General features: G+C 65.5%; 51 protein-coding genes and 1 pseudogene. 16 read left to right on the top strand and 36 right to left on the bottom strand.

Features of this window, described 5'->3' with window-relative positions; all coding sequences use genetic code 11:
• Positions 1–437 (top strand): annotated as a pseudogene (locus ABWP22_RS10090) (hypothetical protein); the annotation flags it as partial.
• On the opposite strand, the gene alaS reads toward ABWP22_RS10090, so the two are convergent.
• The 8 genes from alaS to dapA all read right to left on the bottom strand — a co-directional run bounded on the left by alaS (position 434) and on the right by dapA (position 9,320).
• A complete protein-coding gene (alaS, locus tag ABWP22_RS10095; protein WP_353199847.1) occupies positions 434–3,082 on the bottom strand; it encodes an alanine--tRNA ligase in 2,649 nt (882 codons plus the stop codon). The pseudogene ABWP22_RS10090 and the gene alaS overlap by 4 nt on opposite strands.
• A 45-nt stretch (positions 3,083–3,127) precedes the next feature.
• Positions 3,128–3,586 carry a GNAT family N-acetyltransferase gene (locus ABWP22_RS10100; RefSeq protein WP_353199848.1) on the bottom strand — a complete coding sequence of 153 codons (459 nt, stop codon included), beginning with the start codon at positions 3,584–3,586 and terminating at the stop codon, positions 3,128–3,130.
• Positions 3,562–4,395, bottom strand: a complete 834-nt coding sequence (locus ABWP22_RS10105; RefSeq protein ID WP_353199849.1) for a methyltransferase domain-containing protein — start codon at positions 4,393–4,395, stop codon at positions 3,562–3,564. Before ABWP22_RS10105 ends, ABWP22_RS10100 begins: the two co-directional genes overlap by 25 nt.
• Positions 4,396–4,525: 130 nt before the next feature.
• On the bottom strand, positions 4,526–5,560 hold the full coding sequence (gene recA / locus ABWP22_RS10110) for a recombinase RecA (protein WP_353200000.1): 1,035 nt from the start codon (positions 5,558–5,560) through the stop codon (positions 4,526–4,528).
• A gap of 144 nt (positions 5,561–5,704) precedes the next feature.
• Complete coding sequence (locus tag ABWP22_RS10115; RefSeq protein ID WP_353199850.1) at positions 5,705–7,252, bottom strand: ATP-binding protein; 1,548 nt, start codon at positions 7,250–7,252, stop codon at positions 5,705–5,707.
• Between the two features lie 34 nt (positions 7,253–7,286).
• Positions 7,287–7,934, bottom strand: a complete 648-nt coding sequence (locus ABWP22_RS10120; protein ID WP_353199851.1) for a sulfite oxidase-like oxidoreductase — start codon at positions 7,932–7,934, stop codon at positions 7,287–7,289.
• On the bottom strand, positions 7,934–8,413 hold the full coding sequence (gene smpB / locus ABWP22_RS10125) for an SsrA-binding protein SmpB (RefSeq protein ID WP_353199852.1): 480 nt from the start codon (positions 8,411–8,413) through the stop codon (positions 7,934–7,936). Before smpB ends, ABWP22_RS10120 begins: the two co-directional genes overlap by 1 nt.
• A 13-nt stretch (positions 8,414–8,426) precedes the next feature.
• Positions 8,427–9,320: a 4-hydroxy-tetrahydrodipicolinate synthase gene (gene dapA, locus ABWP22_RS10130; protein ID WP_353199853.1), complete on the bottom strand. Its 894-nt coding sequence runs from the start codon at positions 9,318–9,320 to the stop codon at positions 8,427–8,429.
• Positions 9,321–9,429: 109 nt separating this feature from the next.
• Here dapA and ABWP22_RS10135 point away from each other — a divergent pair, with 109 nt between their 5' ends.
• Complete coding sequence (locus tag ABWP22_RS10135; protein WP_353199854.1) at positions 9,430–11,472, top strand: lytic transglycosylase domain-containing protein; 2,043 nt, start codon at positions 9,430–9,432, stop codon at positions 11,470–11,472.
• Between the two features lie 45 nt (positions 11,473–11,517).
• On the opposite strand, the gene ABWP22_RS10140 is transcribed toward ABWP22_RS10135, so the two are convergent.
• Both ABWP22_RS10140 and aspS read right to left on the bottom strand, forming a co-directional pair.
• Positions 11,518–12,306, bottom strand: a complete 789-nt coding sequence (locus ABWP22_RS10140) for a polyphosphate kinase 2 family protein (protein ID WP_353199855.1) — start codon at positions 12,304–12,306, stop codon at positions 11,518–11,520.
• A 124-nt stretch (positions 12,307–12,430) separates the two neighbouring features.
• Complete coding sequence (gene aspS, locus ABWP22_RS10145) at positions 12,431–14,212, bottom strand: aspartate--tRNA ligase (RefSeq protein WP_353200001.1); 1,782 nt, start codon at positions 14,210–14,212, stop codon at positions 12,431–12,433.
• Positions 14,213–14,302: 90 nt separating this feature from the next.
• On the opposite strand from aspS, the gene rnd reads away from it, so the two are divergent.
• A complete protein-coding gene (gene rnd / locus ABWP22_RS10150; RefSeq protein ID WP_353199856.1) occupies positions 14,303–15,472 on the top strand; it encodes a ribonuclease D in 1,170 nt (389 codons plus the stop codon).
• Here the strand turns inward: rnd and ABWP22_RS10155 are convergent.
• The 4 genes from ABWP22_RS10155 to ABWP22_RS10170 form a co-directional block, all read right to left on the bottom strand.
• Positions 15,469–17,040 carry a Ppx/GppA phosphatase family protein gene (locus tag ABWP22_RS10155; RefSeq protein ID WP_353199857.1) on the bottom strand — a complete coding sequence of 524 codons (1,572 nt, stop codon included), beginning with the start codon at positions 17,038–17,040 and terminating at the stop codon, positions 15,469–15,471. The genes rnd and ABWP22_RS10155 overlap by 4 nt on opposite strands.
• Positions 17,012–19,189 carry an RNA degradosome polyphosphate kinase gene (locus ABWP22_RS10160; RefSeq protein WP_353199858.1) on the bottom strand — a complete coding sequence of 726 codons (2,178 nt, stop codon included), beginning with the start codon at positions 19,187–19,189 and terminating at the stop codon, positions 17,012–17,014. Before ABWP22_RS10160 ends, ABWP22_RS10155 begins: the two co-directional genes overlap by 29 nt.
• Before the next feature lie 92 nt (positions 19,190–19,281).
• A complete protein-coding gene (locus ABWP22_RS10165) occupies positions 19,282–19,911 on the bottom strand; it encodes an HdaA/DnaA family protein (protein WP_353199859.1) in 630 nt (209 codons plus the stop codon).
• Positions 19,908–21,230 carry a heavy-metal-associated domain-containing protein gene (locus tag ABWP22_RS10170; RefSeq protein WP_353199860.1) on the bottom strand — a complete coding sequence of 441 codons (1,323 nt, stop codon included), beginning with the start codon at positions 21,228–21,230 and terminating at the stop codon, positions 19,908–19,910. Before ABWP22_RS10170 ends, ABWP22_RS10165 begins: the two co-directional genes overlap by 4 nt.
• A 70-nt stretch (positions 21,231–21,300) precedes the next feature.
• Here ABWP22_RS10170 and purM point away from each other — a divergent pair, with 70 nt between their 5' ends.
• From purM to ABWP22_RS10200, 6 genes are all read left to right on the top strand, one after another.
• Positions 21,301–22,401, top strand: coding sequence for a phosphoribosylformylglycinamidine cyclo-ligase (gene purM / locus ABWP22_RS10175; protein ID WP_502951113.1), 1,101 nt, complete (start codon positions 21,301–21,303; stop codon positions 22,399–22,401).
• A complete protein-coding gene (gene purN, locus ABWP22_RS10180) occupies positions 22,394–23,335 on the top strand; it encodes a phosphoribosylglycinamide formyltransferase (protein ID WP_353199862.1) in 942 nt (313 codons plus the stop codon). Before purM ends, purN begins: the two co-directional genes overlap by 8 nt.
• 2 nt (positions 23,336–23,337) lie before the next feature.
• A complete protein-coding gene (locus ABWP22_RS10185; RefSeq protein ID WP_353199863.1) occupies positions 23,338–24,024 on the top strand; it encodes an aspartate/glutamate racemase family protein in 687 nt (228 codons plus the stop codon).
• Positions 24,025–24,066: 42 nt separating this feature from the next.
• Complete coding sequence (locus ABWP22_RS10190) at positions 24,067–24,528, top strand: GNAT family N-acetyltransferase (RefSeq protein WP_353199864.1); 462 nt, start codon at positions 24,067–24,069, stop codon at positions 24,526–24,528.
• 122 nt (positions 24,529–24,650) lie between these two features.
• Positions 24,651–24,833, top strand: a complete 183-nt coding sequence (locus ABWP22_RS10195; RefSeq protein ID WP_353199865.1) for a hypothetical protein — start codon at positions 24,651–24,653, stop codon at positions 24,831–24,833.
• Between the two features lie 137 nt (positions 24,834–24,970).
• Entirely contained in the window at positions 24,971–25,717 is a 747-nt protein-coding gene (locus tag ABWP22_RS10200) for a hypothetical protein (protein ID WP_353199866.1), read from the top strand.
• A gap of 118 nt (positions 25,718–25,835) precedes the next feature.
• Here the strand turns inward: ABWP22_RS10200 and ndk are convergent, their stop codons facing one another.
• Positions 25,836–26,258 (bottom strand): nucleoside-diphosphate kinase, encoded by a 423-nt coding sequence (gene ndk, locus ABWP22_RS10205; protein WP_353199867.1) that lies wholly within the window; start codon positions 26,256–26,258, stop codon positions 25,836–25,838.
• 195 nt (positions 26,259–26,453) lie between these two features.
• Positions 26,454–27,932, bottom strand: coding sequence for a leucyl aminopeptidase (locus ABWP22_RS10210; protein WP_353199868.1), 1,479 nt, complete (start codon positions 27,930–27,932; stop codon positions 26,454–26,456).
• Positions 27,933–28,039: 107 nt separating this feature from the next.
• Here ABWP22_RS10210 and ABWP22_RS10215 point away from each other — a divergent pair, with 107 nt between their 5' ends.
• From ABWP22_RS10215 to ABWP22_RS10235, 5 genes are all read left to right on the top strand, one after another.
• Positions 28,040–30,340 carry an LPS-assembly protein LptD gene (locus ABWP22_RS10215; protein ID WP_353199869.1) on the top strand — a complete coding sequence of 767 codons (2,301 nt, stop codon included), beginning with the start codon at positions 28,040–28,042 and terminating at the stop codon, positions 30,338–30,340.
• A 162-nt stretch (positions 30,341–30,502) separates the two neighbouring features.
• Complete coding sequence (locus ABWP22_RS10220; RefSeq protein ID WP_353199870.1) at positions 30,503–31,867, top strand: peptidylprolyl isomerase; 1,365 nt, start codon at positions 30,503–30,505, stop codon at positions 31,865–31,867.
• The gene (gene pdxA / locus ABWP22_RS10225; RefSeq protein ID WP_353199871.1) at positions 31,867–32,886 is read left to right on the top strand and encodes a 4-hydroxythreonine-4-phosphate dehydrogenase PdxA; all 1,020 of its coding nucleotides are present in this window, start codon (positions 31,867–31,869) and stop codon (positions 32,884–32,886) included. The genes ABWP22_RS10220 and pdxA overlap by 1 nt, the downstream gene beginning before the upstream one ends.
• Positions 32,886–33,707, top strand: a complete 822-nt coding sequence (gene rsmA / locus ABWP22_RS10230; protein ID WP_353199872.1) for a 16S rRNA (adenine(1518)-N(6)/adenine(1519)-N(6))-dimethyltransferase RsmA — start codon at positions 32,886–32,888, stop codon at positions 33,705–33,707. The genes pdxA and rsmA overlap by 1 nt, the downstream gene beginning before the upstream one ends.
• Positions 33,708–33,786: 79 nt before the next feature.
• The gene (locus tag ABWP22_RS10235) at positions 33,787–35,442 is read left to right on the top strand and encodes a M20/M25/M40 family metallo-hydrolase (protein ID WP_353199873.1); all 1,656 of its coding nucleotides are present in this window, start codon (positions 33,787–33,789) and stop codon (positions 35,440–35,442) included.
• 149 nt (positions 35,443–35,591) lie between these two features.
• Here the strand turns inward: ABWP22_RS10235 and ABWP22_RS10240 are convergent, their stop codons facing one another.
• From ABWP22_RS10240 to ABWP22_RS10255, 4 genes are all read right to left on the bottom strand, one after another.
• The gene (locus ABWP22_RS10240; RefSeq protein ID WP_353199874.1) at positions 35,592–36,074 is read right to left on the bottom strand and encodes a tetratricopeptide repeat protein; all 483 of its coding nucleotides are present in this window, start codon (positions 36,072–36,074) and stop codon (positions 35,592–35,594) included.
• Positions 36,075–36,099: 25 nt separating this feature from the next.
• Complete coding sequence (locus ABWP22_RS10245) at positions 36,100–37,248, bottom strand: RsmB/NOP family class I SAM-dependent RNA methyltransferase (RefSeq protein WP_353199875.1); 1,149 nt, start codon at positions 37,246–37,248, stop codon at positions 36,100–36,102.
• Positions 37,245–38,738 (bottom strand): IMP dehydrogenase, encoded by a 1,494-nt coding sequence (gene guaB, locus ABWP22_RS10250; RefSeq protein ID WP_353199876.1) that lies wholly within the window; start codon positions 38,736–38,738, stop codon positions 37,245–37,247. The genes ABWP22_RS10245 and guaB overlap by 4 nt, the downstream gene beginning before the upstream one ends.
• 116 nt (positions 38,739–38,854) lie before the next feature.
• Entirely contained in the window at positions 38,855–40,093 is a 1,239-nt protein-coding gene (locus ABWP22_RS10255) for a hypothetical protein (protein WP_353199877.1), read from the bottom strand.
• A 175-nt stretch (positions 40,094–40,268) separates the two neighbouring features.
• On the opposite strand from ABWP22_RS10255, the gene ABWP22_RS10260 reads away from it, so the two are divergent.
• Positions 40,269–40,949 (top strand): lysoplasmalogenase family protein, encoded by a 681-nt coding sequence (locus ABWP22_RS10260; RefSeq protein ID WP_353199878.1) that lies wholly within the window; start codon positions 40,269–40,271, stop codon positions 40,947–40,949.
• A gap of 383 nt (positions 40,950–41,332) precedes the next feature.
• Here the strand turns inward: ABWP22_RS10260 and gyrA are convergent, their stop codons facing one another.
• The gene (gyrA, locus tag ABWP22_RS10265; RefSeq protein ID WP_353199879.1) at positions 41,333–44,008 is read right to left on the bottom strand and encodes a DNA gyrase subunit A; all 2,676 of its coding nucleotides are present in this window, start codon (positions 44,006–44,008) and stop codon (positions 41,333–41,335) included.
• Between the two features lie 294 nt (positions 44,009–44,302).
• Here gyrA and ABWP22_RS10270 point away from each other — a divergent pair, with 294 nt between their 5' ends.
• A complete protein-coding gene (locus tag ABWP22_RS10270) occupies positions 44,303–44,623 on the top strand; it encodes a GIY-YIG nuclease family protein (RefSeq protein ID WP_353199880.1) in 321 nt (106 codons plus the stop codon).
• Between the two features lie 338 nt (positions 44,624–44,961).
• Here the strand turns inward: ABWP22_RS10270 and nuoF are convergent, their stop codons facing one another.
• From nuoF to tkt, 15 genes are all read right to left on the bottom strand, one after another.
• Positions 44,962–46,269, bottom strand: a complete 1,308-nt coding sequence (nuoF, locus tag ABWP22_RS10275) for an NADH-quinone oxidoreductase subunit NuoF (protein ID WP_353199881.1) — start codon at positions 46,267–46,269, stop codon at positions 44,962–44,964.
• Positions 46,269–46,520: a hypothetical protein gene (locus tag ABWP22_RS10280; RefSeq protein WP_353199882.1), complete on the bottom strand. Its 252-nt coding sequence runs from the start codon at positions 46,518–46,520 to the stop codon at positions 46,269–46,271. Before ABWP22_RS10280 ends, nuoF begins: the two co-directional genes overlap by 1 nt.
• Positions 46,513–47,112 (bottom strand): NADH-quinone oxidoreductase subunit NuoE, encoded by a 600-nt coding sequence (nuoE, locus tag ABWP22_RS10285; protein ID WP_353199883.1) that lies wholly within the window; start codon positions 47,110–47,112, stop codon positions 46,513–46,515. The genes ABWP22_RS10280 and nuoE overlap by 8 nt, the downstream gene beginning before the upstream one ends.
• Positions 47,109–47,441, bottom strand: a complete 333-nt coding sequence (locus tag ABWP22_RS10290; RefSeq protein WP_353199884.1) for a nuclear transport factor 2 family protein — start codon at positions 47,439–47,441, stop codon at positions 47,109–47,111. Before ABWP22_RS10290 ends, nuoE begins: the two co-directional genes overlap by 4 nt.
• A complete protein-coding gene (locus tag ABWP22_RS10295; protein ID WP_353199885.1) occupies positions 47,438–47,617 on the bottom strand; it encodes a hypothetical protein in 180 nt (59 codons plus the stop codon). Before ABWP22_RS10295 ends, ABWP22_RS10290 begins: the two co-directional genes overlap by 4 nt.
• A complete protein-coding gene (locus tag ABWP22_RS10300; protein WP_353200002.1) occupies positions 47,614–48,765 on the bottom strand; it encodes an NADH-quinone oxidoreductase subunit D in 1,152 nt (383 codons plus the stop codon). Before ABWP22_RS10300 ends, ABWP22_RS10295 begins: the two co-directional genes overlap by 4 nt.
• Before the next feature lie 89 nt (positions 48,766–48,854).
• Positions 48,855–49,457, bottom strand: a complete 603-nt coding sequence (locus ABWP22_RS10305) for an NADH-quinone oxidoreductase subunit C (protein ID WP_353199886.1) — start codon at positions 49,455–49,457, stop codon at positions 48,855–48,857.
• Between the two features lie 48 nt (positions 49,458–49,505).
• Positions 49,506–50,060: a NuoB/complex I 20 kDa subunit family protein gene (locus tag ABWP22_RS10310; RefSeq protein ID WP_353199887.1), complete on the bottom strand. Its 555-nt coding sequence runs from the start codon at positions 50,058–50,060 to the stop codon at positions 49,506–49,508.
• Positions 50,057–50,434 carry an NADH-quinone oxidoreductase subunit A gene (ndhC, locus tag ABWP22_RS10315; RefSeq protein WP_353199888.1) on the bottom strand — a complete coding sequence of 126 codons (378 nt, stop codon included), beginning with the start codon at positions 50,432–50,434 and terminating at the stop codon, positions 50,057–50,059. Before ndhC ends, ABWP22_RS10310 begins: the two co-directional genes overlap by 4 nt.
• Positions 50,435–50,549: 115 nt before the next feature.
• Positions 50,550–51,347 (bottom strand): inositol monophosphatase family protein, encoded by a 798-nt coding sequence (locus ABWP22_RS10320; RefSeq protein WP_353199889.1) that lies wholly within the window; start codon positions 51,345–51,347, stop codon positions 50,550–50,552.
• 196 nt (positions 51,348–51,543) lie between these two features.
• The gene (gene thiE, locus ABWP22_RS10325) at positions 51,544–52,227 is read right to left on the bottom strand and encodes a thiamine phosphate synthase (protein ID WP_353199890.1); all 684 of its coding nucleotides are present in this window, start codon (positions 52,225–52,227) and stop codon (positions 51,544–51,546) included.
• A 142-nt stretch (positions 52,228–52,369) separates the two neighbouring features.
• Positions 52,370–53,284, bottom strand: a complete 915-nt coding sequence (locus ABWP22_RS10330) for a class I fructose-bisphosphate aldolase (RefSeq protein WP_353199891.1) — start codon at positions 53,282–53,284, stop codon at positions 52,370–52,372.
• 17 nt (positions 53,285–53,301) lie between these two features.
• Positions 53,302–54,495 (bottom strand): phosphoglycerate kinase, encoded by a 1,194-nt coding sequence (locus ABWP22_RS10335; RefSeq protein WP_353199892.1) that lies wholly within the window; start codon positions 54,493–54,495, stop codon positions 53,302–53,304.
• 3 nt (positions 54,496–54,498) lie between these two features.
• Positions 54,499–55,506 (bottom strand): type I glyceraldehyde-3-phosphate dehydrogenase, encoded by a 1,008-nt coding sequence (gap, locus tag ABWP22_RS10340; protein ID WP_353199893.1) that lies wholly within the window; start codon positions 55,504–55,506, stop codon positions 54,499–54,501.
• Between the two features lie 32 nt (positions 55,507–55,538).
• The gene (gene tkt, locus ABWP22_RS10345; RefSeq protein ID WP_353199894.1) at positions 55,539–57,503 is read right to left on the bottom strand and encodes a transketolase; all 1,965 of its coding nucleotides are present in this window, start codon (positions 57,501–57,503) and stop codon (positions 55,539–55,541) included.
• Positions 57,504–57,671 lie beyond the last annotated feature (168 nt).

Below are 57,671 nucleotides of genomic sequence, written 5' to 3' on the forward strand. Positions count from 1 at the left end.
TCGCCGTGATGGGCCAGAGTTGCGGCGGCGTGCAGTCATTCAAGGTGGCCGGCGAACCGCGGATCACCACGTTGATGATCTGGAACAGCGGGATCGGCATGATCCCGAACAACCCGCCCAACCCGGCCGAGGTGCTAGCCAGCATCCACACGCCGATCGCCCTGATCCATGGTGACGCCAAGACCGACATCGCCTTCTATGCTGGCGAGGCCAACGCCCGCGCGCTCACCAAGGTGCCGGTGTTCCAGGCCTGGCAGGATGGCATGACCCATCTTGGCACCTATGGTCAGAAGGACGGCGGCTTCTACGGTCGCATCGCCGTGTCGTGGCTGGATTGGCAGTTGAAAGGTGACAGCCGCGCTGCCCGCATGTTTGCCGGCGATTGCACCTTGTGCCGCGATCCGAGCTGGCACGTGTTCAAGGCGCGGATCGACTAGGCCAGCGCCGCCTTCACCGCCGCCAGCGCATCGGCCGCCTTGTCGCCATCCGGCCCGCCAGCCTGCGCCATGTCCGGCCGGCCGCCGCCGCCCTGCCCGCCCAACGCCGCGGCGGCCACACGCACCAGATCGACGGCGCTATGCGTGCTGGTCAGATCGGCGGTCACGCCCACCGCCACGCTGGCGCGGCCATCGTTGACGGCGATCATTACCACGATGCCGCTGCCCAACGCGGCCTTGGTCTCGTCGATCAGGCCGCGCAGGGCCTTGGGATCGAGCCCGTCGAGCACCTGGCCCTGGAAATTGAGGCCGTTCACCTGTTCCGGCCCGGCCTTGCTGCCCGTCGCCGGGCCAGCCAGCGCCAGCGCGCGTTTCGCATCGGCCAGTTCGCGTTCCAGACGCTTGCGATCGTCCATCAGCGTGGCGACGCGGGCCGGCACCTCTTCGGGGCGCACGCGGATGGTGGCCGCGGCCTCCAGCAACAACGCCTCGCGCTCGTTCAGCCATTCGCGTGCCGCGATGCCGGTTTTCGCTTCGATGCGGCGCACGCCGGATGCCACCGCGCTTTCGCTGGTGATCTTCAGCAGGCCGATGTCACCCAGCGCCGTCACATGGGTACCGCCGCACAATTCGACGCTGTAGGGCGCGGCGCGATCATCGACGCCCATCGCCAGCACGCGCACTTCATCGCCATATTTCTCGCCGAACAGCGCCATGGCGCCGGCCGCGATGGCGTCTTCGGGAGTCATCAGCGTGGTGGAGACCTCGCGATTGCCAAGGATCTGCGCGTTCACATCGGCTTCGACCGCGGCAAGCTCGGCCGCCGTCACCGGTTTCTGGTGGGAAAAATCGAAGCGCAGATAATCCTCGGCAACCGAACTGCCCTTCTGCGTGACATGGCCGCCAAGGCGTCGGCGCAATGCCGCGTGCAACAGGTGCGTGGCGCTGTGCGCGCGGCGATGAGCACCGCGCTTGGGGTTGCTGACATCCAGGCGCACGACATCGCCAACGCGCAACGGCCCGCCGTCCGCCAGTGTCACATCGTGCAGATGCAATTTGCCCAGGGCCTTGCGTGTGTCGGTGATCTGCGCCTGCAAGCCATCGCCCCAGCGCAGCGTGCCGCCATCGCCGGCCTGGCCGCCGCTTTCGCCATAGAAGGGCGTCTGGTTGGTGATCAGCACCAGGCTGTCGCCGGCATCGGCGCGTTCGACCTGCTGGCCATTCTTCACCAGCGCCACCACCTGGGCCTCGCCGGTCAGGCTGGAATAGCCGGTGAATTCGGTGGCGCCGTGCGCGTCGGCAATGTCGAACCAGACGGTGGCATCCTTGGCTTCGCCCGAACCCGTCCAGGCGGCGCGCGCCTGGCGGCGCTGTTCGGCCATGGCCGCATCAAACCCGGCGCGATCGACGGCGATGCCACGCGCGCGCAGCGCATCCTCGGTCAGATCATAGGGGAAGCCGAACGTATCATACAATTTGAAGGCGACATCGCCGGGCAAGGTGCCACCCGACTGCAAGCGAGCGGTAGCCTCATCGAGCAGGCCAAGCCCGCGCTCCAGCGTCTGGCGGAAGCGTGTCTCTTCCAGCTTCAGCGTTTCCTCGATCAACGCCTGCGCGCGGCCGAGTTCGGGATAGGCCTGGCCCATGGTGCCGAGCAGCGCCGGCACCAATTGGTGCATCAACGGCTCCTTTGCGCCGAGCAGATGCGCGTGGCGCATGGCGCGGCGCATGATCCGGCGCAGCACATAGCCACGGCCTTCGTTGGCCGGCAGCACGCCATCGGCGACCAGAAAACCCGACGACCGCAGATGATCGGCGATCACGCGATGCGACGCGCGCGCCTCGGCGGTCAGCGCCTTGCCCACCTTGTCTTCGCTGGCGGCGATCAGCGTCTTGAACGTATCCGTATCATAATTGTCGTGCACGCCCTGAAGCACGGCGGCGATGCGTTCCAGCCCCATGCCCGTGTCGATGCTGGGGCGCGGCAGATCGAGGCGTGTATTGGCATCGACCTGTTCATATTGCATGAACACCAGGTTCCAGATTTCGACAAAGCGATCGCCATCCTCATCCGGGCTGCCCGGCGGGCCGCCGAAGATATGATCGCCATGATCCCAAAAAATCTCGCTGCACGGCCCGCATGGGCCGGTATCGCCCATCGACCAGAAATTGTCGTTGGTGGCGATGCGGATGATGCGATGTTCGGGCAGGCCGGCGATCTTCTTCCACAGGGCGGCGGCTTCATCATCGGTGTGATAGACGGTGACCGTCAGCCGATTCTTGTCCAGCCCCCATTGCCGGGTGAGCAGATCCCACGCCAGGGTGATCGCCTGTTCCTTGAAATAATCGCCGAACGAGAAATTGCCCAGCATTTCAAAGAAGGTGTGGTGGCGCGCTGTATAACCGACATTGTCGAGATCATTGTGCTTGCCGCCGGCGCGCACGCATTTCTGGCTGCTGGCCGCCTTGTTGTACGGTCGGGATTCCAGACCGGTGAAGACATTCTTGAACGGCACCATGCCGGCGTTCACGAACATCAGGGTCGGATCATTCTGCGGCACCAGCGGCGCCGAAGCGACGGGCGTGTGGCCCGCCTGCGCGAAATGATCGAGGAAGCTTTTCCGGATATCGTTGGAAGACGTCATGCCCAAGCGCTTACGGCAGCGCGCGCGCAGCGTAAAGAGTCGCCATCACGGGGACGGCGCAAAGCTGAACATGATGACACCGTCGCCGTGCCGTGCGGCGGGGGTGGGCACGCCGCCGCACGCGGCATAAAGCCCGCGCGCAGGCCGATTGCGGCTGTTGGTCAGCACCCATGCCGCTTCGCACCCCAGTGCCCAGCCGTGATCCAGCGCCGCCATCAGCAAGCGCCGGCCAACGCCGCGGCGATGCCAGGCGTCGTCCACGCCAACCTCGTTCAGCCAATATTCCAGCGGCTTGTCAGGGTGGAGATAGGCAACGGCACTGACGAAACCGATCATGGTGGCGCCCGCGATGGCGGCAAAGAGATGATGGTCAGGGTGGACGAGAACGCGCGCTGCCATGTCGGGCCGCAGCGGATCGTCGAACAGCGCGCCGGCGCCGAGCAGCAGCGGCAGATCCTCCGGCCCGAGCCGGCGAACGGTCAGGCCCGCGCCGTCACCAGCCATATCGCCCCCGGAAGCTGCACGTCGCCGTCTGCGAGATAGGGGTTCAATGCCGCCGCCAACAACGGCCGCGCTTCGGCGCCGATGCCGGCATCACGCACCGCGCGCGCGGCCGGACCGATCTTCAAATTGAAATCGACGGCATCGGCGATCGGATCCTCGCCGCTGCCGATCAGCATCGGGAATGGCAGGCTGTGAAATGCCGCATCGTGCCAACCCGCGGCTTCGAGCAGGGTGGCAACGCGGGCGGCATCCGCGAAGGCGAATGGGCCGGCGGCATATGGATCGGCAGATGCTGGATCGGGCAGCAGGCCGGCGAGCACGGTGAGCGGGAATGTCGCCCACAGATTGCGCGCCGCCGGCTGCCAGCAGGCGAACACCAGACGCCCGCCGGGCGCTGCCAGGCTGTGGAAATGCCGGAACGCCGCCTCTGGATCGGCAAAGAACATCACGCCGAACCGCGACATGATCAGATCGAAGTCACCCACCTCATCCCAATGCGTCGCATCGGCGGCGATGAATTCGGCCTGCGACAGCAAGGCTTCGGCGCGTTCGCGGGCGCGTGCCAGCAACGGCGCCGAAATGTCGAGGCCCACGGCGTCACCGTCTTCGCCAACGGCCATCGCCGCCGCCAGCGTGGTCTCGCCGGCACCGCAGCCGATATCGAGCACCGCTTCGCCAGCCTGCGGGGCCGCCGCCGCCAGCAAGGCCGCTGTCACCGGCGTGAGGGCGCGGTCCATGCGTTCCTGCATCAGCACCCAGATATCGCCGACCTTGCCGTTCCAGTAATCAATCTGCTCGGCATTGTTCATGGCATGCGCCCCCCGTTTGCCGACGTTCTGCGCGGCGATGGCTGTAAGGTCAATCGGCCGCTCCACAACGCAAATGGGGCGGCCCATGGTGGACCGCCCCTCTTGTCGTTGGCACCAGCACCCGAAGCTGTCAGGCCTCGTCGGCGTCGTCGTCTGCCGAAGGACCAACCAGCAGCGCGTCGGAAATCCCGGCGGAATTGGCGCGGATGATCTTCTCGATCTTGGCAGCCATCTCCGGGTTTTCCTTCAGATATTTCTTCGCATTCTCCCGGCCCTGGCCGATGCGGATACTGTCATGGCTGAACCAGGCGCCGGATTTTTCGACCACCCCGGCCTTGACGCCCAGATCCAGAATCTCGCCGATCTTGGAAATGCCTTCACCATACATGATGTCGAATTCGACCTGCTTGAACGGCGGCGCCACCTTGTTCTTCACCACCTTCACGCGCGTGGTGTTGCCAACGATATCGTCGCGATCCTTGATCTGGCCGGTGCGGCGAATGTCGAGCCGCACCGAGGCGTAGAATTTCAGCGCATTGCCGCCCGTCGTGGTTTCCGGGTTGCCGTACATCACGCCGATCTTCATGCGCAGCTGGTTGATGAAGATCACCAGGCAGCGCGACCGGCTGATCGATCCGGTCAGCTTGCGCAGCGATTGCGACATCAACCGCGCCTGCAACCCGACATGGCTGTCGCCCATTTCACCTTCGATTTCGGCGCGCGGCACCAAGGCCGCCACCGAATCGATCACCAGCACGTCGATGGCATTGGACCGCACCAGCGTGTCGACAATCTCCAGCGCCTGCTCACCGGTATCCGGCTGCGACACGATCAACTCGTCGATATTGACGCCCAATTTCTTGGCATAAACCGGATCGAGCGCATGTTCGGCGTCGACGAATGCGGCGGTACCGCCATTGCGCTGCGCCTCGGCAATGGCATGCAGCGCCAGCGTCGTCTTGCCCGAGCTTTCCGGGCCATAGATTTCCACGACGCGGCCGCGCGGCAGGCCGCCGATGCCCAGCGCGATATCCAGGCCAAGCGAGCCGGTGGACACCGATTCCACCTCCATCGCATCACGCTGGCCAAGCTTCATCACCGAGCCCTTGCCGAAGGCCCGGTCAATCTGAGCAAGAGCCGCCTCGAGAGCCTTCTGCCGATCCATCGCTGTATCCACCACCTTGAGTGCTGCTGCCACGACCCCATTTCCTTCCTTAAGCGGCGGCCCCAAAGCGTCAATGGCTGCCGTCAATGGAATTTGATGTACACGACTTGTTCCGCGCGAACAAGAGGGGAACGAAAATAGTCCTCAGTCGTCCCCGTTCAGGGTGGCGGCGATGGCTTCGGTCAATTCGGCCAGCGCGAAGGGTTTGGCCAGAAAGCGGAATCCCAGTTCATCGGCGGCCCGGTGCCGGGGCAGTTCGGCATAGCCCGACATCAGCACGATACCCAGTCCCGGCCGCATCCGGGCCGCTTCGATCGCCAGTTCCAAACCATCGATGCCGGGCATCATCACATCGGATACCAGCACATCGAACGATTGGTCACCTTGCAGGATGGCAAGGGCCGTCATCGCGTCTTCGGCTGTGGTCACAGCGCAGCCCTGCCGACCCAGTCCGCGAGCAAACACGGTGCGCACCGCCGGTTCATCCTCCACCAGCAGCACGCGGCGCCCACCGGGCAAGGCCGGCTTGGTCGGCGCCGCCGATGCCGGCTCGGCGACGGCCTCGACCGGCATCGCCCGGCCGGGGAGATAGATGGAAAAGGTGGTGCCGCGCCCACCCGGCCCCGGCTTGGCAAAGATATAGCCATCCGATTGCTTGACGATGCCATAGACGGTCGACAGGCCGAGACCGGTGCCCTGCCCTTGCGGCTTGGTGGTGAAGAAGGGTTCGAAAATCTTGCCGATGATCATCGGCGGGATGCCGGTGCCGGTATCGGTCACTTCGATGACGACATGATCGACGGCTGGAATGATGGCGTGGCCCAGCGACGGGATGTCATGGCCCGGCACATCAGCGACATTGATCATCAGGCGGCCATTGCCGGCCATCGCGTCACGGGCGTTCACCGCAAGATTCAGGATCACCTGTTCCAATTGGCCGGGATCGGCTTTCACCGCCAACCGTCCGGGGCTGAGCTCGATCATCAACTCCACGGCCGGGCCGAGCGTTTGCACGATCAGCGGTTTCAGGCCCAGCACCAGATCGCGCACGGAAAACAGGTTGCGGCGCTGCGGCTGCTGGCGGGCAAAGGCCAGCAATTGCCCGACCAGCTTGGCACCGCGCTCGCCGTTGCGGCGGATTTCCAGCAAGGCTTCGCGATTTTCCGGCGATTGCGGGGTTTCCAGCACCTGATCGGCCAGCGCCAGCACCGCGGTGAGCAGATTGTTGAAATCATGCGCCACGCCGCCGGCCAACTGGCCCACCGCCTGCATGCGGGCGGCGGCCGCGACTTGCGCTTCCAGTCGCACCTGTTCGCGAATGTCGCGCAGCGCAATCATCGCCGCGGCTCCCAGGCCTGGCGGGAACGGCATCAGGCGCACATCCTGGGTCTCGTCGGGCCGATTGACGAGCGCAACCCGCAAGGTGCGGGCGGCGCCGCCGGCGACCACGTCGGCCACTGCCTGCGCCAACGCCGCATTGTCGTCGGCCACCGTCATGTCCTGAGGCTTCAATCCCGGCCGCCATGCATCGCCCGCGGTGGCCGCCATGGCTTCGTTGCCGGCAAACATCCGCCCCGATGAATCGATCAGCGCCAGCGCCATCGGCACATTGATCAGCAAAGGCGCAAAGCCCGGGCTGGCAATGCCTTCGGCATAAGGCGCGGGCCAGGCGGCATCAACGGGGTGGAACATGTCCCACCCCGCAACGGCCGGACTTTCACTTTTTTCAGTTATAGCGCTGCTCCGTCCATGGATCGCCTTCGTTGTGATAGCCGCGCACTTCCCAGAAGCCCGGCTTGTCCACGGCTACCAGTTCGATCCGTACCAGCCATTTCGCCGATTTCCAAAGATACCAGCGCGGGATGATCGCGCGCACCGGCCCACCATGATCGCGCGACAGCGGCGCGCCATCATGGGCATGGGCAATCAGGCAATCATCGCCGGCAAAACGCTCAAGTGTCAGATTGGTCGTATAGCCATCGGCCCCGTGCAGCACGACCGCATTGGCGTGCGGCAACGGCTGCACCAGGCTGAGCAGATGGCTGGTCGCCACGCCCGACCAGCGATTGTCGAACCGCGACCATTGGGTGACGCAATGGATGTCAGACACATGCTCGATCTGCGGCTGCGCGCTGTACGTGTCCCAATCCCAGGTGATCGGATTGGCGACAAGCCCTTCCACCTTCAGCCGCCAATCCGCCCGGGCGATGGCGGGTTTCACCCCCAGATCCAGCACGGGCCAGTTGGTGACCAGGCGCTGGCCGGGCGGCAGCCGATCGGCGTGATCGGGATCGGGAGCGCCGGTGATCAGCCGGCGGCTTTGTGCCCAGGCCTGCTTGATGGCGATCAGCTTGTCCTTGATCCCATCTGCCATCACCCGCCCTCCCGCATCAGGCGTGCCTTGTCACGCTGCCAGTCGCGCTCCTTGCTGGTCTCGCGCTTGTCGTGCAATTTCTTGCCGCGCCCGATCGCCAGCTCGATCTTGGCACGGCCGCGATCGTTGAAAAACACGTTCAACGGCACCAAGGTCAGCCCCTGGCGGGTGACGGCGCTGTGCATCTTGTCGATCTCGCGGCCGTGCAGCAGCAATTTGCGCGGGCGTTTGGGTTCGTGGTTGAAGATATTGCCGTGGCTGAACACCGGGATATTGGCGTTGACCAGCCACACCTGGCCGTCCTTCACCTCGGCAAAGCTTTCGACGATGCTGCCCTGGCCGGTGCGCAGCGATTTCACTTCGGTGCCAGTCAGCACGATGCCGGCTTCGAACACATCCTCGATGAAATAATCAAAGCGCGCGCGCCGGTTCTCGGCGACTGTCTTCACCTTGGTGCCGGCAGGTTTCGGTCTGGCCATCAGTTCGGGGCCATCAGATCAGGCCAGCGTGAACAAGCGCCGCATCCACCGCGGCGCGTGCGGCGGCCGATGGCGGCGCGATCGGCAAGCGCACGTCGGGCGTCATCCGGCCCAGCCGCTGCAGCGCATATTTCGTCGGCCCCGGCGAGGCATCGGCGAACAGCGCCGCATGCAGCGGTTGCAACCGATCATTGATGGCCAGCGCGGCGGCATGATCCCCGCGCAGCGACGCCTCCTGCATCTGCGCGCACAGCGCCGGCGCGACGTTGGCCGAGACGGAAATCGCCCCCACCCCGCCCTGCGCGTTGAAGCCCAGCGCCATGTCGTCATTGCCCGAAAGCTGGATGAAATCCGCCCCGCACGCCAGGCGCTGCTGCGCCACGCGCGCGATATTGCCGGTGGCATCCTTCACGCCGACAATGCGCGGCAGCCGGCTCAGTTCGGCCATCGTTTCCACACTCATGTCGGCCACGCTGCGGCCCGGGATGTTGTAGATGATGATCGGCAGCCCGGTTGCATCGTGCAGGGCGGTGAAATGCGCGATCAGCCCGGCCTGCGAGGGCTTGTTGTAATAGGGCACCACGATCAGGGCGGCATCGGCACCCACTTTTTCGGCATGGGCCAGATGCGCCAGCGCCGTGCGCGTATCGTTGCTGCCACAGCCGGCGATCACGGGGACGCGCTTTGCCGCCACCTCCACACAGGCCGTGATCACCGCATAATGTTCATCGTGGCTCAAGGTCGGCGATTCACCGGTCGTGCCCACCGGCACCAGGCCGTGGCTGCCCTGGCCGATCTGCCATTCGACATGGGCAGCAAAGCCATCGAAATCCACCGCGTCGCCCTTGAATGGCGTCACCAAGGCCGGCATCGAACCCCGCAGGGCTGCTGTCATCGTCTCATTCATTGCCTGTTCCTTGGCGCCTCCCTATCACAGGCAAATGTATATGGCGCGTGATAGTCAGGGCTCAGATAGTAAGGGAGGGGCCGGCCTGTCCAGTATTGCCGGTGCCCTGATGCTGTTGCTGATCGGCTGCGGCGTGCCGGCGGAGGCTCCGGCAACCGCGCAAACCGTTGCCAGCAGCCTCGATGTCGCCACCGTCGCCCGTTATCGCGCGCTGCTGGCGGACAATGAAAGCGGCCGTGCCGGGCAATTGCCCGCCTCGCCGCTGATCGGTGTGGCCGCCATGCCGGTGCTGGAACTGGTCGTGCAATGGGATCGCTTGCGCCGCGAAGCCCATCAGGGTGATTTCAGCGCCTATGCCGCCTTTCTGGCGGACCATGCCGATTGGCCGCAAGCCGCCACCATCCGCCGGCTGGCCGAACGCCGCATCACCGATACCACCCCGGCCGATGCCATAATCCGGCATTTCCGTGGGCTGGCGCCGATCACGGCCGAGGGAAAGCTTCGCTATGCCGAGGCGCTGGCGACCACCGGCCAGATCAGCGCCGCAAGCATCTGGGCGCGCGACGCCTGGGATTCGGCCGGTCTCGATGACGCTGCCGAAGCCCGCCTGCTGGCGCGGTTCGGCGATCAACTGCGCATGGCCGATCATGTCGGCCGCATGGATCGGTTGTTGTGGGCCGATCGCACCACGCCGGCGAGCCGCATGCTGCCGCGCGTGGATACCGATACGCGCCTGTGGGCGCTGGCCCGCATCGCGCTGCGCCGCGGCGCCCCCGATCTGCAGGCGCGGCTGGGCGTGGTGCCGGCCCGCCTGCGCCGCGAAGCCGGCCTGCTGCACGACGAAGCCCGCTGGCTGCTGCGCGCCGGCCGGGCCAGCGAGGCGTACACCTTGCTCAGCGCCGGCGGCGCGACCCCGCTTGTGCCCGGCGCAGCGCTGACCGTCGCCATCGAAACCTGGCTGCAGACCCGCCTGGAAATCGGCCGCAGCCTGTGGCGTGCCGGCGATATCGGCCAGGCCCGCGCCGTGCTGGCGGGCCACGGCCTCGATCCGGCCGGGATGGCGACGCGCCCGCTGGCCGAACGCGCCGCCTATCTGGACGCCGAATGGCTGGCCGGCTGGCTGGCGCTGCGCCAGTTGAATCAGCCGGGCCAAGCGCTGGCGCATTTCCGCAATGCCCGCGCCGTGGCGCAATCCCCGATCAGCCAGGCCCGCACCGATTATTGGGCCGGACGCGCCGCCGACGCTGCCGGCCAGGCTGAAGCCGCCCGGCAGTTTTTTGCCGCGGCTGCCCTTCATCCCGATTATTTCTATGGCCAATTGGCCAATGAGCGCCTCGGGCGGCCGCTGCAACTGGTGGCAACGCCCCTGCCCCCGTCCCCTCTGACCACGCCCGATGCCAATGCCGCCAGCAATTTCCGCGCCGATCCGCGCGTGCGGGCACTGTTTGCATTGGGAGACGTGGACCGCGCCCGCCAGACCATCTTCCTGAAACAACTAGCCGACACCGCTGATACGCCTGCGCGATCAGCGCTGGTCGCCGGGCTGGCCGGGCCGCTGGGCCGGCCCGATGCCGGTGTGCATGCCGCCAAGGCCGCGCGCGGCACCGCCGGGCTGGCGCTGATTTCAGCCAGCTTCCCGGTGCTGGCCCTGCCGGACCATCTTTTGCCGAATTTCGCGATCATCCACGCCATCACCCGGCAGGAAAGCCAGTTTGATCGCGCCGCGCGCTCCAGCGCCAATGCGCTTGGGCTGATGCAACTGGTGCCGGCGACGGCAGCGGAACAGGCGTCGAAATCGGGCCTGCCCGCCAGCCCGGCGGCGCGGCTGACCGAAGATCCGATCCGGAACGTGACGCTTGGCAGCGCCTACATCAGCCGGTTGCGCGCCGCCAATGCCGGATCGATGCCGCTGGCGGTGGCGTCCTACAATGCCGGGCCAGGCAATGTGCGCCGCTTCGTGGCGCAACTGGGCGATCCGGGCCAGGGCGACATCATCGACTGGATCGAGAGCATCCCGTTTGCCGAAACCCGCAACTATGTGCAGCGCGTGCTGGAAAATGCCGTCGTGTATGAAACGCTTCATCCGCAGTTGGCGACGACGCGCGGGCCGAACCGCTTGAGCGAGTGGCTGGGCAAGACGCCGCCGGGGTGATGGAACAACGCCCGCCCCGCAAGGGGCAGGGGTTGCGAACTGCACTCAAAACAGCGTCTTCCCCAACGCCTTTTCCGCAATCTTCACCAACGCCGCGTCCGGTTCCGGCCAGCTGAGATCAACCCCCTCACCCAGCGCATCGCAGATCAATTCCAGGCTGCGCACCCGCGCATGTTTCTTGTCGTTTGCCGCCACCACATGCCACGGCGCGACCGCCGGCGAGCACTGGTCGAACATGTCCTGATAGGCCGCGACATAGGCGCTGCGCATCGACCGGTTGTGATAATCATCCTTGCCGGTCTTCCAGCGCTTCCACGGGGTTTTCAGCCGTTCTTCCAGCCGCCTGTCCTGCTCGTCCTGCGTGATGTGCAGGAAGATCTTCACCAGCCGCGTGCCATCTGCCAGCAATTGCGCTTCAAACGCGTTGATCTCGTCATAGGCGGCGCGCCAGCGCGGTTCGGGCGTGAAGCCATCCACGCGCTCGACCAGCACGCGGCCATACCAGGTGCGATCGAACACCGCGATCTCGCGATTGCCGGGCAAGCGTTGCCAGAAGCGCCACAGATAATGCCGCGCCGCCTCCTCGCGGCTCGGCGCCGAAATCGGCCACACCTTGCAGTATCGCGGATCGAGCGTGGCCGACATGCGCGTCACCAGCCCGCCCTTGCCGGAGGCGTCCCAGCCTTCCAGCGCGACGATAGCCTTCAGGCCTTGCGCGATATAGGCGGCCTGGATCAGCTCAAGACGGTGCTGCAACGCATCGAGTTGCTCGTCATAATTGTCGCGGGACAGATCGTGATCGGTTTCGAAATCGGCAAGTTTGTGGGGGCTCATGGCGGGTAGGCTGGCAGGATGGCGCCGGGCTGACAAGCCCAGCCCCTCCCGCCAGCGGGAGGGGAGCCGTTTGGCGCCTGCACAAGTTGCTCCCCTCCCGCTTGCGGGAGGGGCTGGGGGTGGGTCAGTCCACCACGCGAATATGCAGTTCCCGCAACTGCCGCATCGTCGCCGGCGCGGGCGCATTCATCATCAGGTCTTCGGCCTTTTGCGTCATCGGGAACAGGATGACCTCGCGGATGTTCGGCTGGTCGGCAATCAGCATCACCATGCGGTCCACCCCCGGCGCTGAACCACCGTGCGGCGGCGCGCCATATTTGAAGGCGTTGATCATGCCCGAGAAATTGGCATCGACGTCGGCCTGCGAATAGCCGGCGATCTCGAACGCCTTGTACATGATATCCGGCCGGTGGTTGCGGATCGCACCTGACGACAGCTCCACCCCGTTGCAGACGATGTCGTACTGATAGGCCTTGATGGTCAGCGGGTCCTGCGTTTCCAGCGCGTGCAGTTCGCCCTGCGGCATCGAGAACGGGTTGTGGCTGAAATCGATCTTCTTGGCGTCTTCGTCATATTCATACATCGGGAAATCGACGATCCAGCAGAATTTATAGGCGTTCTGCTCGATCAGGCCCAGTTCGGTGCCGATGCGGGTGCGCGCCAGCCCGGCCAGCTTGGCGGCCTGGGCCTCCTTGCCGGCGGCGAAGAAACAGCCATCGTCCGGGCCGAGGCCGAGCGCTTCATACAAGGCCAGCATGCCGGCCTCGCCATGGTTCTTGGCGATGGGGCCGCCAAACTCACCGGCCTTGCGGGTGACATAACCCAGGCCCGCATAGCCTTCGGCGCGCGCCCATTCGTTCATGTCGTCGAAGAATTTCCGGCTCTTGTCGGCCGTGCCCGGCGCCGGAATGGCGCGCACGACATTGCCGGTTTCGACCAGCTTGGCGAACAGGCCAAAGCCCGAACCGACGAAATGGCCGCCCACGTCGCTGATCACCAGCGGGTTGCGCAGGTCCGGCTTGTCATTGCCGTATTTCAGCATGGATTCGGCATAGGGAATGCGCGGGAACGCGCCCTTGGTCACCGCCCACGGGTCGCGCCCGCCAAAGCCGGCGAATTCCTCGAACACGCCGGCCAGCACCGGTTCGATTGCTGCAAAAACATCGTCTTGCGTGACGAAGCTCATTTCGAAATCGAGCTGATAGAATTCGCCCGGGCTGCGGTCGGCGCGCGCATCCTCGTCGCGGAAACAGGGCGCGATCTGGAAATAACGATCGAACCCGGCCACCATCAGCAACTGCTTGAACATCTGCGGCGCCTGGGGGAGCGCATAGAATTTGCCGGGATGCACGCGGCTGGGCACCAGATAATCGCGCGCGCCTTCCGGGCTGCTCGCCGTCAGGATCGGCGTCTGGAACTCGGTGAAGCCTTGCGCGATCATGCGCTGGCGCAGCGAGGCGATCACCTGGCTGCGCAGCATGATGTTGGCGTGCAGCCGATCGCGGCGCAGATCGAGGAAGCGATATTTCAGGCGGATGTCTTCGGGATATTCCGCCTCGCCCGCCACCGGCATCGGCAATTCCTCGGCCGCCGATTGCACCACGATCTCGGCGGCGCGGATTTCGATATCGCCGGTCGGCAGCCGGGCATTCACGGCGCCGCCTTCACGCAGCACGACTTCGCCCACGATCGTCACCACGGATTCGGCCCGGATGCGATCGAGCACGGCGAAGGCCGGCGAGGACGGCCCGGCCACCACCTGGGTGATGCCATGATGGTCGCGCAGATCGATGAACAGCACGCCGCCATGGTCGCGCTTGCGATGCACCCAGCCTGACAGCTTCACCGTCTGGCCGGCATCGGTCGCGCGCAGGGCGGCGCAATTGTGGGTGCGATAGGCGTGCATCATGCGGATTCCGACGGTGTGATCAAAGGAGGCGGGTAGCACACGTCAATCACCGCTTTGTCAAGCGGCGAGATTGGAGTAACGAACCCCATGCTGATTCATCCGCTGGTGACGGACACCGCGACCCTCCAGGAACTTTGCGACCGCTGGTCCACCGCTGATTTCATCACGGTGGACACGGAATTCATGCGCGAATCCACCTATTATCCCGATCTGTGCCTGGTGCAGGTCGCCTGCGCCAACGAGGCGGCGGCGATCGATCCCAAGAGCCCCGATCTTGATCTGGCACCGCTGCTGAAGCTGCTGGTCGATGATCCGGTGCTCAAGGTGTTCCATGCCGGCGGCCAGGATCTGGAGATCATCTACAACCTCACCGGCAAGACGCCGCAGCCGTTGTTCGACACCCAGATCGCCGCCATGGCGCTGGGGCTGGGCGAGCAGATCGGTTACACGAATCTCGTCGCTGCCTACGCCAATGTGCAGGTCGATAAAGGCGCGCGCTTCACCGATTGGGCGCGGCGGCCACTGAATGATCGCCAGATCGAATATGCCATCGGCGATGTCACCCATCTGGCGCGGCTGTTCCCCAAGATGGTCGAAAAACTGCGCCGCACCGGGCGCGGCGAATGGCTCGATGATGAAATGGCGCGCGCGTCCGATCCGGCCACCTATGCCAATGATCCGGAAAAGGCCTGGCTGCGGCTGCGCCTGCCCAGCCGCAAGGCCGATGTGCTGGGCCGCTTGAAGGCGCTGGCACGCTGGCGCGAACTGGAAGCGCAAGACAAGGATGTGCCGCGCGGCCGCATCGTCAAGGACGAAACGCTTGCCGATCTCGCCTCCTCACCGCCGCGTGGCCAGAATGATCTGGCCAAGGTGCGCGGCCTGTCGGCCGCCTGGGCATCGAATGGCATCGGCGCCCGCCTGATGGCCGCGCTGGAGGCCGCCCCGCCGCTGGAAGCCGATGAAATGCCGGCACGCGAACCGCAGCGCCCTGGCCTGTCATCGGAAGGCGCGCTGATCGCCGATCTGCTGAAACTGCTGCTGAAAATCCGCGCCAAGGAAGCCGGCGTCGCGCCGCGCCTGATCGTGCGCGCCGATGATCTGGAACTGCTCGCCGCCGGGCAGCGCAAGGGCCTCGGCATGCTCGACGGTTGGCGTCGCGATATCTTCGGCGCTGATGCGCTGGCCCTGGTCGAAGGCCGGCTGGGTTTTGCCGTGGCCGAAGGCAAGTTGAAGCTGACGCGGGTCAGCGAGGATTAGCCCACCACCAGCTTCGGCTCCAGGGCCAGAATCGTGCCCAGCAGTTTCAGCCGGCGCAGCACGGCATCGCCGCCGGCCAGATCACCCTGCCCGGCCCCCAGCCGCAATATCAGCGCATCGCCTTCGCGTTCCAGCCGACTGGCAGCGAGGCCCACCGCCGTCCCGCCGGTCAGGCGTTGGCCCAACCGCAGCGCCAGCCCCCAGGCGCGGGCGCGGGCCAGCAATTGTGGCGGGGCCAGCTGCAGCAACGTCGCCATCAACGGCGCATCCGGGCTGCCGCCAAAGCAGAAGTGCAGCGCACAGGCCAGCGCGGCGCGCTCGCTGGCGGTCACTGCCACCCAATTGCCGTGCAGCGCGACATCGACCCCGCGTTCGGCGCGGTAATCCGGGTGCGCGCGCCAGGCGATATCGCTGAGCAGGCACGCCGCCAGCCGCAGCCGGCGATCACCGGGCGGCTCGAAATCAGGTTGGGGGGCAAACAGCGGGTCCATCCAATCGAACAGCATGTCGCCATGTTCGGCAAACCGCCCTTGCCGCGCCCCTTCGCTGCGCGCCGCTTCAACCAGCGGATCGAGCGCGCGCGCGTCGGGCGCCAGATCGGCATAGAGCAGCCCTTCGCGCAGGCCGAACCCGGAAGCGATGACGCTTGATGATCCCAGGCGCTTGACCACCGCCGCCAGCAGCATCGCCGCGCCCGGCAACGACGGCAACCGCGACATGGACAGGTGCGGCACCGCCTTCAGCGTGGCCGCATCCATGTGCGTCAGGCTGCGGAACAAGGATGCTGGCGCCGTGGCCGGCATTTCATATTGATGCACGATCGGCAGCGGATGGCCCGTCATCCAGATATGGATCTGCGCCAGCGCCCGCCACGATCCACCGACCATGTAGAATGGCTTGGCGCGGCCTTCTTCGGCCCAGCCGACCTGATCGAGCGCCTTGGCGATGAACGGCGCCAGCGCGCGCCGATCGCGCTTGCGCACCGCATCCAGCCGCAGCGCCCCGATCGGCAACGAGATGCGGTGGCCCAGTTCACCGCGAGACACCCTGACCAGTTCCAGGCTGCCACCGCCCAGATCGCCGACCACGCCATCGGCCTGCGGAATGCCCGAAACCAGGCCCATCGCCGCGCCATTGGCTTCGGCTTCACCGTCGATCACGCTGATCGGCAGGCCGCATTCGCGCTCCACCCGTTCGATGAAGGCCGCGCCATTGCCGGCTTCGCGCACGGCGGCGGTGGCGACGGTGCGCACATCGGCAATGGCCATGGCGCGGGTGATCGCCGCAAAGCGGCGCAGCCCGGCGATGGCCACCGTCATCGCACCCTTGCCCAGCAGACCATTGGCGGCCAGGCCACGGCCAAGCCCGGCCATCACCTTTTCATTGAACATGATGGTCGGCGTGCGGGTGCGACCCTGATACACCACCAGGCGGATCGAATTGCTGCCGATATCGATGATGGCGCAGCGGTCATCCGGCGCCGCAGCCACTGCTGGCGATTGCACCCATCCGACCCGGCGGGCCAGGCTCATCACCGGATCAGGCAAGGCCGGCATCGTCACGGACATCGTTCAGATCATCATCTTCATCGGGCAGCACCAGCACCGGCACGGCGGCGGCATTCTTCATGTGCCCGCGCCCCGACAGTGATGGATTGGTCATGAAATAACGGTGCAGGTTGAAGCTGTCATCGCGCCCGGCCTTCACCCGCGTGTAGCGGCCGTCGGCATCCATCTCCCAGCTCTGCTGATTGTCCTTCAGATTGGCCAGCATCACCTGATCGAGCACCTGCGCGTGCACGGTGGGGTTTTCGATCGGCACCATGATCTCCACCCGGCGATCGAGGTTGCGCGGCATCCAGTCTGCCGAACCGATGAACACCTTGGCCGAAGGGCTGGGCAGATGATGGCCACCGCCGAACACGGTGATGCGGCTATGCTCCAGAAAGCGGCCGATCACCGATTTGACGCGGATATTGTCGGACAGGCCCGGCACTCCCGGCTTCAGGCAGCAGATGCCGCGCACGATCAGATCGATCTCGACGCCGGCGGCGCTGGCTTCATAGAGCTTCTCGATCAGGCCGGTATCCACCAGGCTGTTCAACTTCACCCAGATCGCCCCCGGCCGGCCGGCCTTGCAGTGCGCGATCTCCGCATCGATAAGGCCATAAAGCCGGTCGCGCATGTACAGCGGCGCCATGCCGAGCTTTTCCAGCCGGGTCGGCTGCACATAGCCGGTGATGTAATTCATCACCTGCGCCGCATCGCGGGCCAGCACCGGATCGGCGGTGAAGAACGACAGATCGGTGTAGATGCGCGCGGTGATCGGGTGATAATTGCCGGTGCCGAAGTGGACGTAGGTGCGGATTGCCGCGCCTTCGCGCCGCACCACCATGCTCAGCTTGGCGTGTGTCTTCCATTCCACAAAGCCATAAACCACCTGGACGCCGGCGCGTTCCAACTCGCTGGCCCAGCGGATATTCTGCTCCTCGTCGAACCGGGCTTTCAGTTCGACCACCGCCGTCACCGATTTTCCAGCCTCGGCCGCATCGATCAGCGTGCGCACGATCGGTGAGTTCTTGCCGGCGCGATACAATGTCTGCTTGATGGCAATCACATCGGGATCGGCAGCAGCCTGCCGCAGGAAGGCCAGCACCACCTCAAAGCTTTCGTAAGGATGGTGGACAACCAGATCCTTGGTCCGGATCGCGGCAAAACAATCGCCGCCATGTTCGCGGATACGCTCCGGAAAGCGCGGGCTGTGCGGTTCGAACTTCAGATCGGGCCGGTCTTCATCGACCAGCAGCGCCAGATCGTTGATGCCCAGCACGCCGGCCACCAGGATGGTGCTGCGATCATCGACCCCCAGCATGTTTTTCACCAGCGCATGCAGGCTGGGCAAGGCCACTTCTTCCATGGCGAGATGGATCACCTCGCCGCGGCGGCGACGCTTCAGCGCCGTCTGGTAGAAGCGCACGAGATCTTCGGCTTCTTCCTCCACCTCGATGTCCGAATCGCGGATCACCCGGAAAGCCGCATCGCCGATCAGATCATAGCCGGGGAACAATTGCCCGAAGAATGCCCTTATGGTGTTCTCCAGGGAAATCCAGCGCACAGCCTGGCCGGTGCCGCCCGGCAGCCGGATGAAGCGCGGCAGCATCGCCGGCAGCATCAGCAACGCCCGCAGCAGCTCATCATCCGACTGCCGCCGCAATTCCAATATCAGCGAGAAGCCCTTGTTGGGGATGAACGGAAACGGATGCGCCGGATCGATGGCCTGCGGCGTGAGCACCGGGAAGATCTGATCAAGGAAATGGGTTTCCAGCCAGGCCAGTTCAGCCCTGGTCAGCTTGGCGGCGGTGATCACATGAAAATCAGCGCGCGCCAGTTCCTTGGCGAGCAGACCCCACACCCGCTGCTGCTCCTCCATCAGGCTGTCGGCCTTGTCGCCAATGGCGATCAACTGCTGCGCCGGGGTCATGCCTTCGGCGCTGAGCGTGTCGATCCCCGCCCGCACCTGCCCGCGCAGGCCGGCGACGCGCACCATGAAGAACTCATCGAGATTGTTGCCGGAAATCGACAGGAAGCGCAGCCGTTCGAGCAGCGGATGCGCGCGGTTCATCGCCTCGGCCAGCACCCGATCGTTGAACGACAGCCACGACAGTTCGCGGTTGATATAACGGTCGCTGGGCGGAATTTCGGGCGCGACGTGCAGCATGAGGCCTGTCTAACGCGCAGCAAGCCTGCGTGGTAGGGAAAAGCAGCGTGCAATGGAAATGTCATGCGCTGCAAGGCTGTTGCGCTGCGCCGTCAAAAGCCCATCTCGCCCTGCCCATCCACCACTTCGCGGGCCAGCGGGATGGTGATGGCGCGGTGGCGAGCGAGCGCTTCGGCATCCAGCCGCGCCACGACGGCTTGCGCCGCGCCCAGGCTGCGTTCGATGCGCACCACCAGCCAGCGGATCAGATCATCGCCAACCTTGATGCCGCGATCGGTGAACAATTTGGCCAGCACCAGCCCCAGCAGTTCATCATCGGGTTCACCCAACCGGATCAGCGGAGTCGCCGCCAGCCGGCTGGCCAGATCGGGCAGGCCATGGTGCCAATCGCGCGGGGGCCGCTGGCTGGTGAGCAGCAACGGCCGCGCCGGCGTGGCGGCATTCCAGGCATGGAACAGGCGTTCGGGTTCGTGCGTGTCGGCCGCTTCGATCACGAGGCCGTCGTGGTGCGCGGCAAACCAGCCGGCCAGATGCGATTTGCCCGATCCGGGCGCGCCGATCAGCAAGGTCACCGGCACCGGCCACAAGGCGGGCGCCGCCAGCCACGCCGCCGCGGCGCGGTTGGCATCGGTCACCGCCAACCGCGACGGGCTGTGATCGACCGGCCAGGCCAACGGCAATGGCGGCTCTGAAGGCAGTTCCGGGAACAGCAACAGCGTCAATCGGTGGCAGATGGCGCTGCGGGCGGCGCCGCAGCCGGGCGCGGTGCCGTTCGCGGCCCAACCACCGGCGATTTGGGCTTTGCAGCCACCGGGGCGCTTGCCGGACCAGCCGGCACCGCAGTCACGACCGCAGCCGGTCGCCGGCGCAGCACCAGATCAGCGCCGACCCGCTCCAGCGCCCAGCCGGCCCTGGCCAGCGCCGCGACCAGCGCCGGCTCGCCGCCCGACATCGCCACTTCGATGCGGCTGGTGCCGCCCACCGCAAGCTGCCGCACCACGATATCATCGGCAATGCCGCGCAGCAGGCGCTCGGCCGTGGCCAGGCTGGCGGTATCCGGCGTGATCACCGCCACCTGCAGTTGCGCATCGTCTGGCAGCGCCTCGCCGATGAGCGGTTCGGAATCGATGATCGGCGCAATATCGATGGCCAGGTCAGGCTCGGCCTGCAACCGGCCCGCCCGCAGCGCATCGGCATAGGCGGCATCGATGCGGCGCACACCGTCTTGCAACAGCGCCGGCAACGCCGCTTCGCTTTGCACCCGCACCACGAACCGCCCCAGCTCGATGCCATCCGGCCCATGGCGGGCGATGAACAGCGCCTTGATCGGCCCACCCGGAAAACTGCGCGTCAGTCGTGCTTCGGCAACCAGCACATCCACGGTATCGAACCGCGTGATGATCTGGCGCCAGCCATCACGGTCCCGGCGACCCGTCTGCCACACGGTCAACCACAGATTGTCGGCCGGGCCGCCAGGCGGCAGCACATAATCGATCGGCGTGACATTGCCACGCCAGCTTGCCCAGGCATCGGCCCAGGCGTTGCCCGATTGAAACAGATTGCCGGCGCCGCCATCGATCAACAGCGGCAGCAGCAACATCGGCGGCGATTGCAGCAAGTTGATGCTGACGCCCAGCCGCTCGGCCACGCGGCTGCGATCGAACACCACGCCAAGCTTCGCGATATAGCGCGTGTCGGAAAACTGCTCGCCCTGGCTTTCGATGCCGGCGACCATTGCATCGATCTGGCCATCGGCCAGGCGCGGGGCCTCGGCGGCGGTACGCCCGGTCAGCCGCACCCACAGCAAGGGCCAGGCCTGGCGCTGCGCCGCCGTCCATGCCGCCCGGCGCGCATCATCGATACTGCGCGCCGTCACATCCACGGCGATGCCGCCCACCGCATAGGCACTGCTGCTGCCGCCGCCAGACCGGTCGGGCGGCGGCACCATGGCCTTGGGCGTGGATGGCTGGGCCACGGCAATCGCCGCCAGCAAACCGGCAATCGCAGCCACTGGGACCAGCACGGGCAAGATACGCTTCACGCCCGCTGTTTAGAGCCGCCGCCGCGCGATTGCCAAGCCCGCATGCTGGCGCGCGCACAAATCTGGCGCTATGGCGGCGCGCATGACCGATAAACGCCCCCTGACCTATGCCGAAGCCGGCGTCGATATCGCGGCCGGCAATGCGCTGGTGAAGGCGATCGCGCCGCTGGCCCGCGCCACCGCCCGCCCCGGCGCGACCGCCGAACTCGGCGGTTTCGGCGGCTTTTTCGATCCGCGCGCGGCGGGGTACAAGGATCCGCTGCTGGTCGCCGCCAATGACGGCGTCGGCACCAAGCTGAAGCTGGCGATCGACACCGGCCGGCATGACACGGTCGGCATCGATCTGGTGGCGATGTGCGTCAACGATCTGATCGTGCAGGGTGCCGAGCCACTGTTTTTCCTGGATTATTTCGCCACCGGCAAACTGGAGAACGGCGTCGCCGCGCGCGTCGTGGCCGGGATCGCCGATGGCTGCCGCCAGGCCGGTTGCGCGCTGATCGGCGGCGAGACGGCGGAAATGCCCGGCATGTATGCGCCCGGCGATTATGATCTCGCCGGCTTTGCCGTCGGCGCGGTCGAGCGCGGCGAGCAGTTGACCGGCGATGCCGTGGCGCCGGGCCAGTTGCTGATCGGCGTGGCGTCGTCGGGCGCGCACAGCAATGGCTATTCGCTGATCCGCCGCATTCTTGAGCGGTCGGGCGCCGATCTGGCCGCCCCGGCCCCGTTCGATGCGTCGCGCAGCCTGGCCGATGCGCTGCTGGAGCCGACCCGCATCTATGTGAAGGCGCTGCTGCCGCTGATCCGCGCCGGCCAGATCAAGGCGCTGGCGCATATCACCGGCGGCGGCTTTCTCGAAAACATCCCGCGCGTGCTGCCCGAAGGCGCGCGCGCGCTGGTGGCGGCACCGCATCTGCCGCCGCTGTTCGATTGGCTGCGCGCGCAGGGCAGCGTGGCGGCGGCCGAAATGGCGCGCACCTTCAATTGCGGCACTGGCATGGTGTTGGCAGTCGACCGCGGCGAAGCCGATGCGGTGATCGCGGCGCTGGTGGCGGCCGGCGAAGCTGCGAGCGTGATCGGCGAGATCATCGCCGGCCCGCGCGGTTGCGACGTGCACGGCGCGCCCGGCCAATGGGGCGAATCGGTGGCATGGACGGCCAGCCACGATGGCTGAGAAGGCCAGAGTCGGCGTCCTCATCTCCGGGCGCGGCAGCAACATGGCCGCGCTGCTCCATGCCAGCCGGCTCGATCCGGCCTGCCCTTACGAAATTGTCGTGGTCGGCAGCAATGATCCGGATGCGGCCGGGCTGAATCTGGCGGCCGCGGAGGGCGTGCCGACCTTCGCCCACAGCCACAAGGGCCTGAAGCGCGCCGAATTCGATGCGATCATCACCCGCGAACTGGAAGCCGCCGACGTGACGCAGATCGCACTCGCCGGCTACATGCGGCTGCTGTCGGCCGAATTCGTGACCCACTGGCAGGGCCGCTGCCTCAACATCCACCCGTCGCTGCTGCCCAAACACAAGGGCCTGCACACGCACGAGGCGGTGCTGGCGGCCGGCGAGCTTGAGACCGGCTGCACCATCCACATCGTCACGCCGGAACTCGACGATGGCCCGATCCTCGGCCAGGCCCGCATCGCGGTGCTGCCCGGCGACACGCCGGACACGCTGGCGGTGCGTGTGCAATATGCCGAACACCAACTCTACCCGCGCGTGCTCGCCGATTTCGTCTCTGCCGCCAGCCGCCCCGAAGCGCTGCTCGCCCGCGTGCGCAGCCTGGCGCTGAACCTGCCGGCCGTGGCCGAGAAACTCTCGCACGGCTCCCCCGGCTTCTTCGTCGAAGGCGGCAAGTTCTTCGCCTATTTCAGCGACAATCACCACGGCGACGGCATCACCGCCTTGTTGCTGAAAGTCTCCGGCCTGGATGAGGCCGCAATGCTGATCGAGCAGGACCCGGACCGATTCTTCCGTCCCAAATATTTCGGCCCAGCGGGCTGGATCGGCATCAAGCTGACCGAAGGCCCGGACTGGACGGTGATCGAAGCGATGATGGCCGCGGCCTGGCGGCTGTGCGCGCCGCGCCGTCTGGCGATGCTGCCGTTCTGACCATGCACATCGGCTTGATCGGCGGCATCGGCCCGGCAGCGACCGACCATTATTACCGCCGGCTGATTGCGGCCTTTGCGCAGGCCGGTGCGCCGCTTGAATTGACCGTCGTGCATGCCGATGCCCCCACCTTGCTGGCCAATCTGGCGGCCGGGGATGCAGCGGCACAGGTGGCGATCTATCGGCGGCTGACCGCGCGACTGGCCGATGCCGGCGCCGATTTCGTCGCGATCACATCGATCGCCGGGCATTTCTGCGTCGAGGACTTTGCCGCTGTGTCGCCCTTGCCGCTTCTCGACATGCTCAGCGCGATCAGCGCCCATATCCAGCGCACCGGCCTGTCGCGGATCGGCCTGCTCGGCACCCGCACCGTGATGGAAACCCGGCTCTATGGCCGCATCGCCACGGCCGAACTCGTTCCGCCACGCGGCGACAGGCTCGGCACCGTGCATGATGCCTATGCCGCCATGGCCGCGGCCGGCAGCGTCACGCCGGATCAGCGGGCGATCTTCCGGGCAGCGGCAGATCAACTGCGGAACGAGGACGGCGTGGAAGCCCTCATGCTGGGCGGCACCGATCTGGCCCTGGTCTTCGATGCGGCGACGTCGCCCTATCCGCTGGTCGATTGTGCCGGGCTGCATGTCGATGCCATCGTCCACCACGCGCTCGGCAACCCGCTGCCGACCTGAACAGCGATGACGCTCACCCTCTCCCCCGCTGCTGAGCACAACTTGCTGGCATTGAACGCTGCCAACGAGCAGGAAACATCCCCGCTCGATGCTGCGGCGCTGCACCGGCTGGTCGCTGGCTGCTGGCATCTCGGCCTCGCCGGCCCGGACGGCCAGCTTGGCTTTCTGATCGCGCTGGATGAAACCCATCCCGATTACGCCAGCCCGAACTATCTGTGGTTCAAGGCGCGCTACCCCCGCTTCATCTACATCGACCGCGTGGTCGTTTCAGCCGCAGCGCGCGGCCGCGGCGTTGCCCGTTCGCTGTACGACGAGCTGTTCCGCCGAGCGATGGCCGAAGGCGTGCCGCTGATCGGCTGCGAAGTGAACAGCCAGCCGCCCAACCCGGCCTCTGATGCCTTCCACGCACGCCTGGGCTTTGCGGACATTGGCCGGGCCGCGCTGCCCGGCGGCGACAAGCTGGTGCGCTACCTCGCGCGGTCGACCGCCGATTGGCCCGCCTGATCGCGCTGTTTCCGAAAGCCGCCATGCGACAGGTGCCGGATACGGAGCATGACCGGCGCCCCGGATGATTCGGCCCCGCCGGCTGATTGGGCTTCGTGCTCCCGGAAAGGCCCGACCGGGCAATGGTTGAGCCGATGCTGATCGCGGTGCGGCGCTTGGGCGCGCCCAAGCGGCTGGCAATGCTGCGCTTCTGTAACGCTGGGGCTGCCCACCCCATTGCTCCCAACATCAGCCTCGCCTATTTCCGCCGGGCAGCCGGCACGCAGGACTGGGCTGCAGCACAATGGGGGACAATATCGACATGATGCGCAATCTGCTTCTTGCTGCGGCCCTGGCTGGCCTATCGGCGCAGCCGCTTGCTGCACAGGCGACGGACGCCGCCGCCGCCGCGCCCGCTGTGGCCCCCTTGAGCATCTTCATTTCCGACAAGGGGCCCAACGGAATGAGCGATCTGCCCATGGGCGTGAAGCGGATCACCGACAGCAATATCGTCGTATCCGGCCACCAGAAGGGTGGCGCGCTGGGCCTGTTGTTCGGCGTGGTCGGCGTGGCCATCCAGAGCGCGGCCAACACCGATGCCGGGGGAAAGCGGACGAACGACATCCAGGACGCGCTGCGCTTCGACGTGGCCGGCCGGGCCAGCGAATTGGCCAGCGGCATCCTGGCCGAGGAATCGTTCCGCGGCGGCTACACGCTTGCCACGGAAGAAAGCCCGTCAGCCGTTTCGGTGGTGCCCTATATTGTTCTCACCTACGTCAACGAAACCGACGTGCGGCCCTATATCGTGCTGAAGACCAAGCTCGAACCCGAAGCCGGCAGCAAGAAGCCCAGGACCATCAAGTATTTCTGCTGCGAAGGCCCGGCGATGCCGTTGGTCGGTGAGGGCAGCCTCACCGAAAACAATGGCGAAAAGCTGAAAGCCCTGCTCAACACCGAGCTGGACACCGCCCTTCGCATCATGCTGACGGACCGCCGCCAGCCATTTGCCCGCAATGACGACGCCAAGCTCGACGTGAACGGCTCGCTGCCCTTTGTCGGCAAGTCGTTCAAGTGGCGGGGTTGGGATCTTGGCAGTTACAAGGATTACAAGCTGATCGAATTCCGCGGCGGTATCCTGGTGTTTGGCGGCGTCCATGCCGTCGAACCGGGGGCGCTGGAGATCACGCCCTATGTGAAGAAGCAGAAATGACGCGCACGAAGCCGGCTTGAAGTCATCGGCGAACAGGATCGTCCCCTTGCGGGGCCGGTGCAAAGAAAAAGGGCCGCAGCGGAAGCTGCGGCCCTTTCCATGCGCGGGGTGCGTCGGCTCAGCCGACGATTTCGGTCTGCGCGAAGAAATAGGCGATCTCGATCGCGGCATTTTCCTCGCTGTCCGAACCATGCACGGTGTTGGCTTCGATCGATTCGGCCAGTTCCTTGCGGATGGTGCCGGCATCGGCGTTGGCCGGGTTGGTGGCGCCCATGATGGCGCGATAGGTCGGGACGGCGTCTTCGCCTTCCAGCACCTGCACGACCACCGGGCCGGAGATCATGAAGCCGACGAGATCAGCGAAAAAGCCGCGCTCGCGGTGGACGGCGTAGAAGCCTTCGGCCTGGGCCTGGGTGAGGTGCAGGCGCTTTTGCGCGATGATCTTCAAACCGGCGGCTTCGATCATCGTGTTCACCTTGCCGGTGATGTTGCGGGCGGTGGCATCGGGCTTGATGATCGAGAAGGTGCGCGTGATCGCCATGGCAAATTCCTGTGTTGCAGTGCGGGATAGGGAATGCGCGGCCCCCTACAGGCCGGGCCTGCAAATGGCAAGGCTTGGTGATCCTCCGCCATTGGGGGAGGTGCCCGAAGGGCGGAGGGGGCTGGCCTTTGCCGCTACCGGCGCGCCCCCTCCGTCACGCTTCGCGTGCCACCTCCCCCTGAGGGGGAGGATTGATCACCCCTCGAAATTGTCCGCGACGAACCGATCGAGCAGGCGCACGCCGTAACCCGTCGCGCCCTTGTCCCAAAGGGGCCCGGCCTTGCTGGCCCACACCGTGCCGGCGACATCGAGATGCGCCCATTTCACGCCCGGCTTGATGAAGCGCCCGATGAACTGCGCCGCGGTGATCGATCCGCCTTCGCGCGGGCCGACATTCTTGATGTCGGCGATGTCGCTGTCGATCAACTTGTCATAGGCGTCGCCGATCGGCATCCGCCACAGTTTTTCGCCCACCGCCGCGCCGGCTGCATTGAGCTGCCCGGCCAGGCCATCATCATTGGCGAACATCCCGGCATGTTCATGGCCCAGCGACACGATGATCGCCCCGGTCAGTGTCGCCAGATCGACCACCACCTCCGGCCCGAACGTCTCCTGCGCCCACCAGATCGCATCGCACAGCACCAGCCGGCCTTCGGCGTCGGTGTTGATCACCTCCACCGTCTGGCCGTTCATGGTGGTCACCACATCGCCGGGGCGCTGGGCATTGCCGTCGGGCATATTCTCCACCAGGCCGATCACGCCGACCACATGCGCCTTGGATTTGCGCGCCGCGATGGCGTGCATGGCGCCGGTCACGGCCCCTGCCCCGCCCATGTCCCACTTCATGTCTTCCATGCCGCCCGGCGGTTTCAGGCTGATGCCGCCGGTGTCGAAGGTGACGCCCTTGCCGACCAGGCACACCGGCTTCACATCGTCGCGGCCGGTGCCGTTCCAGCGCATCGCCAGGATGCGCGCCGGCCGCACCGAGCCTTGCGCCACACCCAGCAGCGCGCCCATGCCCAATGCGCGCATCGCCGCATCATCAAGGATGGTCAGCTCCACGCCCAGCGCCGCCAGATCGCGGGCGCTTTCGACGAAGCTTTCGGGATACAGCACGTTCGGCGGCTCGCTCACCAAGGCCCGCGTGCGCGCGACGCCGCCGGCAATCGCCGCCAGCCGCGCATGCACATCGGCATCGCCGCCGCCGATGATGGAGAGGCCAACCAGCGTCGGCTTCTGCTTCTCAGGCTGCTTGGTGCGATATTGATCGAACCGCCATGCCCGCAACGTCGCGCCGTGCGCCAGATGCGCCGCCAAGACGCCATCCAGCACACCGGCGACATCGACATTCACATGGGCCTCGCCGCTGGTCAGCAGCCGCGCGGTGATGGCACCGCCGATGCGCTCGGCGGCCAGTGCGTCCAGCTTGGCGGCCGGGCCGGTGCCGACCAGCAGCAGCCGGCGGGTGGGCAGCCCGGCCGGAGCAAGGATCTCGACGATGGCACCGGCTTCGCCATCGAAGCGCGCCGCGGCGGCCGCGGCCGTCACCGCGCCACCTGTGGCGGCATCGGCGGCCTTGGCGGCATCGGAAAGGACCAGACCAGGCCCGGCCAGCACCACCAGGGCATCGGTGGCATCGGCGGCAACAGCAGGCAGATAGGTGATGGCAAGCATGACAATGTCCTTGAACTGATTCGCGCGTGGCCCATCGATTAGGCCCGCTGCGGGCCTGCGCCAAGCAGATGGTTGCGGGTGGGGTCTGGCCCGGCTATCGAGCGCGCGTGGCTTTCACCGCTCCCCCACCCGGCAAGCGCCGTTCCGCGCTGCTGCTGGCCGCCGCAACCCTGGCCTTGGCGCCCGCCCCGGCCCTGGCCCAGCGGCTGAGCCCGGCACTGTGGGGCAATCGCGATCCAGCCAACCGTGATCCTGATGCCGAACAGCGCGCCGCCACGCCGCCACGCGCGGGTGACACGCTGGATTTCGGCGCCGACCAGCTCATTTATGACGAATCCCGGCAACTGGTGATTGCCAGCGGCCGGGTGGAATTGACGCGCGATGCCTATCGCCTGTCGGCCGATCGGGTGGAATATCAGCGCAGCAGCGACGGCACGCCGGGCGAAGTGGTGGCGATCGGCAATGTGTCGATCACCGATCCGGCCGGCAATCAGGCGATGGGTGATCGCATCACCCTCACCGATACGCTGCGCGATGGCGCCATCGCCAACATGCTGCTGGTGCTCAACGATGGCGGCCGTCTGGGCGCCCGCACGGCCACCCGCGCCGGGACAAGCTATTCGCTCGATCGGGCCGCCTATTCGCCTTGCGCGGTGATCGATAACATCGGCTGCCCGCAAACCCCGGTGTGGAAGATCAAGGCGGTGAAAATCGTCTATGATGAATCGCGCCACCGCATTTCCTATCGCAATGCCAGCTTGGAAATGTTCGGCGTGCCGGTGCTGTATTTCCCGCGGCTGTCGCACCCGGATGGCGATGCGCCGCGCGCCGCCGGCGTGCTGGTGCCGGCCATCGAACTGCAGCGCCAGCTTGGCCTGGGTGTCTCGGCCCCGATCCATTTTGCGCCGGGATCGGATTTCGATGCCACGCTCACCCCCTGGCTCTATACCGCCACCAATCCGGCGCTGGCGTTTCAGGCGCGCAAGCTGCTGAAGGACGGCCCGATCCAGGTCGACGGCATGTTCACCGTGTCGCGGCGCTTCGATCTGGCCGCCGATGGCTTTACCGAGCTTGATCGCGGCGAGCGTTTCAGGGCCTATGTCGGCATCAAGGGCCGGCTGCAGCACAGCCCGCACTGGCGCAGCGTGTTTTCGGTGCGACTGACCACCGATGATACATTCAACCGCCGCTATGGCCTGGGCTTTGATGACACGCTGCGGTCGTCCTATGCGCTGGAACGCATCACCGACGAAAGCTGGCTGTCGGTTGCCGCCTGGTATTTCCAGGGCTTGCGCGCCACCGATCGTGCCGGGGAAAGCCCGCTGCTGCTGCCACTGATCGATTATGACTGGCGCCCGGATTGGGACATTGGCGGCGGCCGGTTGCGCTTTGGCGCCAATTCCACCCTGCTCACCCGCGCCAGCGGGCAGGACATGTTCCGCGCGCTGGGCTGGGCGCGCTGGGATCGCAGCCTGACGACCTCGCTCGGCCACCGGGTCACCCTTTCCGGGCTGGCGCGCGGTGATCTCTATGATGTGCGCGACAGCACGCTGGCCACACTGCCCGAATATGCCGGGCGGGATGGCTGGCGCGGACGCGGCTTTGGCCTGGCCGCCATCGACATTGCCTGGCCGTTCGCTGGCCCGGCCCTTGGCGGGGAGCAGATGATCTCCCCGCGCCTGCAATTGGTCGCGGCGCCGCGCGTGGCCAATCTGGGCTTTCCCAACGAAGACGCCCGCGCCTTCGAACTGGATGACAACAGCCTGTTCGATCTCAACCGCACGCCGGGGCTCGATCGCATCGAAAGCGGCAGCCGCGTCACCTGGGGCGGCGAATATATGCTCGATCGCCCGGGCTGGCAGATCCGCGCCGAAATCGGCCAATCGCTGCGCCTGGATGGCGATGGCGGGGAATTTGCGGCCGGCACCGGTTATCAGGGCCGGGTTTCCGATGTGGTGGGGCGCGCCACGCTGAAGATCGGCCGGCTGGTTGAACTCACCCAGCGCTTCCGGCTCGACAAGAACAGCTTTGCCGTGCGCCGCAACGAAATCGACCTGACCATCGGCGGCCGGCGCACCTATGTCTCGGCGGCCTATATACGGCTCAACCGCAACGTCACGTTGGAGGATCTGGAAGATCGGCAGGAATTGCGCGTTGCCGGCCGGGTGGCCTTCGCGCGTTATTGGACGCTGTTCGGCAACGCCATCATCGATCTGACGACAAAGGCCGACAATCCCCAGACCACCGGCAACGGCTTTGACCCGATCCGCCACCGCATCGGGGTGGAGTATGAAGACGAATGTTTCCGGGTGGGCTTTGGCTGGCGCCGCGATTATGTGGGCGACCGTGATTTCCGCCCCGGCAACAATTTCCAGATCAGCGTAGCCTTCAAGACAATTGGCCGATAAATCAGCCGAGGCCACACCATTGGCCAATACCAATCAATTTTTCACCGGGCGTTCAGATGCGCGCTGGCAGGCCAGCATTATCGCGCTTTCCCCCATGGGCGGCGATGCGCTAAGGCCAAGCAGCAACGGGGGGTGGGCGCCGATGCGCGACGGAGTGACGGAATGAATTCTGCAAAGTTGAACCGGTCACTGATCGCCTGCCTGCTGGCTGGCGTGGCGGCGCTGGCCCCGATGGCGGCACCGGCATTGGCTCCCGCCTTTGCACAGACATCGGCACAGCGCAGCTTTTCCGCCAATGATCTGCCCGATGTGCTGCTGATGGGTGACGTCGATCCGGCGCTGCGCAAGGCACAGGCCATCGTCAACGGCGATGTCATCACCGATACCGATATCGATCAGCGCCTTGGGCTGGTGGTTGCGGCGAACGGCGGCCGCATCGATGATGCCGAACGCCAGCGTTTGCGCCTGCAGATCGTCCGCAACCTCATCGATGAAAAACTGCAGATGCAGGAAGCGGCCGAGAACGACATCCGCATCAACGAAGCCGAAGTGACACGCTCGTTCGAGCGCATCGCCCAGAATTTCAAGCGCACGCCCAAGGTGTTCGAGGATTATCTGCACACCAGCGGATCATCGGCCAACAGCCTGAAAGGCCAGATCCGCGCCGAACTGGCCTGGAGCCGGGTGCTGCGCCGCAAGGTCGAACCGATGGTCAATGTCGGCGACGATGAAGTGCAGCAGGTGATCGACAAATTGAACGCCGCCAAGGGCAAGGACGAATATCATGTCGGCGAGATTTTCCTGTCGGCGACGCCCGAAACCCTCGATGCCGTGATGGAAGATGCCGCACGCATCACTGGTCAGATTCGCGGCGGGGCCAGCTTCGTCGCCTATGCGCGGCAGTTTTCCGAAGCCTCCACCGCTGGCCTGGGTGGCGATCTTGGCTGGGTGCGCGCCGAACAGTTGAACGACAAGGTGGCCCCCGCCGTGGCCACGTTGCAACCCGGCCAGATCAGCGATCCGATCCCGGTCACCGGCGGCGTCGCCATCATGTCGATGCTGGAACGCCGGCAGGTGCTGGCCGCCGATCCGACGCTGGCGCTGCTCAGTCTGAAGCAACTGACCATCCCGCTGCAGGCCAATACCACCGAAGTCCAGGCGCGGGAAAAGGTGGCGGAGATCCAGTTGGCCACCCGCGGGATGGGTGGCTGCGGCGGGGTGGAGGCTGTCGCCAAGAAGATCGGCGGCGAAGTTGCCACCAATGATGCCATCCGCATGAAGGATCTGCCGGCGCCGCTGCAGGCCATCCTGGGCAAGTTGTCGATCGGTGAAGCCACGCCGGCGTTCGGTTCGGCCGAAGAAGGCCTGCGCGTGCTGGTGCTGTGCGGCCGCGACGACAGCCAGATCGAAGCCAAGGCGCCGAATTTCGACGAGATTTATGCCCAGATGAACGATGAGCGGGTGAACATGCGCGCCCGCCGCTACCTGCGCGATCTCCGGCGCGACGCCATCGTCGATTATCGCTGATGAGCCCGCACAGTCTGGCGGCGCCGCTGGCGGTATCCATCGGCGATCCCGCCGGCATCGGCCCGGAAATCATCGCCGGCGCCTGGGAACGCCGCAACGAACTGTGCAGCGAAGGTCGGGGCTTCCCGCCGTTCCTGGCCATCGGTGATGCAAGGTCGATCCGCGCCGTGTGGGACGGGCCGATCGCCGTGTTGTCCGATACCGCCGAAGCCGCTGGCGCCTTTGCCAACGCCTTGCCGCTGATCCAGGTCGATGATCCCGGCGAGATCGTGCCCGGTGAACCCAATCTGGCCGGCGCGCGCTGTGCGCTGGACAGTCTGGAGTTTGCCGTCGGCCTCACCCGCCAGGGCATGGCATCGGCGCTGGTCACCGGCCCGGTTTCAAAGGCGCAATTGTTCGCCATCGGCTTTTCCTATCCGGGGCAGACCGAATTCGTCGCCGAACGCTGCGGTGTGTCGGCCGCCAATGCGGTGATGATGCTGGCGGGGCCATCGCTTCGCACCATTCCGCTCACCGTGCATGTGCCGCTGGTGGATGTGCCGCGCCTGATCAGCATCGAACTGATCGTCGCCCGCGCCCGTATCGCAGCGCGGGCGCTCACCCGGGATTTCGGCATCGCGTCCCCCCGCCTCGCCATCGCCGGATTGAACCCGCACGCCGGTGAAAACGGCACGCTGGGCCGTGAAGAGGTCGACATCATCCGCCCGGCCATCGAGATCCTGCGCGCCGACGGCCTCGACATCACCGGTCCGCTGTCGGCCGACACGATGTTCCATGCCGCCGCCCGCGCGCGTTTCGATGTCGCCTTGTGCCTTTATCATGATCAGGCGCTGATCCCGTTGAAGGCGCTGCATTTCGATGATGGCGTCAATGTCACGCTCGGCCTGCCGATCGTGCGCACATCGCCCGATCATGGCACGGCGTTCGACATCGCCGGCCGCGGCCTGGCCACGCCCAACGCGATGCTGGCTGCGATCCGGATGGCCGGCGCCTGCGCAGCGCGGCGCAAGGCATCTTGATGGCATTGGCCGATCTGCCGCCGCTGCGTGAGGTGATCGCCGCACACGGGCTGAACGCCAAGAAGACGCTGGGCCAGAATTTCCTCACCGATACCAATCTGCTCGATCGCATTGCCCGCATTCCCGGTCTGGATGGCAGCAGCCGCGTCTATGAGGTCGGCCCTGGCCCCGGCGGTCTCACGCGGGCGCTGCTGCGCACCGGGGCCAACGTGATCGCCGTGGAGCGCGACGACCGCGCCCTGCCCGCCCTCGCCGAACTCGCCGCGGCCGCCGATGGCCGGCTGACCGTGGTGGGCGGTGATGCCATGGCCGTTGATGCGCGCGCCCTGGCCGGGGACGGTGCCCATATCGTCGCCAACCTGCCCTACAACATCGGCACGTCGCTGTTCACCGGCTGGCTGGACGCGCCCGAATGGCCGCCATGGTGGGCCAGCCTGACCCTGATGTTCCAGCGTGAAGTGGCCCAGCGCATCGTCGCTGCCCCGGGCGATGATGCCTATGGCCGGCTGAGCGTGCTCGCCCAGTGGCGCAGCCGCCCGCGCATCGCCATGACCGTGCCGGCCCGCGCCTTCGTGCCGTCGCCCAAGGTCGAATCCGCCGTGGTGCATCTGGTGCCATGCGAACCCCTGTCGCCCGCCACCCCGGCGCGCCTGGCCGCGCTCACCGCTGCCGCCTTCGGCCAACGCCGCAAGATGCTGCGCGCCAGCGTGCGCGGCATGCCCGGCGCGTTGGAAGCGCTGGAGCTTGAGGGCATCAAGCCCGAAGCCCGCGCCGAAACCGTGCCGGTGGAGGCCTTCGCCAAGGCGGCAGCCCGGCTTTAGGCCGACGCCGATTGGCCTTTACGCCCTCACAGAACATGCCACAATCGCCGCCGAGCCGCCGCAAGGGGAGTGTGGGCACATGAAATCGAAAAATCTTGGTCTGGCGCTGGCGATGCTTTCGGCGTCATCGGCGTTGGCAGCCACAGCCCTGGCACCGGTGCCGGCCGCGCAAAAGCCGGGGTTTGATCGCATCCGCGAAGGCGATCTGCGCGCCGATCTCGGGTTTCTGGCCTCCGATGGGATGCAGGGCCGCATGTCGCTGCAACCGGGCGATGAAGCCGCCATCCAGTGGGTGGCCGCCGAATTCGCCAAGGCGGGGCTGAAGCCGGCCGCCACCGATGCCAGGGGCGCCGCCAGCTTTTTCCAGCCAGTGCCGCTGCTGGAATATCGCCCCAACACCGCCGCCAACAGCCTCACCCTGACGACCGGCACCGCCACCCAAAGCTGGAAATTCCCGGATTTCACCGGCGGCTACAAGAATGATCTCGATCTGTCGGCGCCGCTGGTCTTTGCCGGCTATGGGATCACCGCACCCGGCATCGGTTATGACGATTATCAGGGCCTCGAAGCGCGCGGCAAGATCGTGGTGGTGATCGAGCATGAGCCGCAGGAAAATGATCCGAAATCGCGCTTTGGCGGCACCGGCAACACCCGCCATGCCACCAACCGGGTGAAGGCGCTGAACGCGCAGGCGCACGGCGCGCTGGCACTGATCGTGCTGGCCGAACCCAATCGCAAGCATCCCTCCAATATCGACCGGGTCAATCGCATCGGTGGCAGCATCCGGCGGGTGCCGGGGTTGCCGGCGCAGGCGCTGCTCGACGATGATCTCAACATTCCGATCCTCACCGTGAACGACAAGCTGGCAGCCAGCCTGCTCGCCGGCACGGGTTCCACCCCGCAAGCCTTGCAGGCGGCGATCGATGCGAACCTCACCCCGCAATCACGCAGCCTGCCCGGCATCAGCCTGGCCATCCATCTGGAAAACAGCGTGCGGTCGCGGGGTTTCTCCAGCAACGTCGTCGGCCTGCTGCCCGGCTCTGATCCCAAGCTGGCCGCCGAAACCATCATCATCAGCGCGCACCATGATCATGACGGCTTCACCGGGCCGGACATTTATCACGGCGCCGATGACAATGGCTCCGGCACGGTGGGCGTGGTGACGATGGCGCGCGCCTTTGCCGCCAATCCGGTCAAGCCAAAACGCTCGATCCTGTTCGTGGTGTTTGCCGCCGAGGAACGCGGGCTGCTGGGCGCCTATCATCTGGCCCGGCAGCCGCTGCGACCGCTGGCGACGACACGGGCGATGATCAATTTCGACATGATCGGCCGCGACGAAACGGCCAGCGAGCAGACCGACGGCCTGATCACCATCCCGGCCGACACCAGCAACCGGCTCAACCTGATCGGCGCCGGTTACAGCCCGGATTTCGATGCCGTCGTGAAGGCCGCCAATGCCAGTGTCGGCCTGACGCTCGATGACCGGTTCGACAAGGACAATGCGCTGAACATCTTCTTCCGCAGTGACCAGTTTCCGTTCGTGCTGAACGACATTCCGGCCTTCTGGTTCTTCACCGGTTTCCATCCCGATTATCACCAGACGACCGACACGGCTGACAAGATCAACTATGCCAAAATGACCAACATCCTGCGCCTGTCGTACCTGTCGGCCTGGCGGTTTGGCGATGATGCCGCTGTGCCGGCCTTTGTGCGTGATCCGCCCGGCGCGAAATAGCCGGCTGCGCTTGACGACGCCCACCCCCAACCCCTCCCGCAAGCGGGAGGGGAGAAGTTTGGATGTGAAGCATACGCGATCCACAACCACAAATGGCTCCCCTCCCGCTTGCGGGAGGGGCTGGGGGTGGGATTACTGAACTGCCGCCTTCAGTTCCGCGCCGCCACCGGCTTCGCTGGCGCTGCACTTGCCGTCTGCGTGCCCTTGGCGATCACGCCTTCCAGCCGCGCCGCCGCCGAGCAATCCGCCTTGCACAGCGCCTTGATGCGGGCGAGGTTGATCTGCGCCCGCGCCGTCGCCCCGCGCGCCACCAGTGCCCGGCCCTGGCCTTCCAGCGCGGCAAGGTCCGACGGGTTCAGCGCCAGTGCTTCGCGATAATATTTCACCGCCTTGCCGGGCAGGCCCAGCGCTTCATAGGCGCGGGCGATGCCGCTGAACGCCGCGACATTGCGCGGATCGACGGCCAGTGCGGCTTCGAAACTGTCGATGGCGTCTTGCGGCTTGCCGGCGGTCAGCGCGATCTGGCCGCTGCCAGCCAGTTGCACCGATAGCGATTTCAACTGGTCGTCACGGCCGGTGGCAGCAGGGGCAGCCGTGGCGATCAGGGCCGCAGACAACAGAAACAAACGCATCGAAACTCTCCCTGCCGCCAACCTATCAAAGCCGCGATGACTGCGCGATGAAAAAGCCGTCGCAGCCATCGTCGGCCGGCGTGAGCACGCGGCTTTTCCACGGCGCCAATGCCGGCGTGTTGGCCAATTGCGCTTCGCCTTCGGGCGGCAGCAGCGAACAGACCACATAGACGATGCGCCCGCCGGGACGCAGCAGCCGCGTGCCGAGATTGATCAACTGCGCCTGGGTATGCACCAGCCGCGCCAGCCGTTCGCGGTTCAGCCGCCAGCGGCTTTCCGGATTGCGCCGCCAGGTGCCACTGCCCGAACAGGGCGCATCGATCAGCACGGCATCGCATTGGCCCATCAGATCGGCCAGCGCGGCGGCTTCCTGACCCGGATCAAGCAGCCGCATGTCGATGCCATCCGCGCCGGCACGGGCCGCGCGTGGCGGCATCTGGCTCAGCCGGCCGCGATCGGTGTCGCAGGCGACCAACCTGCCCTGCCCCGCCATGTCGGCGGCCAGCGCCAGCGTCTTGCCGCCGGCGCCGGCACACAGATCGACCACCGTTTCGCCCGGCCGCGCCGCCAGCGCTGCTGCGGCCATCTGGCTGCCTTCATCCTGCACTTCGATCTGCCCGGCCTGCCAATCCTCCAACTGTTCCAGCACCGTACCGGTGGGCAGGCGCAGGCCATGCGCGGTGCGTGGCAGGATTTCCCAATCCGGATGAGCCGCCGCCACCTGTTCGCGGGTCGCCTTCAGGCTGTTGACCCGCACATCCAGCGGTGCGCGGTCCATCAGCGCCACGAGTTGCCGGCCGACATCGCCGCCAAAGCGCAAGCCCAGCATATCGCGCAGCCAAGCCGGGGCGAGGCCCATGGTGGCCGCCGGTTCGCCCTGCACCAGCGGCAACGGCGCATGACCGGCGGCGCCGAAATGCGCCAGCAAGGTTGGATCATGGGCCCGGGCATAGCCGATCACCGCTGCCCGCCCGGAATGCGGCCGTTCGCCCAGGGTCCGCACCACGCCGAACACCAAATCCCGCACCGCGCGGCGATCCTTGGAACCGGCATAGCGGCGCGTGGTGAAATAACGCTGGATCAGCGTGTCGGCCGCAGCGCCGCCATCACGTGCCGCGATGATCACCGCATCCAGTATCTCGATGGCCGCAGCCAGGCGTGCGGCAGGTGTCATCCGCTGGTGGGGTAGTTCGGGGCTTCACGCGTGATCATCACGTCGTGAACATGGCTTTCGCGCAGGCCCGCATTGGTGATGCGGATGAATTCGGCGCGCTCGCGGAAATCCGCCAGCGTCGTGGCACCGGTATAGCCCATCGCCGCCTTCACCCCGCCAACCAATTGGTGCAGCACATTGGCCACCGGGCCCTTGAAGGCCACCTGGCCCTCGATGCCTTCGGGCACCAGTTTCAGTTGATCCTTGATATCCTGCTGGAAATAACGATCCGCCGAACCGCGCGCCATCGCCCCCACACTGCCCATGCCGCGATAGGATTTATAGGTGCGGCCCTGCCACAGGAAGGTGTCGCCCGGCGCTTCCTCGGTGCCGGCGAGCAGGCTGCCGACCATCACCGCGCTGGCGCCCGCCGCCAGCGCCTTGGCGACATCGCCACTGGTGCGCAGGCCGCCATCGGCGATCACCGGCACGCCGGCCGCCCAGCCGGCTTCGGCCGCATCGATCACCGCGGTCAATTGCGGCACGCCCACGCCGGCCACCACGCGCGTCGTGCAGATGCTGCCCGGCCCGATGCCGACCTTGATGCCATCGGCACCGGCATCGATCAGCGATCGTGCGGCGGCGGCGGTCGCCACATTGCCGGCGATCACCTGGGCATTGTTGCTCAGCCGCTTGATCCGCGCCACCGCGGCCGCCACCTGATCGCTGTGGCCATGCGCGGTATCGACCACGATCAGATCGCATTCGGCATCGAGCAACGCTTCGGTGCGTTCATAACCGGCATCGCCCACCGTGGTGGCGGCCGCCACGCGCAGCCGGCCGGCGCCATCCTTGGTGGCGTGCGGATGGTTCACCGCGCGCACGATATCCTTCATGGTGATCAGGCCGATGCAATGATTGTCATCATCAACGACGATCAGCTTTTCGATGCGGTGATTGTGCAGCAGGCGGCGCGCGTCGGCTTCGGTGACGCCGGGGCGCACGGTCACCAGATTGTCGCGGGTCATCAATTCGGCAATCGGCTGCGCATCATTTTCGGCAAAGCGCAGATCGCGGTTGGTGACGATGCCGACAAGGCGACCCGGCGCGCCGCCTGGGCCGACGCGCTCCACCACCGGAAAACCGGAAATGCCGTGGCTGGCCATCAGCGCGCGGGCATCGCCAAGCGTCTGATCCGGTGTCAGCGTCACCGGATTGACGACCATGCCGCTTTCGAACCGCTTCACCTGCTTCACCGCCAGCGCCTGTTCGGCCACGGTGAGATTGCGGTGCAGCACGCCGATGCCACCCATCTGCGCCATGGCGATCGCCATATTGGCTTCGGTCACCGTGTCCATCGCGCTGCTCATCACCGGGATGTTCAGGCTGATGCCGCGCGTCACCATCGTGGAGGTGTCGGCCATGCTCGGCATGATGGCGGATGCCGCCGGCACCAGCAGCACATCATCAAAGGTCAGCCCCAGCCGAGGTTCCTTGATACGGGCTGGCATTGGCACGACTCCTGTGGCTGGCGGCGGGTTGGCCTCCATAGGGGCAGACGCCCAATAAGAAAAGCGCGCGCCGCTGTGCCGCGGCGCGCGCCTGTCATTCTGTCACTGGCGCCGGATCAGGCGGCGGCAAGCAGCACGTCGTAGAATTGCGCAATGGCGCGGCGCGGGCCAGCCTTCACCGCGTCGAACGCCGCCTTGGCGCCGGCCTTGTCGCCAGCCTTCATCAACGCCACGGCCAGCCGCAGGTTCACCGTATCCTGATCGATCCCGGCCGCACCGACCAGACCCTTGTAGAAGGGCACGGCCTTTTCGTGCTGGCCCAGATTGGCCAAGGTATCGGCGACCACCAGCGCGATGCGCGGGGACGTCTTGGCTTCCTTTTCCAGCGCGGCGATGCCGGCCTTGCTCTCGGCATTCTTCGCCGTGGCCTGCTTGACGATTTCGCCGATGCCGACCTTGGTCGGATCGATCAATTTCTTGGCAATGCCTTCCTTCAGCACGAGATCGGCTTCATTGGGCATGCCGCGGTCGAGCGCCGCTTCGGCATATTCCAGATAATTGCCGGCCGTGGTCATGGCGCCAGCGGCCCACAGCAGGCGGCCGAAATCGATCAGCGTGTTGTTGTCGAGATTGCCGGCGCGCTGCTTGGTGAGTTCGATGGCCGTGTTGTAGCTGCGCGGTTCCGGAAAGGCCTTCACCCAGCCGAGCAGCGCCGGCATGATCTGATCGGCCATGTTGCCATCGATCACCGCCTGCGCGCGGAATTCATACCAGCTGCGATCGCCCTTCTGGCCAGCCGCTTCGCGCAGCGCGATTGCCTTGGACAGAAGTTCCACAACCCGCGGGCGGTTGTTGAGCGCGGCGTTCACACTGGCGGCCTGCACCAGCATGTCCACATCGTCGGGCTTGGCGGTCAGATAGGCTTCATAGGCCGTCCACGCCTTCTGGTAATCCTTGCGGTTGCTGGCCAGGCCGGCGATGAATTTGGTGAAGGTGATCTTTTCCTCGGCCTCGATGCTCGGGGCCAGCACGGCCTCGCTCAGCGCTTCTTCCAGCTTGATATTGTCTTTCAGAACCTGCGCCGAATACAGCTTCAGCTTGGCCATGATCAGCGCGTCATCCTTCTCGGCGCGCGGCACGTCCTTGGCTTCATCCAGCTTGGCGATGGCGCCGGCATGATCACCGGCGGTCTGCAACTTCTGCGCGGCAATGACGATGGCCAGGATCGGCTTGGACAATTTCGGCGGCACCGGCTTTTCAGCCTTCGGCTTGGCCTGGGCCAGCGCCGGGCTGGCGGCGCCCAATGTGGTGCCGGCCATCAAGACCAGCGCCAAGGCGGTTGCAAATTTCTTCATCTGATGCCTCCCTCAAGCAATGCAAGGCTGGGCTAAAACGTCACGCCAGCCGCGTCAACTGATGCTGCATGTTGTGGCACGCGGCCCTATCGCCGCCAACATGAACAAAGCGTGAGTCTGACCGCTTCACCTCGTCGCGGCGACGGGCTATGGAGATGCCGGTCCCGTGGTTTCCGTGATTGCCCGTTTGCCGCTTGCCGGCCTGCCGCTGCGCTTTCTGGTGCTGGTTGGCGCTGCGCTGGCGGCCGGGCTGTTCTATCTGCTGCTCTCCCCCTTGATCGATGGCGCGGCCGATGTGGCGCTGAAAGGCAGCGGCGTCGCCCTGCTGGCGCTGGCGGCGCTGCAACTGCCGGTGCGCGGCGCCGGCAGGCTGGCGCTGGTGATGGCGCTGGGCGCGGCCGGCGATGTGCTGCTCGAACTGCCGGGATTGTTCCTGGCGGGCGGCGCCAGCTTTGCCGCCGGGCATCTGGTGGCGATCCTGTTCTATGCCCAGCATCGCCGCCAGACAGTGGCGGTCGACCGCATCATTGCGGCGCTGCTGATCCTTTATGGCCTGGCCATGCCGCCACTGCTCACCCCTGCGGGCCTGCCGGTCGGTTTCACCATGATCTATGCCGTGCTGCTGTGCGGCATGGCGGCCAGCCTGTGGATCAGCCGCTTTCCCCGGCTGGCGGCGCTGGGCGGGCTGTTGTTCGTGCTGTCCGATACGGTGCTGGTGCTGCGCATGGGCGGCGGGCACTTGCTGGGGCCGGCGCTGGATGGCGCCCTGGTGTGGATCAGCTATTTCGGCGGCCAGTGGCTGATCGCGCTGGGCGTGGCGCGCGGCCTGCTGGCGCGCGCGGCGCACCCGGATTAGAGCGTTTTCCGATCAAGCTGGGTCACCGGCACGGCGGCGGATTTGGTTCAGGGCAAGGAGCGAGGAGGGCGCGATGCTCTTTGCATCGTAACCGACGAGGGACGCCGCCCTGGGCCAAATCCGCCCCGCCCCGAAGGGGTCGCCCGATAGGGCGATGACGGTGATCCAACTTGGTCGGAAAACACTCTAGACGGACAAACTCCCTCCCCCTTGCGGGGAGGGCGAGAGACACCGAAGGCGGCCCGGGGTGGGGGCGCCTCCTGCCGCCACATATGGAACCCCCACCCCCCCGGATCAAGTCCGGGGCAGGCTGCTCGGCTGACGCCGGGTCGCCCTCCCCGCAATGGGGTGGGAGCTGCGACTTTCAATTCAATGGCCGACTATCAGCCAGCTGCGTCCACCCCTGCATCCTCACCCTCCGGCGGGATCAACGCCGCCGAAACGACATGTTCGTCATCGGCCACCTTGAACAGCGTCACACCCTGCGCGGCGCGGCCCATGATGCGAATCTCCGCCGCGCGGATGCGGATCAGCTTGGCCTGATCGGTCACCAGCAGCACATCATCATCATCATGCGCGGTGAAGCTGGCTACCACGTCGCCGTTGCGGTCGCTTTCGGCGATGTTGCGGATGCCCTGCCCGCCGCGCCCGGATTGGCGATATTCATAGGCACTGCTGCGCTTGCCAAAGCCATTGGCGGTGATGGTCAGGATGAACTGTTCGGCGGCCGCAAACTGGCCCATGCGATATTCCGACAGCACGCGATCGTTCGGCTCATTCTTCCAGGCGGCGGCCTTCAGATAATCCTCGCGCTCCTCGGTGCTGGCTTCAAAGCCCTTCAGCACCGCCATCGACACGACTTCATCGCCGGCGCCCAGCGTCATGCCGCGCACACCGGTGGAGGTGCGCGACACGAACTCGCGCACATCATCCACGGCAAAGCGGATCGCCTTGCCGCTTTTCGCCGCCAGGAACACATCGTCGGCCACATCGCACAGCGCCACGCCGATCAGGCGATCATCATCGCCCTCTTCAAAGCGGATGGCGAGCTTGCCGGCCGTTGGCACGTTGGTGAAGGCATCCATGGCGTTGCGGCGCACGCTGCCGTTGGCGGTGGCAAACATCACATGCAGCTTGCCCCATTCGGTCTCGTCCTCCGGCAGCGGCAGCACCGAGGTGATCGTCTCGCCAGCAGCGAGCGGCAACAGATTATTGAGCGGGCGCCCCTTGGCCTGGGGAGAGCCCTGCGGCAGGCGCCACACCTTCAGGCGATAGACCTTGCCGGCGGAACTGAAGAACAGCACCGGATTGTGGGTGGAGGTGACGAACAGATTCGTCACCGCATCCTCATCCTTGGTGGACATCGCATTGCGGCCCTTGCCGCCGCGCCCTTGCGCGCGATACTCGGCCAGCGCCACGCGCTTGATCCAGCCCGACATGGTGACGGTGACCACCATCTCCTCGCGCTCGATCAGATCCTCGTCGTCGATATCATCACCGGCCATCACGATTTCGGTGCGGCGCTTCGACTGGAAATCATTGGTGACTTCCTCCAGCTCGGCACGCAGCACGCTGCGCAGCCGGGCGCGATCGGTGAGGATATCGAGCAGATCGGCAATCACCGCGGCCAGTTCCTGCAACTCGCTGCCGATCTCGTCGCGGCCCAGCGCGGTGAGTTTCTGCAAGCGCAGATCGAGAATGGCGCGCACCTGCAATTCGGTCAGGCGGATGGTCGGCGCATCGACATCGACGGTGCCAGCCTCCACCAGCGCCAGATAGGGGCGAATGTCGGCGGCGTCCCAGTCGCGCGCCATCAAGGCTTCACGGGCTTCGGCCGGGCTGGCACTGCCGCGGATGATGCGCACGACTTCGTCAAGATTGGCGACCGCGATGACCAGGCCGATCAACAGATGCGCGCGGTCGCGCGCCTTGGCCAGATCATGCTTCGATCGCCTGGTGATCACCACTTCGCGGAAATCGACGAAGGCCGCGATGATGTCTTTCAGGCCCAGCAATTCCGGGCGGCCGCCGCGGATGGCGAGCATGTTGATGGCAAAGCTCTGCTGTGCAGGCGTAAAGCGCCACAACTGGTTGAGCACGACCTCCACCGTCGCGTCGCGCTTCAATTCCATCACGATGCGCACGCCTTCGCGATTGCTTTCGTCGCGCAGGTCCGAAACGCCTTCGATGCGCTTGTCCTTCACCGCCTCGGCGATTTTCTCGACCAGCGCATTCTTGCCCTGCTGGAACGGAATTTCGGTGAGGATGATGGCACGCTTGTCGCCACGGCTTTCCTCTACCACGTGGCGTGATCGCACACGGATGCTGCCGCGCCCGGTTTCATAGGCCTGGCGCAGTTGCGAGGTGCCGAGGATCAGGCCGCCAGTGGGGAAATCCGGTGCCGGCACATGCGCCATCAGGCCTTCAACACTGATCAGCGGATCATCGAGATAGGCGCGAACCGCATCGATGACTTCATTGAGATTGTGCGGCGGAATATTGGTCGCCATGCCGACCGCGATGCCGCTGCCGCCATTGACCAGCAGGTTCGGGAACCGCGCCGGCAACACCGACGGTTCATTTTCCGAACCATCATAGTTGGGGATGAAATCGACCGTATCCTTCTCGATATCGGTCAGCAGCGCTTCGGCGGACTTGGCCAGCCGCGCTTCGGTGTAGCGCATGGCGGCAGCGGCATCCGGATCCATCGAACCGAAATTGCCCTGGCCGTCGATCAGCGGCAGCCGCATCGACCAATCCTGGGCCATGCGCACCAACGCCTCGTAAATCGCGCTGTCGCCGTGCGGGTGATATTTGCCCATCACGTCCCCGACGATGCGCGCCGATTTGCGATAGGGTTTGCCGGGCGTGAAGCCGTTTTCGTAACTGCCCCACAGGATGCGCCGATGCACGGGTTTCAGGCCATCGCGCACATCCGGCAAGGCGCGGGCGACGATGACCGACATGGCATAATCAAGAAAGCTCGTCCGCATCTCCGCAACGATGGAGATCGGTTGGATATCGGGGGTGCCGGCAGGCGGCTGAGTAACTGAATCCATTGGTTTTTATCGGCCCGGCATCAAGTGTTGCAAACGCATGACCGGATTAGGGGAAAGTGTGACAAAAGGCCAGCGCAAAGGGGCCTGCGTGAAGCGTCGGATCGCGCGCACCCTATCCCCCAGAAGACCAAGTCATGCTGGCGAAGGCCAGCATCCACTGTGCCGCCTGGCCCCCACGTTGCCACAATATGGCCCCCGCTCCACCATGGATGCTGGCCTTCGCCAGCATGACTGATTACTTTGTTCCTGAACTGTCCCTTTTGATACACAACATCCTGATGGGAACATTGTCCCATGCCAAAACCCGGCTGGCTCTATATTCTCGCGAGTGCGCCGCGCGGCACGCTGTATCTGGGTGTCACCTCAAACCTCCTCAACCGCATCCAGCAGCATCGCGAAGAATATTTCGCCGGCTTCTCGGCGCGCTATGGCGTGAAGCTGCTGGTCTGGAACGATCATTACACCGACATCGCCGATGCCATCCGCCGCGAGCGCATGATGAAAACCTGGAAACGCGACTGGAAAATCCGCCTGATCGAGGAGCATAATCCGCTTTGGATCGATCTGGCCGAGGGCATGGGTTTCCCGCCGTTACCGAAGGACCCGAAGAGGTAAATACAAACCCTCAAACAAAACCCAGTCATGCTGGCGCAGGCCAGCATCCACCGTGCCGTCTGGCTCCCATGTTGTAACCGAATAACACCCGCTCCACCGTGGATGCTGGCCTGCGCCAGCATGACAGTCACTTTGAATTTACAGGGCGTCACGCCTCAATTCGTCAATCTGCGATCTCACCTTTTTGGACCAAAGTGATTGTGGCAGCCACAGTGGCGGGGCCACAACCCCATGACGCCGCAGTCCATCACGCCCAGCCAGCCACAAGCGAAAGAAACCAAAGCCCCACAGCCAAGACCGTGATAACGGCAGTAACTGCAAGCAGCGGCATTAGGGCATTACTCCGCCGCCACTGCCATCGCCGGCACCTGCACAAACCCCTTGCGCCGCGCAATCCGCGCCTCGATCTCCGGGCGGAAATGCCGGATCAGCCCCTGGATCGGCCAGGCCGCCGCGTCGCCCAACGCGCAGATGGTGTGGCCTTCCACCTGCAGCGTCACATCCAGCAGCATATCGATCTCGTGCGGTTCGGCGTCGCCGGTCACCAGCCGCTCCATCACCCGCCACATCCAGCCGGTGCCTTCGCGGCACGGCGTGCACTGGCCGCAGCTTTCGTGCTTGTAGAAATAACTCAGCCGGGCAATGGCGCGCACGATATCGGTGCTCTTGTCCATCACGATCACCGCAGCAGTACCCAGGCCGGATTTCAGGTCGCGCAGGCCATCGAAATCCATCGGCGCCTCCATGATCTGGTGTGCCGGCACCAGCGGCACCGATGATCCGCCGGGGATCACCGCCAGCAGATTGTCCCACCCACCGCGAATGCCGCCGCAATGCGTGTCGATCAACTCGCGGAACGGCAGGCCCATCGCTTCTTCGACGACGCACGGCCGGTTCACATGGCCGCTGATCTGGAACAGCTTGGTGCCTTCATTCTTCGGGCGGCCGATGCCGGCGAACCAGCTTGGCCCGCGCCGCAGGATGGTCGGCACCACCGCGATGCTCTCGACATTGTTGACCGTCGTCGGGTTGCCATAAAGGCCGGCGCCGGCCGGGAACGGCGGCTTCAGGCGCGGCTGGCCCTTCTTGCCTTCCAGGCTTTCGATCATCGCGGTTTCTTCGCCGCAGATATAGGCGCCGGCGCCGCGGTGCACGATCACGTCGAAATCATAACCGGTGCCGCAGGCGTTCCTGCCGATCAGGCCGGCGGCATAAGCCTCCTGCACGGCGGCCATCAGCACCTTGGCCTCGGCGATATACTCGCCGCGGATATAGATGAAGGCGGCACTGGCGCGCATGGCAAAGCCGGCGATCAGCGCGCCTTCGATCAACTTGTGCGGATCATGGCGGATGATCTCGCGATCCTTGCAACTGCCGGGTTCGCTTTCATCGGCATTCACCACCAGGTAGCTTGGCCGATCCGGGTTCGGCGTCTTGGGCATGAAGCTCCACTTCAAACCCGTGGGGAACCCCGCGCCGCCGCGCCCGCGCAGGCCGCTGGCCTTGATGGCGTCGATCAACCCATCGGGGCCGACGCTCATCAGATCTTTCGTGTCCGCCCAATCACCACGCGTGCGCGCCGCGTCGAGGTTCCACGGCTGGAAGCCGTAGAGATTGGTGAAAATGCGATCCTTGTCAGCCAGCATCAGATTGTTTCCACCAGATCAAGGCGTCGCTCGATGCGATCCAGCCGGCTTTCAACACGGTCCATCCGCTTGTTGATGCCCGCCATGCCGACTTCCACGGTGGCGATCCGCGCCGACATGGACGCCTGACCTTCTTTCAGCACGATCAACCGTGTCTTGAGATCGCCGATATCCAGTTCCAGCTTGTCGAAACGGCCGTTCGACCGGCGAAACTGCTCGCCGATGAAATTCAGAATCTCCTGCTCAGCCATCGGCCAGTTCCCTCAAGCTCGTCGGCCCGCCGTCCGGGCATGACGCCGTGCGGCCGATCTGGCTGCCCGGCGTCGGCGACTCGCCGCGCGCCAGCCTGTCCAGCAAGCTGCGCATCGCATCATAGCTCAGGTCTTCGTAATTGTGATCGTTGATCTGCACCATCGGCGCATTGGCGCAGGCGCCCAGGCACTCGACTTCGGTCAGGGTGAACAGGCCGTCGGGGGTGGTGGCGCCCTTGGCCAGCCCCATGTCCTTGGCTGCGCGGATCAGATCGTCGCTGCCGCGCAGCATGCACGGCGTGGTGCCGCACACCTGAACATGGAAACGACCCACCGGCTTCAGATTGTACATCGTGTAGAAGCTGGCGACTTCGTACACGCGGATATAGGGCAAGCCCACCTCGCGCGCGACGAACTCGATCACCGGCACCGGCAGCCAGGCGATGCCGGTGGAATCGCGCACCTGATATTGTGCCAGCCACAACAAAGGCATCACCGCGCTCGCCCGCCGACCGGCGGGGTACAGGGCGATGATGCGTGCAGCTTCGGTCGCGTTGGCTTCGGTCCAGGTGAAGTCGTTGAAAAGGCTCACCGAATGAACTCCACGCGGCGGCACAGCGCGCCTTCGAAACTGTAGACACTCATCACTTCGAACGGCTCACCGGCTGACGTGCGCCACACCTTCTCGTGCAGCACGGCAAACTCGCCGAGCTCATAGCCGGTGATGATTTCGGCGCGGTTTTCGGGGAACTGGGCAAACATCGCCTTCAGCCCGGACCGCACACCTTCCTTCCCGTCGCGCAGCACGGCGCCGCGATAGCCGGCTTCCACCGCATCATCGGTCATCAGCGCCACATAGGCGTCCGCGTCCTGCGCGTTGTAATGCGCGATCATGGCCGTCGCGATGGCGAGCTTGCTCATGGGTGCCGCCGCCTTGCCGACCAGCGCACGAAGCTTGCCGTCCACAGGGTCGCGCCCGCCGCCACGATCGGCATGCCGGCACCCTCACCCCACAGCAAGGCGGCCGCAAAACCGGCACCGGCAACAACAGCCGCGCCGATTGCCGCCACAGCCCAGAGTTTGGCCTTTTCGTTCAACGGTCCACCTCCCCGAACACGATGTCGAGGCTGCCCAGAATCGCCGGCGCGTCGGCCAGCATATGCCCCTTGCACAGGAAATCCATCGCCTGCAGATGCGCCATGCCGGTGGCCCGCACATGGCAGCGCCACGGCTTGTTGGTGCCATCGGCGACCATGTAGATGCCGAATTCGCCCTTGGGGCTCTCGGTGGCGACATAGGCATCGCCAGCCGGCACGTGCAGGCCCTCGGTGTAGAGTTTGAAATGATGGATCAACGCTTCCATCGATCGCTTCATCTCGCCGCGCGATGGCGGCGCCACCTTGCGGTTGCTGGTGATGTGATCACCAGCCGGCAGATCGCGCAGGCATTGCCGGATGATCTTCACGCTTTCGCGCATTTCCTGCATCCGCACCATGAAGCGCGCATAGCAATCGCCATCGGTGGACACCGGCACATCGAAATCGACCAGATGATAGGCATCATAAGGCTGGCTCTTGCGCAAATCCCACGCAACGCCTGACGCGCGGATGCACGGGCCGGTGAAGCCCCAGGCAATCGCGTCTTCCTTGGAAATGATGCCGATATCGACATTGCGCTGCTTGAAGATGCGATTGTCGGCCACCAGGCCCTGCATCTCGTCCAGCACCTTGAAGAAACCGTCGCACCAATCCGCTATGTCCTGCACCATCCCGTCAGGCAGATCCTGGTGGACGCCGCCGGGCCGGAACCACGCGGCGTGGAAGCGTGCGCCCGACACACGCTCGTAAAACTGCATCAGTTTCTCGCGTTCCTCGAACAGCCACAGGATCGGCGTCATCGCGCCCACATCCATCGCATGCGCGGTGGTGTTCAGGATGTGATTGAGAATGCGCGTGATTTCGGCAAACATCGTGCGCAGATATTTGGCGCGCAGCGGCACCTCGATGCCCGCCAGCTTCTCGATGGCCAGCACATAGCTATGCTCCATGCACATCGGCGACACATAATCGAGGCGGTCCATATAGGGCAGCGCCTGCAGATAGGTCTTGTACTCGATCAGTTTCTCGGTGCCGCGGTGCAGCAGACCGATGTGCGGATCGCAGCGTTCGATGATCTCGCCATCCAGCTCCATCACCAGCCGCAGCACGCCATGCGCTGCCGGGTGCTGCGGGCCGAAATTGATCATGTAATTCTGGATGTCGTTGCCGTCCTTGGCGGGCAGCACATCAATGGTGTCATCCGCCGTCCACGCGGCGCCGGCGGAACCGAGACTGCTCATTTGCCACTCGCCTTCTCATCGCCCGGCAGCACATAATCCGTGCCTTCCCAGGGGCTGAGGAAATCAAAGCTGCGGAAATCCTGCGCCAGCCGCACCGGTTCATACACCACGCGCTTGTGCTCTTCCGACCAGCGCAGCTCGACATGGCCGGTCAGCGGGAAATCCTTGCGGAACGGATGGCCTTCAAAGCCATAGTCGGTGAGGATACGCCGCATGTCGGGATTGCCGGCGAACATCACGCCATAACAATCCCAGGTCTCGCGCTCATACCAGCCGGCGTTGGGATAGAGCCCGGTCAGCGACGGCACCGGCGCCGTGCCATCGGTGCTGCACTTCACCCGCAACCGCAGATTGTGCGCCATCGACAGCAGATGCACCACCACCTCGAAGCGTTCGACGCGATCCGGATAGTCGGCGGCACAGATGTCGATCAACTGGTTCAGCTTCAGATCCGGCGCGTCGCGCAGGGCCTTGACCGCATCCACCAGCGCATCGCGCTGCACCACCACGGTCGTTTCGCCGACATGGGTTTCGCAGGCGACCAGCGCTGGCCCAAGCAGCGCGCCGAGCCGCGCCGCCAGGCCATCATGGCTGGCCATCACCGGCCAACTGTGCCGGCCCAATTCAGGAGCAACAATACCCATCGCTCAACGCTCGAACACGCCGACGCGGCGGATCTTCCGCTGCAGGGCGAGAATGCCATAGAGCAGCGCCTCGGCGGTTGGCGGGCAGCCCGGCACATAGATATCGACCGGCACGATGCGATCACAGCCGCGCACCACCGAATAGCTGTAATGATAATAGCCGCCGCCATTGGCGCAGCTGCCCATGGAAATCACATAGCGCGGCTCGGCCATCTGGTCATACACGCGGCGCAGTGCCGGCGCCATCTTGTTGCACAATGTGCCGGCGACGATCATCACGTCCGATTGACGCGGCGACGCACGCGGCGCGACGCCGAACCGCTCCAGATCATAACGCGGCATGTTGGCGTGCATCATCTCGACCGCGCAGCAGGCCAGGCCAAAGGTCATCCACCACATCGAACCGGTGCGCGCCCAATGGAACAGATCTTCGGTGGAGGTGACCAGAAAGCCCTTTTCGGCGACTTCGGCCGACACATCGCCCAGGAACGCATCGCGGTTGCCTTCGGGAAGCGCGATGGCCCCACCGGGTACAAGCAGCTCCTTGCTGTCGCTCATTCCCACTCCAACGCTCCCACTTTCCAGGCGTAAACCAGCCCGATGGCCAATTCGCCCAGGAACTCCATCATCGCCCACCAGGCCGATTCGCCGCCCCAGTGCAGGCTGACCGCCCAGGGAAACAGGAACGCCGCCTCCAGATCGAAGACGATGAACAGGATGGCGACCAGATAGAATTGCACGTCGAACTTGGTGCGTGCGTCGGAAAAGGCCGGAAAGCCGCTTTCATACTCCGACAATTTCACCGCTTCCGGCTTCGCCGTGCCGATCAGCGCCGAAACGGCGATGGGCGCACTGACGAAGATCAACGCGAAGGCGATGCCAACCACGAAGAACAGCAGAACCGGAAGATATTGTGACGCAATGGCCGACATGGCCGATAACCTATCTGTTGCAGTGCGTGGGTGTTAGCCGCCCTGCCCGGCCCCCGCAACCCGCACAAATCCCGCACCGCAACATTTTGCGAGGTTTGCGGATGTGACAGCGCGCTCAACGCAATGCGCCGGCCACCAATTTGTGCAGTTTCGATTGGATATTGGCATTGCCCGCCACGATCTCCGCGCGGCTGACCATGTCCTGCTGCCCACGGAAATCGCTGACAAACCCGCCGGCTTCGCGCACCAGCAGCATGCCGGCCGCAATGTCCCAATGCGACAAGCCGGTTTCCCAGAAGCCATCGAAGCGCCCCGCCGCCACCCAGGCCAGATCGAGCGCCGCCGCGCCAAAGCGGCGCACGCCGGCCACTTCCGGGATCACCGCGTTCAGAATCGCGCTGAACTGCGGCCGGTCGCCGTGGCCCTGATAGGGAATCCCGGTGGCGATCAGGCAATCGTTCATCTCGCGCCGGCCCGACACGCGCAGCCGCCGATCCGAAAGCCAGGCGCCGCGGCCCTTTTCCGCCCAGAAGCTTTCGCCGGTCAGCGGCTGGTGCACCAGGCCGGCGGTCACCTCGCCATCGATTTCGGCGGCGATGCTGATGGCGAAATGCGGGATGCCGTGCAGGAAATTGCTGGTGCCATCCAGCGGATCGACGATCCAGCGGCAGCGGTCATCCTCGCCCTTGATCGTCCCGCCTTCCTCCAGCAACAGCCCCCAATCGGGGCGGGCATGGCGCAGGATTTCCACCACTGTCTCCTCGGCGGCGCGATCGGCGTTGGACACGAAATCCGCCGGCCCCTTGCGGCTGACCTGCAACGCATCGACCTCACCGAAATCCCGCCGCAACTTGGGCGCCGCCTTGCGCGCGGCCTTTTCCATGACGGTGATCAGCGATGAATGGGCAACCATGGGATATCCTTCGGCCCGAAGGGCGCGCGTGGGGGGAACAGCGGGTGGAAAGAGCGGAGCGCGGCCTTAGCGGATGGGGCGGGCGGGGGCAAGACAGACCCACCCCCAGCCCCTCCCGCGAGCGGGCGGGGAGTAGAAAGAGCAAGAGCAAAACGACTCCCCTCCCGCTTGCGGGAGGGGCTGGGGGTGGGAAAACCTACCAGCCCAGCACCTCGCCAAACGCCGCCACACCCGCGCCCGGTCCGCCTTCATGATCCCACACCGCGCGCACTACGGCGATGAAATCCGCCCCGGCATCGACCAACGGCGCGGCATTGTGCGGGAAGATCCCGCCGATGGCGACGCACGGCAACTGCGAAAGCGTTGTCCACCAGCCGAGGATTTCGGGCTGCGGACGATAATGGCTGGGTTTGGTCGTGGTGTCGTAAAACGCGCCGAACGCCACATAATCGGCGCCGTCCTCGCCGGCTTCCATGGCGAGGTGCCGGCTGTCGTGGCAGGTGCGGCCGATCTGCGCTTCGCGCCCCAACAGCGCGCGGGCTTCGGCGATACTGCCATCGCCCTGCCCCAGATGCACGCCGTCCGCCCCGGCCTGCTTGGCCAGATCGGCGCGGTCATTGAGGATGAAGGCCACGTCCGCGGCCTGGCAGATGGGCAGCAACGCCGCACAGGCGCGCAGGATCATATCGTCACCCACGTCCTTCAACCGCAACTGGAACGCCGCCACCGGCCCGGCATCCAGCGCAGTCCGCAAGGCCTCACCGAACGCCGGAATTTCGATCCGCGGCGGCGAGACCACATAGAGTTGGCACGCCGGCCGCAGTTCGCGGTCGAAACGCTCGGCGAAGTCCTCCGGCAGTGGGATCAGGTCGTCGGTCATGGGGCGGCCTTAGCGGTGTATGGGCTCGCATGCCAGCGGGCGCGATGTTCGACTGCCAATCCAACAAGGAACAAGTCATGCTGGCCTGCGCCAGCATGACGGGGCTCCTTGGGGAAGCGCTGCGCCCATCAAACCCCTGGAGTCACCCCTTGCCCAGATAGATGTCCACGATCCGGTCCAGCATCGCCAGCGCCTCGGCGCGCGGGCGCTGGAAAGTGTTGCGGCCGATGATGCTGCCGTTGCCGCCGCCATCGCGGATGGCCAGCGCATCGTCATACACCGCGTCCGCGCCCTTGGTGGCGCCGCCGGAAAACACCACCAGGCGGCGGCCGTTCAGGCAGGATTTCACCACATGCGACACCCGTGAAGACAGCGCGCTGAAATCATGGCCTTCATAGGCCTTCTTCGCATCCTTCTGCTCGATATGCGCGGTCGGCAGCTTCACCTTGATGATGTGTGCGCCCAGCAGCGCCGCCATGTGCGCGGCATAGGCCCCGACATCCAGCGCCAGCTCACCGTCCTTGGTCAGCGTGCCGCCACGCGGATAGCTCCACAGCACGGTGGCCAGGCCCACCGACTTGGCTTCGGCGGCCAGTTCGCGGAATTCCTCCATCATGTCGAACACGTCATCGGCGCCCGGATAGATGGTGAAGCCGATCGCCGAGCAGCCCAGCCGCAGCGCATCATCGACCCCGCCGGTCACGGCCTGGTTGATGCCGGTGGCCCAGCTGTTGCTGCTGTTGACCTTCAGGATGGTCGGGATCTGCCCGGCGAACGTGTCCGCCCCGGCCTCCAGCATGCCCAGCGGCGCGGCATAGGCCGACAGGCCGGCATCGATGGCGAGCTGATAATGGTAATGCGGATCATAGGCGTCCGGATTGGGCGCAAAGCTGCGCGCCGGGCCATGTTCAAAGCCCTGATCGACCGGCAGGATCACCAGCTTGCCGGTGCCACCGAGGCGACCCTGCAACAGGATGCGCGCCAGATTGGCCTTGGTGCCGGGATTGTCGCTCTCGTAATTGGCAAGGATTGCCTTGACGGTTGGTGTGATCGACATGGTCTACCCCTTTTATGTTAAGCTGAAAGCGCCGCGACGCCCGGAAGCTCCTTGCCTTCCATCCATTCCAGGAAGGCACCGCCAGCGGTCGAAATGAAGCTGAAATCCTGCGTCACACCGGCATGGGCCAGCGCTGCCACCGTGTCACCGCCGCCGGCCACGGTCAGCAATGTGCCGGCCTGGGTGAGCGCGGCGGCTGTGCGCGCCAGGGCGACGGTCGCGGCATCGAACGGCGCGATCTCAAAGGCACCCATCGGGCCATTCCACACGCACGTCGCGCAAATCTTCAGCGCATCGCCCAGCGCCTCGACCGCGGCCGGGCCGATATCGAGGATCATGTCATCGGCGGCAATATCGTGGATATTGGCGATGCGATGGTCGGCATGCGCCTTGAATTCGCGCGCGACCACAACATCATAGGGCAGATGGATGGTGCACCCCGATGCCTCGGCCCGCGCCATGATATCAAGCGCCGTCGCCTTCAGATCATGCTCGCACAGCGATTTGCCGACATCCAGCCCGCGCGCCGCCAGGAACGTGTTGGCCATGCCGCCGCCGATCATCAGATGATCGACCTTGCCAACCAGATTGAGCAGCACGTCGATCTTGCTGGAGACTTTCGCACCGCCGACCACCGCCGCCACCGGGCGCTTGGGTGCACCCAACGCCGCGGTCAGCGCCTTGAGTTCGGCCTCCATCGTGCGACCGGCAAACGCCGGCAGCGCGCGCGCCAGGCCTTCGGTGCTGGCATGGGCGCGGTGGGCGGCCGAAAACGCGTCGTTGACATAATAGTCACCGAGCGCCGCCAGCGCAGCCACGAACGCCGGATCATTGGCTTCCTCGCCGGCGTGAAAGCGGGTGTTCTCCAGCACGGCAACGTCGCCGTCCGCCATTGCCGCCACGCCGGCCGCCGCCACATCGCCAACGCAATCATCGATCAATGCGACCGGCCGGCCGAGCGCACCGGCCAGCGCCGCTGCCACCGGGCGCAGGCTGTTCTTGCCATCCCGCCCCTTCGGCCGGCCGAAGTGCGACAGCACCAGCACCTTCGCGCCGGCATCGGCGAGCGCCGCGATCGTCGGGACCGCCGCGCGCAACCGGGTGGCATCGCCAACCACACCATCCGCCATCGGCACGTTCAGATCGACGCGCACCAGCACGCGCTTGCCGGCCAGCGCCGGCATGTCATCGATGGAGCGAAAACCAGCCATGGCTCAGAGGAACTTGCCCATCGCCACGGCGGTATCGGCCATGCGGTTGGAGAAGCCCCATTCATTGTCATACCAGCTGAGCACCCGCACCAGATTGCCGCCGATCACCGCGGTTTCCAGGCTATCCACGGTCGAAGACGCCGGGCTGTGGTTGAAATCGATCGACACCAGGGGTTCAACGGCAAAATCCAGCACGCCCTTCAGTTCGCCGGCCGCAGCAGCGGCCAGCGCGGCATTGACTTCGTCCTTCGTGGTGGCGCGCGCGCTTTCGAAGGTCAGATCGACCACCGAGACATTCGGCGTCGGCACCCGGATCGCCGAACCATCCAGCTTGCCCTTCAACTGCGGCAGCACTTCGCCCACCGCGCGCGCCGCGCCCGTGGTGGTGGGAATCATCGACAGCGCCGCCGCGCGCGCCCGGCGCGGATCGTCGTGGATCTGGTCGAGGATCTTCTGATCGTTGGTATAGGCGTGCACCGTCGTCATCAGGCCCTTGACGATGCCGAATTCGCGATCGAGCACCATGGCCACCGGCGCCAGGCAGTTGGTGGTGCACGATGCGTTGGACACGATATTGTGATCGGCCGTCAACTTGTCGTGGTTGACGCCATAAACCACCGTCAGATCGACATTCTTGCCCGGCGCCGAGATCAGCACCTTCTTCGCGCCGGCGGTGATGTGCGCGCCAGCCTTGGCGGCATCGGTGAAGAACCCGGTGCATTCCAGCGCGATATCGACGCCCATGGCAGCGTGCGGCAGCTTGGCCGGATCACGCTCGGCGGTGACGGCGATGCGCTGGCCGTTCACGACGATGGCATCGCCATCCACGCTCACCGTGCCGGGAAACTTGCCGTGCACGCTGTCGCGCGCCAGCAGACGGGCGTTGGCTTCGGGCGAGGCCAGATCGTTGATCGCCACCACGACGATATCGGTGCGGCCCGATTCGACGATGGCGCGCAGCACATTGCGACCGATCCGCCCGAACCCGTTGATTGCCACTTTCAGCGCCATGTGCGTCGTCCTTCTTGCGTTTGCGGCCCGGTTCAGCGGGCCAGTTTGCTCTTGATCTGCGCGGCGATGGCCGGCGCGGTGATGCCGAATTCGGCGTAAAGTTGCTCGGCCGGTGCCGACGCACCGAAATGATCCAGCCCGATGGTGATGCCGCCATCGCCGACATAACGATGCCAGCCCATGGTGACGCCGGCCTCCACCGAAACCTTCAATACGTTGGCCGGCAGCACATCGGCGCGATAATCGGCGTCAGCCTCGTCAAATCGCTCCCAGCACGGCATCGACACCACGTCCGCACCGATGCCGTCGGCCTCCAGCAGGGCGGCGGTGTCCATCGCCACGCCGACTTCCGATCCGGTGGCGATCAGCACCACCGCGCGCGGTGCCGTCGCCGTCTTCAACCGATAGGCGCCCAGCGCCGTCTTGTTCGTGGCGATGTCATCGCGCACCGGCATCAAATTCTGCCGCGACAGCGCCAGCACGCTGGGCCGCGTCGGGTCAGCCAGCGCACAGGCCCAGGCTTCGGCGGTTTCGATGGCGTCGCAGGGCCGGTACACCGCCAGATTGGGAATGGCGCGCAACGACAGCAGATGTTCCACCGGCTGGTGCGTCGGGCCATCTTCGCCCAAGCCGATGCTGTCATGGGTCAACACATGCACGACCCGCGCCTGCTGGATCGCACCCAGCCGGATGGCATTGCGCATGTAATCGCTGAACACCAGGAAGGTGCCGCCGAACGGGACCACGCCGCCATGCAGCGCCATGCCATTCATCGCGGCGGCCATGCCGAATTCGCGGATGCCATAATGGATATAGCGCCCGGCATAATCGGCAGCGCTGAACACCGCCTGGCCCTTGGCCCGCGTGTTGTTCGATCCGGTCAGATCGGCCGAGCCGCCGAGCAGTTCGGGCAGCGCCGGCACCAGCACGTCCAGCGCCATTTCGCTGGCCTTGCGGCTGGCGACCTTGGGTGGGTTGGCGGCAAGGCCGGCCATGTAATCGTGCAGCACAGCACTTGCCGGCAAATCACCAGCCATGCGCTGGGTGAAGGCCGCGCCATGGGCATCGGCCGCCAGCCGGGCTTCCCAGGCGGCGCGCGCGGCCGCACCGGCGGCGCCCAGGCCTTCCCACCACGCCTTGATGTCGGCCGGGATCTCGAACGGGCCATGGGTCCAGCCCAGCGCCGCCTTGGCGCCTTCGATTTCCTTGGCGCCCAGCGCGCTGCCGTGCACGCCGCTGGTGCCGGCCTTGGTGGGCGCGCCCTTGCCGATGGTGGTGCGCGCCGCGATCAGGCTGGGGCGCGGATCGGCTGCTGCCGCCGAAAGAGCGCGGTCGATATCGGCAAAATCATGACCATCGCAGGCCACGACATGCCAGCCGGCCGCGGTGAAGCGCGCCGCCATGTCCTCGCTGCTCGACAGACTGACCGGGCCATCGATGCTGATGCGATTGTCGTCCCAGATCACGTTCAGCCGGCCCAACTTCAGGTGCCCGGCCAGGCTGATGGCTTCCTGCGAAATGCCTTCCATCAGGCAACCGTCGCCGGCGACCACCCAGGTGCGGTGATCGACAAGCGCATCGCCAAAGCCCGCGTTCAGGTGGCGCTCGGCAATGGCCATGCCCACCGCCATCGCCAGCCCCTGCCCCAACGGCCCGGTGGTGCATTCCACCCCTTCCAGCTCGGTATTTTCGGGGTGGCCGGCGCAAGGGGAATGCAACTGGCGGAAATTGCGGATGTCATCCAGCGTCGGGCGTTCATAACCGGTCAGATACAGCAGCGCATAGATCAGCATCGAGCCATGGCCGGCCGACAGCACGAAGCGATCGCGATCCGGCCATTTCGGCGCGGCCGGATCATATTTCAGATGTTTTGCAAACAACATCGTGGCGACATCGGCCATGCCCATCGGCATGCCGGGGTGGCCGGAATTGGCCGCTTCCACGGCATCCATGGCCAGCGCCCGGATGGCATTTGCAGCGCGGGAAAGATCGGTCATTGCGGCCGTTCCTGATGCCCGGCAACACGATCCAAAGCAAAAGGACGGCGCACCGGTAGAGATTCAACAAACACGACGCGGGCTTTGGCCGATGCGCCAAGCTCACGTCAAGTTTTTGCATGCTCTCCGCGAAACTTAGGGCGGATTTGCGGCAAGCAGGCGGCTTGA

Source organism: Sandarakinorhabdus sp., from assembly GCF_040398665.1.
GTDB lineage: Bacteria > Pseudomonadota > Alphaproteobacteria > Sphingomonadales > Sphingomonadaceae > Sandarakinorhabdus.

Coding starts and splice junctions, on each gene's coding strand:
- ABWP22_RS10135 (WP_353199854.1), top strand. CDS start 9,430: ATGCTGTTGCTGATCGGCTGCGGCGTGCCGGCGGAGGCTCCGGCAACC.
- ABWP22_RS10235 (WP_353199873.1), top strand. CDS start 33,787: ATGAAATCGAAAAATCTTGGTCTGGCGCTGGCGATGCTTTCGGCGTCA.
- alaS (WP_353199847.1), bottom strand. CDS start 3,082: ATGACGTCTTCCAACGATATCCGGAAAAGCTTCCTCGATCATTTCGCG.
- guaB (WP_353199876.1), bottom strand. CDS start 38,738: ATGCCAGCCCGTATCAAGGAACCTCGGCTGGGGCTGACCTTTGATGAT.
- tkt (WP_353199894.1), bottom strand. CDS start 57,503: ATGACCGATCTTTCCCGCGCTGCAAATGCCATCCGGGCGCTGGCCATG.
- dapA (WP_353199853.1), bottom strand. CDS start 9,320: ATGAATGAGACGATGACAGCAGCCCTGCGGGGTTCGATGCCGGCCTTG.
- purM (WP_502951113.1), top strand. CDS start 21,301: ATGGCGGCGCGCATGACCGATAAACGCCCCCTGACCTATGCCGAAGCC.
- ABWP22_RS10305 (WP_353199886.1), bottom strand. CDS start 49,457: ATGGCCAGCCATGATGGCCTGGCGGCGCGGCTCGGCGCGCTGCTTGGG.
- ABWP22_RS10120 (WP_353199851.1), bottom strand. CDS start 7,934: ATGGCAGATGGGATCAAGGACAAGCTGATCGCCATCAAGCAGGCCTGG.
- thiE (WP_353199890.1), bottom strand. CDS start 52,227: ATGACCGACGACCTGATCCCACTGCCGGAGGACTTCGCCGAGCGTTTC.
- ABWP22_RS10115 (WP_353199850.1), bottom strand. CDS start 7,252: ATGTTCCACCCCGTTGATGCCGCCTGGCCCGCGCCTTATGCCGAAGGC.
- ABWP22_RS10255 (WP_353199877.1), bottom strand. CDS start 40,093: ATGAAGAAATTTGCAACCGCCTTGGCGCTGGTCTTGATGGCCGGCACC.
- purN (WP_353199862.1), top strand. CDS start 22,394: ATGGCTGAGAAGGCCAGAGTCGGCGTCCTCATCTCCGGGCGCGGCAGC.
- gap (WP_353199893.1), bottom strand. CDS start 55,506: ATGGCGCTGAAAGTGGCAATCAACGGGTTCGGGCGGATCGGTCGCAAT.
- ABWP22_RS10200 (WP_353199866.1), top strand. CDS start 24,971: ATGAGCGATCTGCCCATGGGCGTGAAGCGGATCACCGACAGCAATATC.
- ABWP22_RS10240 (WP_353199874.1), bottom strand. CDS start 36,074: ATGCGTTTGTTTCTGTTGTCTGCGGCCCTGATCGCCACGGCTGCCCCT.
- ndhC (WP_353199888.1), bottom strand. CDS start 50,434: ATGTCGGCCATTGCGTCACAATATCTTCCGGTTCTGCTGTTCTTCGTG.
- ABWP22_RS10185 (WP_353199863.1), top strand. CDS start 23,338: ATGCACATCGGCTTGATCGGCGGCATCGGCCCGGCAGCGACCGACCAT.
- ABWP22_RS10300 (WP_353200002.1), bottom strand. CDS start 48,765: ATGATCAATTTCGGCCCGCAGCACCCGGCAGCGCATGGCGTGCTGCGG.
- recA (WP_353200000.1), bottom strand. CDS start 5,560: ATGGATCGGCAGAAGGCTCTCGAGGCGGCTCTTGCTCAGATTGACCGG.
- ABWP22_RS10160 (WP_353199858.1), bottom strand. CDS start 19,189: ATGCTGCACGTCGCGCCCGAAATTCCGCCCAGCGACCGTTATATCAAC.
- aspS (WP_353200001.1), bottom strand. CDS start 14,212: ATGCACGCCTATCGCACCCACAATTGCGCCGCCCTGCGCGCGACCGAT.
- ABWP22_RS10280 (WP_353199882.1), bottom strand. CDS start 46,520: ATGGCTGAGCAGGAGATTCTGAATTTCATCGGCGAGCAGTTTCGCCGG.
- ABWP22_RS10140 (WP_353199855.1), bottom strand. CDS start 12,306: ATGAGCCCCCACAAACTTGCCGATTTCGAAACCGATCACGATCTGTCC.
- pdxA (WP_353199871.1), top strand. CDS start 31,867: ATGAGCCCGCACAGTCTGGCGGCGCCGCTGGCGGTATCCATCGGCGAT.
- smpB (WP_353199852.1), bottom strand. CDS start 8,413: ATGGCCAGACCGAAACCTGCCGGCACCAAGGTGAAGACAGTCGCCGAG.
- ABWP22_RS10100 (WP_353199848.1), bottom strand. CDS start 3,586: ATGGCTGGTGACGGCGCGGGCCTGACCGTTCGCCGGCTCGGGCCGGAG.
- ABWP22_RS10290 (WP_353199884.1), bottom strand. CDS start 47,441: ATGAGCAAGCTCGCCATCGCGACGGCCATGATCGCGCATTACAACGCG.
- ABWP22_RS10105 (WP_353199849.1), bottom strand. CDS start 4,395: ATGAACAATGCCGAGCAGATTGATTACTGGAACGGCAAGGTCGGCGAT.
- ABWP22_RS10210 (WP_353199868.1), bottom strand. CDS start 27,932: ATGCTTGCCATCACCTATCTGCCTGCTGTTGCCGCCGATGCCACCGAT.
- rnd (WP_353199856.1), top strand. CDS start 14,303: ATGCTGATTCATCCGCTGGTGACGGACACCGCGACCCTCCAGGAACTT.
- rsmA (WP_353199872.1), top strand. CDS start 32,886: ATGGCATTGGCCGATCTGCCGCCGCTGCGTGAGGTGATCGCCGCACAC.
- ABWP22_RS10330 (WP_353199891.1), bottom strand. CDS start 53,284: ATGTCGATCACACCAACCGTCAAGGCAATCCTTGCCAATTACGAGAGC.
- ABWP22_RS10335 (WP_353199892.1), bottom strand. CDS start 54,495: ATGGCTGGTTTTCGCTCCATCGATGACATGCCGGCGCTGGCCGGCAAG.
- ABWP22_RS10310 (WP_353199887.1), bottom strand. CDS start 50,060: ATGAGCGACAGCAAGGAGCTGCTTGTACCCGGTGGGGCCATCGCGCTT.
- ABWP22_RS10320 (WP_353199889.1), bottom strand. CDS start 51,347: ATGGTTGCCCATTCATCGCTGATCACCGTCATGGAAAAGGCCGCGCGC.
- ABWP22_RS10245 (WP_353199875.1), bottom strand. CDS start 37,248: ATGACACCTGCCGCACGCCTGGCTGCGGCCATCGAGATACTGGATGCG.
- ABWP22_RS10220 (WP_353199870.1), top strand. CDS start 30,503: ATGAATTCTGCAAAGTTGAACCGGTCACTGATCGCCTGCCTGCTGGCT.
- ABWP22_RS10195 (WP_353199865.1), top strand. CDS start 24,651: ATGGTTGAGCCGATGCTGATCGCGGTGCGGCGCTTGGGCGCGCCCAAG.
- ABWP22_RS10270 (WP_353199880.1), top strand. CDS start 44,303: ATGCCAAAACCCGGCTGGCTCTATATTCTCGCGAGTGCGCCGCGCGGC.
- ndk (WP_353199867.1), bottom strand. CDS start 26,258: ATGGCGATCACGCGCACCTTCTCGATCATCAAGCCCGATGCCACCGCC.
- nuoF (WP_353199881.1), bottom strand. CDS start 46,269: ATGCTGGCTGACAAGGATCGCATTTTCACCAATCTCTACGGCTTCCAG.
- gyrA (WP_353199879.1), bottom strand. CDS start 44,008: ATGGATTCAGTTACTCAGCCGCCTGCCGGCACCCCCGATATCCAACCG.
- ABWP22_RS10155 (WP_353199857.1), bottom strand. CDS start 17,040: ATGTCCGTGACGATGCCGGCCTTGCCTGATCCGGTGATGAGCCTGGCC.